52 protein-coding genes and 1 pseudogene (1 of these 53 running past the window's edge) are annotated in these 57,671 nt (G+C 43.0%); 36 read left to right on the top strand and 17 right to left on the bottom strand.

Annotated elements, in window-relative coordinates:
- The 3 genes and pseudogenes from glgX to GKR61_RS12955 form a co-directional block, all read right to left on the bottom strand.
- Positions 1–607, bottom strand: partial view of a glycogen debranching protein GlgX gene (gene glgX, locus GKR61_RS12965; RefSeq protein WP_154639827.1) — the start only. It extends 1,340 nt beyond the left edge of the window; the window shows 607 of its 1,947 coding nt (coding positions 1–607); it begins with the start codon at positions 605–607; the stop codon falls past the left edge of the window.
- Positions 594–2,498: pseudogene (glgB, locus tag GKR61_RS12960) on the bottom strand (1,4-alpha-glucan branching protein GlgB); the annotation flags it as partial. The pseudogene glgB and the gene glgX, both read right to left, overlap by 14 nt.
- A gap of 380 nt (positions 2,499–2,878) precedes the next feature.
- The gene (locus tag GKR61_RS12955; protein WP_154599962.1) at positions 2,879–4,567 is read right to left on the bottom strand and encodes a glycoside hydrolase family 13 protein; all 1,689 of its coding nucleotides are present in this window, start codon (positions 4,565–4,567) and stop codon (positions 2,879–2,881) included.
- Positions 4,568–4,771: 204 nt separating this feature from the next.
- On the opposite strand from GKR61_RS12955, the gene GKR61_RS12950 reads away from it, so the two are divergent.
- Genes GKR61_RS12950 through GKR61_RS12935 form a run of 4 tightly spaced genes read left to right on the top strand, consistent with a single transcriptional unit; the run spans position 4,772 to position 8,460 of the window.
- Positions 4,772–5,767, top strand: coding sequence for a siderophore ABC transporter substrate-binding protein (locus GKR61_RS12950; protein WP_036949212.1), 996 nt, complete (start codon positions 4,772–4,774; stop codon positions 5,765–5,767).
- A gap of 3 nt (positions 5,768–5,770) precedes the next feature.
- Complete coding sequence (locus GKR61_RS12945; protein ID WP_036949213.1) at positions 5,771–6,733, top strand: ABC transporter permease; 963 nt, start codon at positions 5,771–5,773, stop codon at positions 6,731–6,733.
- A complete protein-coding gene (locus tag GKR61_RS12940; protein ID WP_036949214.1) occupies positions 6,720–7,703 on the top strand; it encodes an iron chelate uptake ABC transporter family permease subunit in 984 nt (327 codons plus the stop codon). Before GKR61_RS12945 ends, GKR61_RS12940 begins: the two co-directional genes overlap by 14 nt.
- 1 nt (position 7,704) lies before the next feature.
- Complete coding sequence (locus GKR61_RS12935) at positions 7,705–8,460, top strand: iron ABC transporter ATP-binding protein (RefSeq protein WP_036949215.1); 756 nt, start codon at positions 7,705–7,707, stop codon at positions 8,458–8,460.
- Between the two features lie 37 nt (positions 8,461–8,497).
- On the opposite strand, the gene GKR61_RS12930 is transcribed toward GKR61_RS12935, so the two are convergent.
- From GKR61_RS12930 to GKR61_RS12885, 10 genes are all read right to left on the bottom strand, one after another.
- Positions 8,498–9,964: a hypothetical protein gene (locus GKR61_RS12930; protein WP_036949216.1), complete on the bottom strand. Its 1,467-nt coding sequence runs from the start codon at positions 9,962–9,964 to the stop codon at positions 8,498–8,500.
- Between the two features lie 206 nt (positions 9,965–10,170).
- Positions 10,171–10,674, bottom strand: coding sequence for a RidA family protein (locus tag GKR61_RS12925; RefSeq protein WP_036949217.1), 504 nt, complete (start codon positions 10,672–10,674; stop codon positions 10,171–10,173).
- A gap of 84 nt (positions 10,675–10,758) precedes the next feature.
- Complete coding sequence (locus GKR61_RS12920) at positions 10,759–12,177, bottom strand: NAD(P)/FAD-dependent oxidoreductase (RefSeq protein ID WP_036949218.1); 1,419 nt, start codon at positions 12,175–12,177, stop codon at positions 10,759–10,761.
- Between the two features lie 980 nt (positions 12,178–13,157).
- Positions 13,158–14,630 (bottom strand): FGGY-family carbohydrate kinase, encoded by a 1,473-nt coding sequence (locus GKR61_RS12915; RefSeq protein WP_154639825.1) that lies wholly within the window; start codon positions 14,628–14,630, stop codon positions 13,158–13,160.
- 10 nt (positions 14,631–14,640) lie between these two features.
- Positions 14,641–15,510, bottom strand: coding sequence for an L-ribulose-5-phosphate 3-epimerase (locus GKR61_RS12910; RefSeq protein ID WP_108479520.1), 870 nt, complete (start codon positions 15,508–15,510; stop codon positions 14,641–14,643).
- Between the two features lie 16 nt (positions 15,511–15,526).
- Entirely contained in the window at positions 15,527–16,561 is a 1,035-nt protein-coding gene (locus tag GKR61_RS12905) for an ABC transporter permease (RefSeq protein ID WP_036949222.1), read from the bottom strand.
- A gap of 13 nt (positions 16,562–16,574) precedes the next feature.
- Positions 16,575–17,564, bottom strand: a complete 990-nt coding sequence (locus GKR61_RS12900; RefSeq protein WP_036949223.1) for an ABC transporter permease — start codon at positions 17,562–17,564, stop codon at positions 16,575–16,577.
- The gene (locus GKR61_RS12895; RefSeq protein ID WP_036949224.1) at positions 17,557–19,062 is read right to left on the bottom strand and encodes a sugar ABC transporter ATP-binding protein; all 1,506 of its coding nucleotides are present in this window, start codon (positions 19,060–19,062) and stop codon (positions 17,557–17,559) included. Before GKR61_RS12895 ends, GKR61_RS12900 begins: the two co-directional genes overlap by 8 nt.
- A 142-nt stretch (positions 19,063–19,204) precedes the next feature.
- Positions 19,205–20,197: a substrate-binding domain-containing protein gene (locus GKR61_RS12890; RefSeq protein WP_036949290.1), complete on the bottom strand. Its 993-nt coding sequence runs from the start codon at positions 20,195–20,197 to the stop codon at positions 19,205–19,207.
- A gap of 239 nt (positions 20,198–20,436) precedes the next feature.
- On the bottom strand, positions 20,437–21,249 hold the full coding sequence (locus tag GKR61_RS12885) for a DeoR/GlpR family DNA-binding transcription regulator (protein WP_165906944.1): 813 nt from the start codon (positions 21,247–21,249) through the stop codon (positions 20,437–20,439).
- A 538-nt stretch (positions 21,250–21,787) separates the two neighbouring features.
- Between GKR61_RS12885 and araD the strand changes: the two genes are divergently transcribed.
- A complete protein-coding gene (gene araD, locus GKR61_RS12880) occupies positions 21,788–22,486 on the top strand; it encodes an L-ribulose-5-phosphate 4-epimerase (protein ID WP_036949226.1) in 699 nt (232 codons plus the stop codon).
- 286 nt (positions 22,487–22,772) lie between these two features.
- The gene (locus GKR61_RS12875; protein ID WP_036949227.1) at positions 22,773–24,125 is read left to right on the top strand and encodes a polysaccharide deacetylase family protein; all 1,353 of its coding nucleotides are present in this window, start codon (positions 22,773–22,775) and stop codon (positions 24,123–24,125) included.
- A 42-nt stretch (positions 24,126–24,167) separates the two neighbouring features.
- Here the strand turns inward: GKR61_RS12875 and GKR61_RS12870 are convergent, their stop codons facing one another.
- On the bottom strand, positions 24,168–25,037 hold the full coding sequence (locus GKR61_RS12870) for a LysR substrate-binding domain-containing protein (RefSeq protein ID WP_036949228.1): 870 nt from the start codon (positions 25,035–25,037) through the stop codon (positions 24,168–24,170).
- A 133-nt stretch (positions 25,038–25,170) separates the two neighbouring features.
- On the opposite strand from GKR61_RS12870, the gene GKR61_RS12865 reads away from it, so the two are divergent.
- Positions 25,171–26,307: an agmatine deiminase family protein gene (locus GKR61_RS12865; protein ID WP_036949230.1), complete on the top strand. Its 1,137-nt coding sequence runs from the start codon at positions 25,171–25,173 to the stop codon at positions 26,305–26,307.
- 78 nt (positions 26,308–26,385) lie between these two features.
- Here the strand turns inward: GKR61_RS12865 and GKR61_RS12860 are convergent, their stop codons facing one another.
- Entirely contained in the window at positions 26,386–28,032 is a 1,647-nt protein-coding gene (locus GKR61_RS12860; RefSeq protein WP_036949231.1) for a fumarate hydratase, read from the bottom strand.
- 816 nt (positions 28,033–28,848) lie between these two features.
- Between GKR61_RS12860 and potA the strand changes: the two genes are divergently transcribed.
- From potA to potD, 4 genes are all read left to right on the top strand, one after another.
- Complete coding sequence (potA, locus tag GKR61_RS12855; RefSeq protein WP_036949233.1) at positions 28,849–29,958, top strand: spermidine/putrescine ABC transporter ATP-binding protein PotA; 1,110 nt, start codon at positions 28,849–28,851, stop codon at positions 29,956–29,958.
- Positions 29,945–30,808, top strand: a complete 864-nt coding sequence (gene potB, locus GKR61_RS12850; RefSeq protein ID WP_154599961.1) for a spermidine/putrescine ABC transporter permease PotB — start codon at positions 29,945–29,947, stop codon at positions 30,806–30,808. Before potA ends, potB begins: the two co-directional genes overlap by 14 nt.
- Positions 30,805–31,608: a spermidine/putrescine ABC transporter permease PotC gene (gene potC / locus GKR61_RS12845; RefSeq protein ID WP_036949236.1), complete on the top strand. Its 804-nt coding sequence runs from the start codon at positions 30,805–30,807 to the stop codon at positions 31,606–31,608. Before potB ends, potC begins: the two co-directional genes overlap by 4 nt.
- A gap of 119 nt (positions 31,609–31,727) precedes the next feature.
- Positions 31,728–32,777: a spermidine/putrescine ABC transporter substrate-binding protein PotD gene (potD, locus tag GKR61_RS12840; RefSeq protein ID WP_036949237.1), complete on the top strand. Its 1,050-nt coding sequence runs from the start codon at positions 31,728–31,730 to the stop codon at positions 32,775–32,777.
- Between the two features lie 70 nt (positions 32,778–32,847).
- On the opposite strand, the gene GKR61_RS12835 is transcribed toward potD, so the two are convergent.
- Positions 32,848–33,405: an NADPH-dependent FMN reductase gene (locus GKR61_RS12835; RefSeq protein ID WP_036949238.1), complete on the bottom strand. Its 558-nt coding sequence runs from the start codon at positions 33,403–33,405 to the stop codon at positions 32,848–32,850.
- Between the two features lie 316 nt (positions 33,406–33,721).
- Here GKR61_RS12835 and GKR61_RS12830 point away from each other — a divergent pair, with 316 nt between their 5' ends.
- From GKR61_RS12830 to GKR61_RS12745, 18 genes are all read left to right on the top strand, one after another.
- Positions 33,722–34,294, top strand: a complete 573-nt coding sequence (locus tag GKR61_RS12830; protein ID WP_154639824.1) for a TetR/AcrR family transcriptional regulator — start codon at positions 33,722–33,724, stop codon at positions 34,292–34,294.
- Positions 34,295–34,336: 42 nt separating this feature from the next.
- Complete coding sequence (locus GKR61_RS12825) at positions 34,337–35,179, top strand: transcriptional regulator (protein ID WP_154599960.1); 843 nt, start codon at positions 34,337–34,339, stop codon at positions 35,177–35,179.
- The gene (locus tag GKR61_RS12820; RefSeq protein WP_108479514.1) at positions 35,176–35,676 is read left to right on the top strand and encodes a FidL-like protein; all 501 of its coding nucleotides are present in this window, start codon (positions 35,176–35,178) and stop codon (positions 35,674–35,676) included. The genes GKR61_RS12825 and GKR61_RS12820 overlap by 4 nt, the downstream gene beginning before the upstream one ends.
- 620 nt (positions 35,677–36,296) lie before the next feature.
- Positions 36,297–36,575 (top strand): BMC domain-containing protein, encoded by a 279-nt coding sequence (locus GKR61_RS12815; protein WP_004249182.1) that lies wholly within the window; start codon positions 36,297–36,299, stop codon positions 36,573–36,575.
- A gap of 16 nt (positions 36,576–36,591) precedes the next feature.
- Positions 36,592–36,876, top strand: a complete 285-nt coding sequence (locus GKR61_RS12810) for a BMC domain-containing protein (RefSeq protein ID WP_006658500.1) — start codon at positions 36,592–36,594, stop codon at positions 36,874–36,876.
- A gap of 15 nt (positions 36,877–36,891) precedes the next feature.
- Positions 36,892–37,170 (top strand): BMC domain-containing protein, encoded by a 279-nt coding sequence (locus tag GKR61_RS12805; protein ID WP_006658501.1) that lies wholly within the window; start codon positions 36,892–36,894, stop codon positions 37,168–37,170.
- A gap of 69 nt (positions 37,171–37,239) precedes the next feature.
- Positions 37,240–38,877, top strand: coding sequence for an acetaldehyde dehydrogenase (acetylating) (locus tag GKR61_RS12800; RefSeq protein ID WP_154639823.1), 1,638 nt, complete (start codon positions 37,240–37,242; stop codon positions 38,875–38,877).
- Positions 38,878–38,902: 25 nt separating this feature from the next.
- Positions 38,903–39,166 (top strand): EutN/CcmL family microcompartment protein, encoded by a 264-nt coding sequence (locus GKR61_RS12795; RefSeq protein ID WP_036949246.1) that lies wholly within the window; start codon positions 38,903–38,905, stop codon positions 39,164–39,166.
- Positions 39,167–39,173: 7 nt separating this feature from the next.
- The gene (locus GKR61_RS12790) at positions 39,174–40,304 is read left to right on the top strand and encodes a 1-propanol dehydrogenase PduQ (RefSeq protein ID WP_154639822.1); all 1,131 of its coding nucleotides are present in this window, start codon (positions 39,174–39,176) and stop codon (positions 40,302–40,304) included.
- A gap of 59 nt (positions 40,305–40,363) precedes the next feature.
- On the top strand, positions 40,364–43,795 hold the full coding sequence (gene cutC / locus GKR61_RS12785) for a choline trimethylamine-lyase (RefSeq protein ID WP_154599958.1): 3,432 nt from the start codon (positions 40,364–40,366) through the stop codon (positions 43,793–43,795).
- Between the two features lie 83 nt (positions 43,796–43,878).
- The gene (cutD, locus tag GKR61_RS12780; protein WP_154609755.1) at positions 43,879–44,829 is read left to right on the top strand and encodes a choline TMA-lyase-activating enzyme; all 951 of its coding nucleotides are present in this window, start codon (positions 43,879–43,881) and stop codon (positions 44,827–44,829) included.
- Positions 44,830–44,842: 13 nt separating this feature from the next.
- The gene (locus tag GKR61_RS12775) at positions 44,843–45,235 is read left to right on the top strand and encodes a BMC domain-containing protein (RefSeq protein WP_108479511.1); all 393 of its coding nucleotides are present in this window, start codon (positions 44,843–44,845) and stop codon (positions 45,233–45,235) included.
- Entirely contained in the window at positions 45,232–45,876 is a 645-nt protein-coding gene (locus GKR61_RS12770) for a phosphate propanoyltransferase (RefSeq protein WP_036949251.1), read from the top strand. Before GKR61_RS12775 ends, GKR61_RS12770 begins: the two co-directional genes overlap by 4 nt.
- Positions 45,877–45,898: 22 nt before the next feature.
- On the top strand, positions 45,899–46,582 hold the full coding sequence (locus GKR61_RS12765; RefSeq protein ID WP_154639821.1) for a hypothetical protein: 684 nt from the start codon (positions 45,899–45,901) through the stop codon (positions 46,580–46,582).
- A gap of 52 nt (positions 46,583–46,634) precedes the next feature.
- Positions 46,635–47,048 carry a DMT family transporter gene (locus GKR61_RS12760; RefSeq protein WP_036949253.1) on the top strand — a complete coding sequence of 138 codons (414 nt, stop codon included), beginning with the start codon at positions 46,635–46,637 and terminating at the stop codon, positions 47,046–47,048.
- 18 nt (positions 47,049–47,066) lie between these two features.
- Complete coding sequence (locus GKR61_RS12755; protein ID WP_036949254.1) at positions 47,067–47,393, top strand: DMT family transporter; 327 nt, start codon at positions 47,067–47,069, stop codon at positions 47,391–47,393.
- A gap of 162 nt (positions 47,394–47,555) precedes the next feature.
- A complete protein-coding gene (locus GKR61_RS12750; RefSeq protein WP_036949256.1) occupies positions 47,556–47,891 on the top strand; it encodes a tRNA-binding protein in 336 nt (111 codons plus the stop codon).
- A 212-nt stretch (positions 47,892–48,103) separates the two neighbouring features.
- Positions 48,104–48,805, top strand: coding sequence for a helix-turn-helix transcriptional regulator (locus GKR61_RS12745; protein ID WP_036949563.1), 702 nt, complete (start codon positions 48,104–48,106; stop codon positions 48,803–48,805).
- 7 nt (positions 48,806–48,812) lie between these two features.
- On the opposite strand, the gene GKR61_RS12740 is transcribed toward GKR61_RS12745, so the two are convergent.
- Positions 48,813–49,181 (bottom strand): DUF1992 domain-containing protein, encoded by a 369-nt coding sequence (locus GKR61_RS12740; RefSeq protein WP_154599956.1) that lies wholly within the window; start codon positions 49,179–49,181, stop codon positions 48,813–48,815.
- A 457-nt stretch (positions 49,182–49,638) separates the two neighbouring features.
- Between GKR61_RS12740 and GKR61_RS12735 the strand changes: the two genes are divergently transcribed.
- The 7 genes from GKR61_RS12735 to GKR61_RS12705 form a co-directional block, all read left to right on the top strand.
- Positions 49,639–51,210, top strand: a complete 1,572-nt coding sequence (locus GKR61_RS12735) for an AbgT family transporter (RefSeq protein ID WP_036949567.1) — start codon at positions 49,639–49,641, stop codon at positions 51,208–51,210.
- Between the two features lie 623 nt (positions 51,211–51,833).
- Positions 51,834–53,147, top strand: a complete 1,314-nt coding sequence (gene ugpB / locus GKR61_RS12730; RefSeq protein WP_036949568.1) for a sn-glycerol-3-phosphate ABC transporter substrate-binding protein UgpB — start codon at positions 51,834–51,836, stop codon at positions 53,145–53,147.
- A gap of 69 nt (positions 53,148–53,216) precedes the next feature.
- A complete protein-coding gene (gene ugpA / locus GKR61_RS12725; protein WP_154599955.1) occupies positions 53,217–54,104 on the top strand; it encodes a sn-glycerol-3-phosphate ABC transporter permease UgpA in 888 nt (295 codons plus the stop codon).
- Positions 54,101–54,946 carry a sn-glycerol-3-phosphate ABC transporter permease UgpE gene (gene ugpE / locus GKR61_RS12720; RefSeq protein ID WP_036949570.1) on the top strand — a complete coding sequence of 282 codons (846 nt, stop codon included), beginning with the start codon at positions 54,101–54,103 and terminating at the stop codon, positions 54,944–54,946. Before ugpA ends, ugpE begins: the two co-directional genes overlap by 4 nt.
- Positions 54,947–54,948: 2 nt before the next feature.
- On the top strand, positions 54,949–56,019 hold the full coding sequence (locus GKR61_RS12715) for a sn-glycerol-3-phosphate import ATP-binding protein UgpC (protein ID WP_108479506.1): 1,071 nt from the start codon (positions 54,949–54,951) through the stop codon (positions 56,017–56,019).
- On the top strand, positions 56,016–56,759 hold the full coding sequence (gene ugpQ, locus GKR61_RS12710) for a glycerophosphodiester phosphodiesterase (RefSeq protein WP_154599954.1): 744 nt from the start codon (positions 56,016–56,018) through the stop codon (positions 56,757–56,759). Before GKR61_RS12715 ends, ugpQ begins: the two co-directional genes overlap by 4 nt.
- Positions 56,760–56,967: 208 nt before the next feature.
- Positions 56,968–57,671, top strand: a 704-nt coding sequence (locus GKR61_RS12705) for an Rpn family recombination-promoting nuclease/putative transposase (protein WP_154599953.1), incomplete at its 3' end; no start/stop codon positions are given.

Genomic DNA, 57,671 nt, shown 5'->3' with positions numbered 1-57,671 from the left:
TATAGCCCCAATAATTAGTGAGATTTTTAGCCTGCAATCGCGGCTCATCCAGATGAAATTGCACAGGGAGCAACTCCAGTGCCGTCAAGCCAAGTCGCGTTAAATGCTGGGTTATGCAAGGGTGTGCGATAGCAGCATAGCTTCCCCGTAAAGCGGGTGGAATTTCAGGGTGTTGCTTGGTAAGTCCGCGAACATGAGCTTCATAAATCACGGTTTTTGACCATGGAGTATGAAGAGGGGTATCTCCTTGCCAGTCATAAGGTTCATGGCTGACGACCGAATAAGGATGCTGTTTACCAGTGAGTTCGCGGCTGTAAGGGTCAATCAGTAAGTGAGTTTCATCAAAATATAATCCTGCTTTTGGTTCCCATTTCCCTCTAGCTCGATAACCATAATGTAGACCCGCTTTTGCGCCCATTAAATAACCATGCCAAATATGGTTATCTCCCCGATAAAGCGGGTAACGAATTTCAGCACCGAGTGAGTCCAGCACGCACAGGTCAATGTGTTCGGCACGCTCGCTGTAAATAGCAAAATTGACGCCGTGTTCGTCCATGTGGCTACCAAGTGGGTGAGCATGACCTTGCCGAAAATTAAAATGTGTCATTCGGTCGCTCCCGTTTCAAATACAGGGTAGCCAAAGGGGGAAGCGTAATATTTAGGGAGTGATTTTTACCGTGAGCCGCTATTTGCTGGGTGGATATTGCGCTCTGATTACCCACATTACTGCCGCGATAGTAGTGAGAATCGGTATTGATGATTTCTTGATAGCAACCCGATTGGTGAACGCCAATGCGGTAGTTTTTGCGGGGAACAGGGGTGAAGTTGGATACCACTAGAATTTCATGGTTATGGGTATCTCGACGCACAAAGGCGAATACTGAGTTTTGGTGGTCATCAACCACCAACCATTCAAAGCCTTGTGGGGAATAATCGAGTTGGTACAGCGGGGGCTGCTGCTGATAACAATGATTTAAATCGCGTACAAGGCGCTGTACACCCGTGTGCCAGCCATCATATTCAGGATTCAGTAAATACCAATCTAGCCCTGTGTCGTGATCCCATTCTCGCCCTTGGGCGAATTCTCCCCCCATAAACAATAATTTTTTACCGGGATGTCCCCACATGAATCCATAGTAAGCCCGTAAATTGGCGAATTTTTGCCATGTATCGCCGGACATTTTACTCAGAAGTGACCCTTTGCCATGCACCACCTCATCATGAGAAAGGGGTAAAACGAAGTGCTCGCTATGGGCGTAAAACATGCCGAAGGTCATTTGTTGGTGATGATATTGACGGTAAATCGGGTCAAGGGACATATAGCGCAGAGTGTCGTGCATCCAGCCTAAATCCCATTTGAAATCAAAACCTAAACCGTGATTTTCAACAGAGCCCGTGACATTGGGAAAGGCGGTTGATTCTTCGGCTATCATTAACGCATGGGGACAATTCTGTTGAACAATTTGGTTGGTATAACGCAGAAAATCGAGGGCTTCTAGGTTCTCTTTGCCTCCCCATTTGTTGGGTACCCATTCCCCTTCTTCGCGGCTGTAATCGCGGTAGATCATTGAGCTGACCGCATCGACACGTAACCCATCGATACCAAAGCGTTCTAGCCAATATAGGGCATTACCTGCCAAAAAGTTTGCCACTTCATAGCGGCTGTAGTTATAAATCAAGGTATGCCAGTTTTGATGGACGCCTTCGCGCGGATCCGCATATTCATACAGTGCGGTACCATCAAATTGGATTAACCCATATTCATCATTAGGAAAATGGGCGGGTACCCAATCGAGGATCACTTTGAGGTGATACTGGTGGGCGGTTTGAATCAAGTAGAGAAAATCCTCAACGCCACCAAAACGGTAGGTTGGGGAATAGAGCCCAATAGGTTGGTAGCCCCAAGAACCATCAAACGGGTGTTCGCTGATAGGGAGCAATTCCAGATGGGTAAACCCCATTTCTGCCACATAAGGAATAAGCTGTTCAGCCAGTTGTCGGTAGCTGAGCCAGCCATTATTGTGTGGATGACGGCGCCAAGAGCCTAAATGCACTTCGTAGATTGAGATTGGCGCAGAAAGTGGCGAATTTGCGTTGGCAGAGGGGGGCGGAGTTTGGTTGTCTGGCAAGGCCGTTATCACTGATTCCACATGAGGAAATAGCACGCTTTTGAGTGCGTAAGGGTCAGCTTTGACCCGCATATAACCTCGGCTATCTTGTAATTCATATTTATACGCTTGCCCGATTTTTGCCTCAGGAATAAACCGCTCCCAAATGCCCACTTCATGGCGTAATGTCATTGGGTGAATGCGCCCATCCCATTGATTAAATTCACCGACGACAGAAACCTGTTGGGCATTGGGTGCCCATAAAGAAAAAGTCACCCCATCAACACCGTCGAAGTTGACGGGGTGGGCACCAAGACATTCGTAGGGACGTAGATGGGTGCCTTCTGCCAGTAGCCAACCATCTATGTCTCGAATGAGAGTGCCAAAGCCATCAGTGCGCTTTTTAATTGCTTGGGTTTCTGCGGAGGATATTTCAGCAGAACGACGCCCTGAAGTTATTTGAGAAATAACTTCGCGATTTTTATTTGGCAAATAAATAACCTCAAGAAAAGTGAAATGAGCAATTTAAACTTTACTTAAATTATTTAATTTGTATTTGATAGGCTTCACATATTTAGCTTTAAAATCTATTAAATTCGTTATTTAACAATGTGTTAGTTTGTTTTTGAATAGTATTATTAAGTTATCAATTAATAATACTTAACGTAATTAAATGCGTAATGTAATCAATATCACCCGATTATTATTGATATCGAAATATCGGGTGATTATTTATCTTTAATTACGCTTATTTAGAGTGATTAATTGAGTTATTCACTTTTCTCTACTTCAAAAATTATTGATTGATAAGGATGTAGGGCAATTTGCTGCTTGTCGTTATGGATATTGTCGTCATGGGTATTTGCGATATTGCTTAAATGTATTTGGCGATAATGTTGGTTAATAGTTTGCGGTTTATCACTGAAATTACAGTAAATATCGATGGCGCGTGAACCTAATGTTCGCCGATAAGCAATAACAGGTTCAGGGGCGCTAATTTCTGAGAATTCGCCTTCAACCAAGATATCGCTAATTGGAGAATGGCGGCGCAGGGTAATCAATTGTTGGTAAAACGCGAAAAGTGAATCGGGTTGCTGCTGTTGGGTGGCGGTATTAACTTCTCGGTAGTTAGGATTAACTTTCAACCATGGCGTTCCTGTTGTAAATCCGCCATGGCGTTGGCTATTCCATTGAAATGGCGTTCGCGCATTGTCACGGCTACGCTGGGTAAAATAGTTCATCATGGTGGTGTGAGAGTACCCGTGATTTTGACCCCATTGGTAGAGTTTAAAAAGATGCAAATCGTGATGTTCGTCGAGCGTCATTGGGCAGTTCGTCATGCCAATTTCTTGCCCTTGATAAATAAACGGCGTACCGCGCTGAGTCAATAAAAACATTGCCAACATTTTTTCGGCGACAGGGGAGATGTCGCCTTTCGGTAAGAATTTGTTCAGTGAGCGCGGTTGGTCATGATTTTCTAAATAAGGTGCGCTCCAACCCACTTGCTGGGTCGTGAGTTGGCTTTTTAGAAAAACAGGCTTCAAACGTTCGCCTGTGATTGGATCAATGACGAACGGGGGCTGTTTGGTAATGTCGAGATCCGCAATACTGAAATCAAACACCATGGAAAATGTCCCATCTTCCCCGATATAGTCAGCAAGATCTTGCGGTGGAACATCGATTTCAGCCACCGTCATTGAGTTCGCAGGATGGAAGGTTTGGCTGGCGAGCTCCTTTAAAAATTCATGGATGCCTGGTTGGTTAACCACCCAAGGAACTAAAGACGCGGTGCCATCTTCCCGATCGGGAGGGAATTGGTAAGGCGAGAGGGCTTCAGGGGATTTTTTAATATTGCCGATAGCATCAATGCGGAATCCTGCAACGCCTTTGGCTATCCAACGATTGATCATTTGGATAATTTCTTGGCGTAATTGTGGGTTTTCCCAATTAAGATCCGGTTGCTCGGGTCCGAAAGAGTTGAAGTACCAGCGAGTGCTATCTGGAACCTGAGTCCACACCGGGCAATCAAAGTAGGTACGTAAATTGTTCGGTGGAGTGGGTTTATCCCATTCAATAAATTGGTAATAGTCAGCATAAGGGCTATTGGGATCAGCAAGGGCAGCTTCGAACCAAGGGTGCTGGTTTGAGCTGTGGTTAAGCACTAAGTCCAGTAGGATTTTAATACCACGCTGTGAAGCTTGGCTGATCAATATATCAAGATCGTCGTTGCTACCAAAAACTGGATCGACCCTGTCATAGTTGGCGATGTCATAGCCATTATCTTTCATCGGCGATTCAAAAATTGGACATAGCCAAATCACGTTTACACCCAAAGATTGAATGTAGTCTAGCTTGGCGGTAATACCAGAGAGATCGCCAATACCGTCGCCATTATGGTCATAGAAGCTTTTGGGGTAGATTTGGTATACCACCGCAGATTTCCACCAGGCTTGAGCCATCTATTTTCTCCTTAATCAAAATCAGATATCAGTAAGTTGCTTTAAATATAGGCAATGTGTGTTTTTGTGCGATGTATCATTATTTTGCGAAATGCAAATGCAAACTAATATCATTAGCGCTATGTTTCATGTAAGATAACCGCCATCTTCGGGTCATGAATGACGTGACTAACGATAATCACATTGAAAGGTGGAGGAATTTAGATGTTCGCAAAATCATTAGTTTCAGGGTTTGCCTTATTATCCGTTGTTGCGTTAGCGGGTTGTGATGACGCTAAGCAAACACAAACAGCAGCGCCAACGACCGAGCAGCCAGCAACAGAAAAAGCAGCTGAAAAACAAACGATTGTCGTTGAACATGCTCAAGGCAAAACTGAAATTCCTAGCCATCCACAACGTGCGTTTGTGATGAACATGGAAACCTTAGACATCATCGATGCGCTGGGTATTCCGGTGATTGGTGTTCCACAAACTAACGCCCATTTTCCGCAGTTTTTAGAGAAATATAGCACCTCAGAATATGTTAATGGCGGGAGCTTATTTGAGCCGGCTTATGAAACTATTAGCAGTGCAAAACCGGATGTGATTTTAGGTGGTAGCCGTGCTCGCGATGCTTATGACAAATTAAGCGGTATCGCACCAACGATTTCTCTAGACATTGATAACAAACGTTTCATTGATAGCCTGATGGAGCGTACGGCGCTGTTAGGTTCTTTATTTGGTAAAGAAGAACAAGCGAATAAACTCGTTTCTGACTTCAAAAACAAAATTAATGATATTAAAGGCAAAACCCCTGATGCGGGCAAAGCGATGGTGATCTTAGTGAGCGGCGGTAAAATTTCTGCTTACGGTCCAGGTTCTCGTTTTGGCTTTATCTTTGATGTATTAGGTTTCGAACCTGCTTATGTCTTCACGGAAGATACTGGTCGTCACGGTAATATCGTAAACTCAGAGCTGTTATTAAAACTGAATCCAGACTGGTTATTTGTTATCGACCGTGATGGCGCGATTGGTGCGAAAGATGCACAACCTGCGGCAGACGTGTTAGACAATGCTTTAGTCAGAAAAACCTCTGCATGGGAAAAAGGCCAAGTGGCTTATTTAGATTCTTCAGCGGTTTATATCGCTGGTGGTATCCAAACTTATTCCCAATTAATGGATGATGTAAACAAAGCTTTAGAGAAGAAAAAAACGAATTAATCAATGAAAACGCTTTATCTCTCTTTTGGTATTCTCGCGTTATTGGTATTAGCGGTATTAAGCTTGTTTATTGGAGCGGGTGACGTGTCACCCGTTTCGCTTTTCACCGACCCCGAGATGCAAGATATCTTTTTCGTGAGCCGTATCCCTCGCACCGCCGCCCTGATCCTTGCAGGAAGCGCCATGAGCGTCGCGGGGCTGATTATGCAGCTACTCACCCAAAACCGTTTTATCGAACCTTCCCTTGCGGGTACCACGCAATCTGCCAGCCTTGGCTTACTGTTCGTGATGATCCTGTATCCAACGGCTTCTATCATGACCAAAATGGTGGTGGCGAGCGGATTTGCACTGCTAGGTACAGCGCTATTTATGCTGATTTTACGCCGGATCATTTTGAAGTCCGCTCTGATAGTGCCGTTAGTCGGTATCATGCTAGGGGCCGTAATCAGTGCGCTTACCATTTTTACCGCCTACTATTTCGACCTGCTTCAATCACTCGGTGCTTGGATGAGCGGCGATTTCTCTAGCATTTTACAAGGTCGCTATGAGCTACTTTGGCTGGTGGGCGGCTTAACACTGGCAGCCTGTTTAATTGCTGATAGCTTTACAGTGGCAGGGATGGGGCGTGAGTTTTCCGTTAACGTCGGCTTGAATTACCAGAAAGTGATGACCATAGGGTTATCTATCATCGCCTTAATCAGCGGTGTGGTGGTGGTCGTTGTCGGCGCACTGCCGTTCTTAGGATTGATTGTCCCGAATCTGATTAGCTTGATGATGGGGGACAATATTCGTAAAACTATCCCGTGGATCTGTTTAGCGGGCGGCGGCTTAGTGCTGCTGTGTGACATTATTGGTCGCTTAATTCGTTATCCGTTTGAAATTCCTGCGAGTGTCATTTTAGGTGTCGTAGGCGCGGTTATTTTCCTTTATCTCTTGTTAAAGCATCAGCGTTATGGAAAAAGTTAATTCATTAAGTTTGCCAGTGAAAAGAACGTTTACGCCAATCCAGCGCATCGGTTTGTTGGCTGCGCTGTCAGTGCTGTCTATAATTTTGTATATGACCATTAATTTGGGCAGTAATCTCGCGTACATTCTGCCTCATCGTGGTTATATCGTGCTGACGATGATCATTGTGGCATTTGGGTCTGGGGTATCGACGGTTCTGTTTCAAACTATCGCCAATAACAAAATTCTGACGCCATCCATTATGGGGTTAGAGGCATTGTTCATCCTGCTGCAAACTATCTTTGTGTTTTATACCGATAGTTTTCCCGCATCATGGTTGTTGAATATTGGTAAGTTTTTGCTGGAATCCTCCCTGCTGGTGATTTTCTCTGTATTGTTGTACCGCTGGCTGTTTATCTCCGTCAAAATGAATATCAACTTAGTGTTGATGGTGGGAATTATCCTCGGAACACTGTTTCGCAGTGTGGCGACTTTGCTGCAACGCTTGATGGATCCGAATGAGTTTTCCATTTTGCAAAGCCGGATGTTCGCGACTTTCACTAAAGGAACGCCGGAGCTGATTCTATTCACGTTGGTGATCACCGTGATTGTAGGCGTTTTGCTTTGGCGTATGCGCTACTGTTTCGACGTGCTAGCACTGGGACAAGCCAATGCGGTGAACTTAGGGATTAACTACCGTCAGCAAGTCACCGTAATCTTATTACTGATTTCTGTCCTAGTGGCAATTTCCACAGCGCTGGTGGGGCCGCTCACGTTCCTAGGCTTGATGGTAGCTAACTTGGCTTACTACATCGCAGGAAGCAGCCAGCATCGCTATTTATTGCCAGTTTCTTTCCTACTCGGTGTGATTGCATTAGTGGGCGGACAGTTGGTTCTTGAATATGGATTGAATAAAGCGGGTACCTTATCTGTGGTACTCGAGTTTGTCGGTGGAATATTCTTTATTTATATGGTGTTAAGAAGGTTTTAGTATGATTGAAATTCATCAGGTATCGAAAAGTTATCAAGATACTAAGGTCTTAGATAACGTTACAGCCAATATTAAAAATAGCGGTGTCACTTCAATCATCGGTCCAAATGGTGCAGGGAAATCAACGCTGTTGTCGATTATTGGCCGGCTATTATCGGCGGATCACGGTTATGTCAAAGTGAATAACTTGGATGTCTCGACTACACCAAGCGACCAGCTCGCAACCTGCTTATCGGTACTTCGCCAAGAAAACCAATTTGCTAGTCGTTTAACGGTGGAAGAGCTGGTTGGTTTCGGGCGCTATCCTTATACCAAAGGGCGCTTAACACTGGATGATAAACAGAAAATCGACGAGTCCTTGGCATTTTTGAACTTAACTGAGTTTCGCCATCGTTATCTTGATGAGCTTTCGGGCGGTCAGCGTCAGCGTGCGTATGTGGCGATGGTGTTATGCCAAGATACCGAATATGTGCTGTTGGATGAGCCACTGAATAACTTGGATATGAAGCACGCGGTGATCATGATGAAATTACTGCGCCGTGCGGCGGATGAGCTAGGCAAAACCATCATTCTGGTTATCCACGATATTAATTTTGCTTCTGTGTATTCAGACTATATTGTGGCGCTGCGAAATGGGCGTTTGTCTTATCATGGCGAGCCTCAAGAGATCATGAAATCCGAGATTTTAGAGGAAATTTTCGATACGCCGCTGGAAGTCAAAGAACTGGATGGACAACGGATCGCGCTGTATTACTGATTTTATCCGCTCCAATAGATGATATTGGAGCGGTGTGTTATTGCGGTGGGATAGTAATATCTTCGTCGCTGTCGAGCTCATCCAGTGGCTGAAGGATCTCAAGGCGTTTGATGCCATCAGCATTCACCACTAAACGCGCTAATTCATTGTAGGCTTTCTTATTCATGATGACGCGGCGGCATAGATAAATATGGTAAACCTTTTCACCGATAATTACGGGTTCATCATCATTAACCATCAACTCTTCATAGCTAATATCGAGATATTTCAAAAAGTCTGAAATATTAACCCGCGTAATATCCACAATAGACGATTGAGTCTGCATAAAGGCCGCAGAATTGCTGTGCAAGGTGACATCCTTGCGGTAATACAGAATATCTTCCACGCGCTGCACATTGACCAAATTCACCCAGTGGGATTTTTGGCGCATTTCATGAATATCAGGGGATAGGGTACTTTCTTTTAGAAAGCGGAATGACTCCTTACAAACCCCAACGGGCTCTTTTACCCCTTCCCGATAAATACGCAATTGACGATCAGGGATCCAGCGTTGAAATAACCGATATAGCTGTTCTCGTCCAATTTCTTTTAAGCGATCTTTAAAGATATAACCAATCACCATCGCTAAGAATAAATTAGCGCTGAGCGCACCGTATTTACCTTGCCACATAAAGGCAATAAATGTAGCGAAAACCATCGAAATTGCGGCTGCAATACCATAAATAGAGTGTAAAAGTAGCGGGAGACCTCGTTTGTGGCGGATCTCTAAGTAGAGGTAGCGGTTAATATATTTTTTCAGTAAATTGCGGCGGTAGGTGACCATTTCCGCGTCGTTTTCATCGTGTGGAAAGCTATCTGGTGCTAGCTTTTTCAAGTAACGCATTTCTTGATACCACAGATGGCGAATTTCATCGCGTAGAGGAAGTTGTTTGTCTTTTAATAAATCTTGTAAGTAAAACAAGGTGTAATGGGACATAAACTCATCGCAATAGGCGAAAGCGTTGGATTTAATGACCTTTTCAATTGGTGCTGCATAGGCGCTGAGTTCTCGATAGCGTTTGAGCCCATGCTCAATGTCTGCCAACACCCCCGTTATATACTCTTCAGTTTGCCGTTGTGAGTTTTGAGCGACCATCTTTAGGGTTAACCGCACGCTGCGCTTAAAGGTGAGTGCAAAGCGTTTTAGATGGTTTTCATATTCATCTAATGTTGGCGGTAATTCAGGATCTAACCGTTCCAACCAGCTTTTCAATTCATCGACTAACCCACCTACAGCGGGAATAGAAGAGAGCTGCACCGTAGGGGCTCGCAGCCGGATATAGTTTTTTAAGCTGCGCTGAAGATTTGAAGGGGTGTAGAGATCGGGGTTAACTTGCATTGATGCCGGAAGAAAAAAGAAGGTTTCAACTTGGTAGCGGATCTCTTTTGATTTTCGAGGGAAAAAGACTTGCTGTTTGATTTCAAACTGCTTTTTACCGTGGATTTTCAGAGATTCTTTAATCATGGTCTTCCTACCGGTGTTTCAGTGTATTCAAATATGGAGTGAATACGATGCAAGTATTTATCAAGGAAGAACAATAGTAATGTGGATGGCAATAAAAGAGAAGGGAGACAAAGAGAAGGAAAACAAAAACGGCCGCTAATGTTTACTTCCAAGCCAAAGCGGAAATAAATAGTCGGCCGTTTTAAGCATTCGTTGTCAGTTAAAAATTATTTTTTAGCTGCTGGGCGAACTGCGGTTACTTCAATTTCCACTCTCCAAGCTGGGTTAGCCAGTTTAGCGACTTGGAAGGTAGAACGAGCTGGCAGATTGGTCACTTTTTCAGTTTCATAGAACTTGTTGTAGCCAGCCATGAAGCCAGCGAAGTCCATAGTTCCTTTAGTTTCATCACCACCAACTAAGAAAACTTGCATTTTAACAACGTCATTCATAGTCAGACCCATTTCACCCAGAGTCGCTTGAATTTGTTTCAGAACGTTGATTGTTTGTACTTCAGTGTTACCGTAAGACTCTAAAACGCCTTCTGGAGCATCTTTAGAGATTTTAGAAGGAACTTTCCCGCTCAGGAAGATGAGGCTGTTGTTCGCGCTGATTTCTACTGATTCAGCGATTGGGAAACCTTTAACTGGAACACGTTTCACATCGTCTGCTGCGTTTGCAGTTGCTACACCTAAAACTAAAGGTAAGGAAAGCAGTAAAGTTTTGTAGCGCATAATAACTCCTTTATATATGAAAGTAGGAACCTATTAAGACCGTAAGGGGCTCGATAGGTTCCATCTAATTGTGTTTCGTTTTAATTAGTTAAAACGAGACAGTTTATAAGGCGTTGGATCGATAAATGTCTTCTCGTCCATTAACAATTCAGCAGTTAATCGACCCGCCGCCGGGCTTTCAGTCATACCCCAACCAGTCGCGGTATTGATAACCAGGCCTGGGTATTGTTCAACTTTAGAAATGATTGGAATCTCGTCATCAGTTGGAGAAACGGTGCCACCCCAACGTTCAACAACTTTAGATTCTTTAAATACTGGGAATTCTTTTCTTAGACGCTCAAGAACGCCATCTAAGTGGTCGTTGTTTGGCGTGTTAGTTGCTGTACGGAACTCTTCGAATGGAGTCTTCTCGTCTAAGTTCCAAGAAGTTGCCATAGTGAATGAGTTGAACAGGTCTTTACCGATAGAGAATTCTAATGGTAATTCACCGCCGCCTAATACGTGCAGGAAGCGAGGTCCTAACAGGAAGCTGTCTTTCACGATAGAGCTGGTGAAGATACGTGGTGCAACCGCGTAAGTACCGTCTGCTTGTTCACGGAAGTGGATACCGTTTGGCAGGTGGACGTTACCTTTTGGTGCGCCTGGAACGCCAGTAATACGCTGTTGAGACAGGTAAACGTTCAGAGTAGGGACATCAACACCTAAGTTACCCATGAACAGACGTGACCAGATACCACCAGTCAGAACGACTTGAGAGGTTTTGATTGCACCTTTTTCAGTGACAACATCAGAAATTTTACCGCCTGCGGTTTCTAAGCCACGAACTGCGCAATTCAGGTAGATTGGAATACCAATTGATTTTGCGTAGTTAGCCATTGCTGGGGTAACAGTTTCCGGGTCAAGGCTACCAGAATCTTCTTCAAAACCACCAATTTTCCATGGAGATTGAGCACCAACCAGACGATTAGCCAGTTCTTGACCTTCGATCATACGGGTTCTCAGCGGGGTATCGAAACCTGGGTTTTCAGACGCAGATTTGATCCACGCTCTTGCAACTTCCAGATCTTCTTCGCTTGAAGGAACTTCAACACGACCTTGAACACGGTAGCTGGTATCAGCACCGATTTTTTCGTTCATGCCGAGCCATTGAATTTTTCCGTAGTGGTGTAATGGGAAAATAGCTGGGGAGGTTTTATAGCTGATGATCTGGCTGTATGCGCGACCAGATTGCTCGCCGCCAACAACGCCTTTTTCACAGATAACAACGTTTAAGCCGCGCTCTTTCAGGTTAATCGCAGTCATGATGCCTTGCAGACCAGCACCGATAACAACCGCATCAGCAGATGCTGGTAATTTACCTTCGGTACCCGCGACTGCAGGTACGCGTGATGGCGTAGATTCAAAACGACCTTCTCTGCGGATCATAGGGACAACAGCTGCGCCCCCAGCAATAACACCAGCAGCACCAACCCCTAATAATAGTTTTCTTCTCGAGATTTTCATCTATAACCTCAATAACAATCTTGTTTTTTATATAGTAAATAATTTCAAATTGAGATGATGATCTTATCATATATTTTGAAATTGTTAAGTATCGAAAGTATTTGTTAATAAAATTGAGTGAAAAGTTTGAGTGGGTTATTTGATCTGGTCAGTGTTGTTGGGGGTTTGTCGCAATTTGGATTATTTTATCAATAGCAGAAATAGACAATTTTAATTGTGAATGTCAGTAAAAGTGTACAGGTGTAAATATCTAAATTTCAGATAAGTTAAATATTTCAGAGCCCAAATTAAGGAAGTGCCAAATAATTAATATCAGTTGATTATGCTGAATTTAGATTAAGTTTGATTTCGTTTTTATCGTAAAAAATAAAAGTTAAGTTAAATTTTTTAGCTATTTTATAATCACCTGATGGATTTGCATACAATTAATTTACGTTTAGTTGCACCGTATATTTACTGATAGTGTTATAGATGATTCTTTTTTGCTCTATACGCATTTTTATTTATATCAATATGAAAAATATGATTTTTTATTTTTACTGTGATTTTCTTGGCATAATAGGTTAATTATTTATTTGATAATTTTTTTGCTTCCAATCCTTAATCTAAATAAATCCCACATCATTCTTGAGAGTATTCGGTTGTTAATTATCCATGTATAAATGTAATTATTAACACTACTAAGTGTAATGATTTTATTTATGCTGATTTTTTGCATTTTCATTTTTCATATAAAGAGCGAATGTATTTTTTTATTTTGATGATAATTTGCTCATATTAATTAATTGGGAAAAATTTTATTTATTTTAGAATTTAACATTTGATTGGTTTTTAAGCCAAAAAATCTGGTTAATAAAATGTTAAAAAATAAATATTTAAAGTCTGGTTATTAGATAAATATATCTAAAATGAGAGGGATAATTGGTGAGGGGTATAGGTTATGCCTCCCTTTTGATGAACGTTAAGGGAGGCAATTATGGTTAGCAACTCAACGCATCTGCTACCGCTTTAAAGCGGACGAACTTATCCCGTAGCTGCTGATGAGCTATAAGGTTAGGTTGATACGCGGTGATTTTCGGTGTGCTTGATGCAATCGCGGTATCAAACCCTGAATAATATCCAGAGCCGACTGCGGCACACAGTGCGGCGGCTTGGCAGCCTGACTGCTGAACATCCACCACTTCAAGAGGCAAATTACTGGCATCACAGAACATTTGCATCCATAACGCCGAATTGGTTGGACCGCCAGTAAAGCGAATAGCCTGAGTGCAGTCATCAATGCCAACAATACGGTCTTGATGCAGCAAATGAGAAAACACAATTCCCTGATAAATGGCGTAGGCAATATCCCCTTCAGTATGATGGGAGCTTAACCCAAGTAGCCCGCCATGCAAGTTACTGTGGTAGTTAGAACCATATAACCAAGGGAAAAATAGAATATCGTTTTGCCGTGTGGCTCCTTCTGCAACGCAAGCATTGAGTACTTTGTAATCTTGCAAGCGTTGGTCGAAAAAGTGTCGTGTGAACCAAGCGAGGTTACTGGCTGAGGTTGGACTTCCTTCATGAACAAAATAGGTGCCTGGAATACAGTATTTTCCCCACACATAAGGGTAATCGGCAGGCATGATTTTATCAAAAACACGCGTGGAGATAGTCCAGGTTCCAGCGACGGCACTGAGCTTATCTTTCTGGCTGACACCCGATGACAGCGCGGCTCCCACCACATCGAAGAACCCACCAAATACTGGCGTTCCTTCTTTAAGACCACACTCTTTTGCGGCATGAGTCGTGACGCAGCCCGCTGACTGTGCGGAGTTAATCACGGGGGCGAGTTTGTCGTTAGCCTCTTCAATACCAAACAATTCACAGAGTTTAGGATCGTAACTGGAGGTTGTTGGGTTATAGAGTTGGCTGCCTGAAATATTGGTCTCTTCGCAAGTGAGCTGGTCAGTTAATCGATAACGAATATAGTCGTGAACCATTAAAACATAACGACCATCGCGATAGCTGTCTGGCTCATATTGTTTTAACCAATTTAGCAAGGCAACGGGGTGTGATGCCCAAAGTTGCTGCAAGCTTAGGGGATATGCTTGCTCTGTGGTGCCATTTTGGTGCCATTGATCGACAATCGCTTGTGCGCGGGAATCCGAAGAAACAATGCCGTTTCTGACGGGTTTTCCGTGTTTATCCAGTAAATATAGCCCTTTGCCGTGGGAGGAAAAGCTGACGCCTGCGATTTGTGATGCAGACAACTGGCTTTTGGCGATAGCTTCACGGATAACGCCGCAGGTGACTTGCCACAGGGTTTCCATATTACGCTCACTAAACCCAGCTTGTGGACTTTCGGTGGGAAAAGGGTGCTCAGCAACCACCAGTTCTTGCCCTTCAGGGCTGTAGATCCCAGCTTTGATCACGGTGCCTCCAAGGTCGACACCCATGAAAAATGTGCTCATTGTTAGCTCCTTAGTTTTCCCAGCCCGCTTGCTGCATTTTTTCTTCAATCCAATGGCGCGCTTTGATGATCTCAATCAGCGGTTCATCGGCTTTTTCCGTCCACATTTCAATTAAGAAGGTGCCACGATAATTGAGCTGCTTAAGCTGTTTGAACAGTGCCACAAAATCCACGCACCCTTCGCCGAATGGCACATCACGGAATTGACCTTTGCAACTGTCTGTTACGGCGTAGGTATCTTTCAGATGCAGAGCAACAATATTTTCAATGCCTTTGGTTAACTCGGCAGCCACATCACTACCCCAAGCGGTTAAGTTACCGACATCAGGATAAACTTGGAACCACGGTGAGCGAATTTTATCGGCAAGCGCTTGCCATTTCGTGATCGAATTCATAAATGGCGTATCCATGATTTCGACGGCGCACATCACCTGAGAAGCTGCGGCAATTTCAGCGACCCATTTCATGCCTTCTTCAAAGCGCGCAATGGTGCCTTCATCTTGCTCTTCGTAATACACATCGTAGCCAGCCAACTGAATGGTACGGATACCCAGATCTTGAGCCAATTTAATGGCTTTTGTCATTAATTCACGGGCTTTTTGACGGGTATCTGCATCATGGCTACCAAATGGAAAACGACGGTGACCCGATAGACACATCGTTGGGATGCGTACCTGGGTTTTTTGGATGGCAGCTACTAACTCTAAGCGTTGTTCCAAACTCCAATCTAGACGGGCTAAACGCTCGTCCGTTTCATCAACCGACATCTCGACAAAATCAAATCCTGCCGCTTTTGCGATAGCTAATTTTTCGCTCCAGCTACTGTGCTTTGGAAGGGCTTTTTCATAGATACCAATCGGATTTTTTCGTGAAATAGTCATCTTTATTCCCTGTAAGTTAATTTTGTACGGATGCTTTATTGAGGCGTTGATTGCGTGTCATTGCACGCTTAGCGCTCCATTTTTCTTTAAAGAATTTGAAGGCGAGAGCGAGGATCAACGTAATGCCCCAAACCGCGAGATTGAAGTGCAGGCTGACGCCCAACAGGCTAAGACCAGTTGCAATGACTTGCAGAACGAGCAATGCGCAGAAGACGCGGCTGACTTTACCGACGCCGCCAAATGGGTTTGTGCCTCCCAATACGATGGCTAAAATGGTCAGCAGTAAGTAAGAATCCCCGTATCCCATGCGGGCTGAGTTAAAGCGCGCCATCATGATCAGCCCTGCCAACACACACAGCAGGCTTGAAATGGTGTAAATCGCGATCATCACTCGGTCGGTACGCACGCCGCTAAACCACGTAGCATTGATGTTGCTGCCGCTCATATAGATATTTTTACCAAGGCGGGTGCGACCTAAAAACAGAGCCAAAATAATCGCGGTCACAATGAAAATAATCATGGCGATCGGCATACCGAAAACGGTGTCAGAGCCAATGGCGCGAACCACTGGCGGCATCCCACTGAGTGCGGCACCTTTGGTAAGGTAAACACCAATACCGCTGATAATAGTCATGGAACCAAGTGTGACCAAAATAGGATGAGCGCCAATATGGGAAATCATTAGCCCTGTTAAGCAGCCAATAATAACGGCGATAACGGTGGCACCGATTAATGCAAAGACCAACCACATTAGCTGCGTGCCCGTTCCTGCATCAACAGGCAGGTAATTGATAAATACCCAAGCCATAAACAAGCCAGTCAAGTTAGCGGTGCTGATAATGGCGAGGTTTAACCCGCCACTCAACATCGGAACAAACATGGCGAAGGTCAGAAGACCCAGCTCTGGCAACTGAAAGGTAATACTTAAAAAGGTATTCTGGGTAAAAAAGTGCCCTGGCATGGCGATACTGAAAGCCGCAATAGCGACCAAAAAGATTGAAAGCAGTCCGATAACAGAGCCATCAATTTTAAAAAAATCTTGTTTTTTCATGGTGATATTCCTGTTAAACAAAGCCTACGTCCGTTTCTTTACGCTTTTTGTAGTGAGTAATACAAATAGCGATAAGAATGACCATACCGATGACGATATTGACGAAGTAGTTAGACACCCCGATCAAGTTCAGACCGTTTTTCAAGATACCGATGAGGAAAACCCCCATAAGCGTACCGATAACGCTACCGCGACCGCCGGATAAACTCGCGCCACCTAATACCGCGGCTGCGAGAACATCAAGCTCGCCACCCACTAAGGCGCTAGGCACCACTTCACTCATGCGATAGGTTTGCAGCATGCCGCCGATAGCGGCCATCGCACCGAGATAACCGTAAGCAAACAGATAAATCACCCAGACGCGAATACCAATACGTGAAGCTGATTCTTGGCTGCCGCCTACCGCATACAGTTGGCGACCAATGTGGGTTTTGTTCATTAAGATCCACGTTAAAAACGCGATCCCTAACATCACGATCAATGGCAAACCAATTTGATAATATTCACCATCCACTTCAAAAGGCAGGATGGTGACAGGATCAACCCACCAATCCGGTAAGTCGTAGATACTGTGTCCGTTGGTTAGCCACATCAGCATGCCGAACAGCAAAGATTGCATACTAATAGTGATAATGATCGACACCACATTGAGGGAGTAAATCAAAATTGCGTTGATCAACCCAAAGGTGATCCCGATGACAATCGCAAGGGCGATACTCAGGGTTGGGCTTTCGAGTAATCCTTGCAGTAAGAAAGTGGCAATCACATATTGGACAACCGAGGCAACGGCGGCGAAAGAGATATCAATACCACCAGTGACGAGTACCACAAATAATCCCAGTGCAAAAATACCGGTGACCGCATAGCTTTCGCTTAAGTCGAGCAAGTTTTGAATAGTGAGAAATTGTGGGCTCATTAAGGTGAAAAACACCACCATGATGAGGATCACCCAGATTAGCCAGCCTTCAACAGACTGCGGACGAAGTTTTTGCCAATTAGCCATTGATGATTTCCTCCAATTGTTGCTCAGTCATGGAATCCGTCACAATTTCTTTGACGATAGATCCTTGCTTCATATGTAAAATGCGATCGCAGTTGTAGAAAGCTTCAGAGGCTTCATCGGTGATCAATAAAATGGCGATCCCAACACCAGAAAGTCGATGTATCAGCTTGTAAATGCTGTCTTTAGCACCGATATCGACCCCCACGGTAGGGGCATCAAGGATCAGCACTTTAGGGCGCGTCAGGATCCATTTGGCGAGCACCACTTTTTGCTGATTTCCCCCTGATAAGGTGGAGAGAGCATTGTTTGGGTCGGTCACTTTAATATCCAAATCCGCGATCCACTCTTGGACGATTTGCTGGCATTTTTGCTCATCAATCAGATGAAGAGGGGTTTTCAGGCGATCTAAAATCGAAATCACCATATTGTCGGCGATAGACTGCTGCAAAATTGCCCCCAGTGTCAGGCGGTCTTCAGACACGTAACCAATACCATGTTTGATAGCTTGGGCATTATTTTTGAAGATAATTGGCTTGTCTTCGACGATCATTTCGCCGCTGTCAGGGCGGGTTATCCCAAACAGAGAAAGGGCAAGCTCGGTACGACCAGAGCCTAATAATCCGCAAAGTCCCAGTACTTCACCGCGCTTTAATGACAGGGAAATATTCTGGTATTGCCCAGCACGGCTGAGGTTTTTCAGTTCTAAGACCGTGTGAGTTTCTTCTGCGTTATTGGGTGATTTGCGTTCATGAACAATATCAAGCCCTGTCATCAGCTCAGTGATTTTGCGCGTTGTCAGGTCTTCTGCTGGCCATGTTCCCATTTTTTGCCCATCACGAATAACGGTAATGCGGTCAGAAATTTCTTTTACTTCCTCTAACCGATGGCTGACAAAAACAACGGTGATACCTTTGTTTTTTAAGTAGTTCACGGTAGAAAGTAGCTGATTAACTTCGGTGCGAGTTAACGAGGCCGTTGGCTCATCCATGATCACTAAGCGTGCATCCGCAACCAGTGCGCGGCAAATGGCTACTTGCTGACGCTGGGCAATGGGGAGAAACTGCACTGGGGTATCAGGGTCAATGGTGAACTCAAGTTCTTTGAGAATTTGTAACGCTTTTTCCCTCACTTTCCCTTTTTGAAACCAACCAAAATAACCGTTTAAATTCAGTTCAAAGGCGATGTTTTCTGCCACGGTTAAGTTAGGAAATAAGGATAAGTCTTGGTAGATAACTTGAACGCCAAGCTCTCGCGCTTTGTCTGGGGTCAGGCGAGAGTATCGTTTGCCATCTATTTCAATTTCGCTACCTTCATCGGGAGCATAAACGCCGCTAATGGTTTTAATTAACGTACTTTTTCCGCAGCCATTGGTGCCCGCTAAACAATGAACTTCACCTTTGTTTAGCGTCAAGTCGATATTGCGTAATGCACGATGACCACCAAAGCTTTTGGAAAGATCCCGTAACGTAATCAGTGGGGAGTTTTTTTCGGCTGTCATAGTGGAGTCCTGGTGTTGACTGTGTCGTCAGATTCAGAGTGACAACAGACACCGCTATCAGACCTAAATAGGGTGCTGTTGTCACTTAAACTATGTGGAACAAAATAATACTGTTGTCGTATTTTTATTATGTAGCGCGAATTTACAGACCGACTTCAACCAGCTTTTTGGTGTTTTCAATATTCAGGTTAACTGGGTTGTCGCTGAGGATGGTGTTGCCACTCACTTTTATCTCACCCATATCACCGATGCTGACGCCAGTTTTGATCTCTTCGCCATTCATCATTGCCGTAGCGACTTGAACGAAAACTTGACCAGCCACTTTCGGGTTAGAGATATAGCCGCCGTCAATTGCGCCTTTTTCTAACAGTTTGATACCTTGACCCGGCGTGAATGTACCGAATACACAGGTTTCAGCGTTTTTACGGCGTTTGTCGATAGCGCGACCCGCACCGATAGGTCCTTGAGAACCAAATGACATGATACCTTTCAGATCTTTATGCTTAGACAGCAGGTCGTTTGCAGTACGCATAGAATCATCAACGGATTCTGCTACACCAAAGCGGTCATCGACCATTTGCATTTTTGGATAGTGTGCTTTTTGGTAAGCGATTGCCGCATCAGCCCATTCGTTGACTAAAGGTACCGTCAGGCTGCCCACGAACATGGCGTATTTACCTTCTTCACCCATACATGCTGCCATATCTTTCATATGGTTAGCGCCCATGCTTTGGGTATCCAGTAATTCGAAATCCCAATCCGCATTTTTTTGATCTGGGGATTCGTGAGTAATCACTTTGATGCCTGCTTCTTGGGCGCGCTTTAATACCGGCTCAAGGACTTTTGCATCGTTAGGAACGACGCCGATAACATCGACTTTCTTCGCGATTAAATCTTCAATTGCACGAACTTGTTCTGCAGGGTCAGCGGTGGTTGGACCCACTTGGAATGCATTAACGCCGAGTTTTTTACCTTCTTCAGTGATCCCTTGCTCCATGACGTTAAACCAAGGAATCCCCCCCACTTTCACCACAACACCCATGGTAAATGGCTTTTGTGCTTTCTGTGATTCAGCCATCGCCATGTTGGAAAACAGTGCGGCGCCCATTAAGCAAGGTAAAACTAATTTTTTCATATTCATCGTTATATTCCTCAGAGATGATGTGCATATACAGCCATGCTCATCAACATAGGGTTAATGTTTTGTTTAATCGGATAGATATAATTAATTTCTATTAATCGTTAATTTAATTAATAGGTTTCTTTGCTGCCTGGTGTAATTCGGTTATTTAAAATAAAAACAAATTGCTTAATTTACTCATTTAGTTACGCTGCGACTATCATCGATATAAATACTCTTTATTACACTGAATACTATTTATCACATTCAATAATGTTTAACTTCGGAAATACTTGTTTGAAGTTTTTATCATTAAGTTTATTGGTAATTAACACGTTAATATCATTTAAGGTACAAACTTGGCTAAAAGCATATTGGTCTAATTTATTATTATCCGCTAATAACACACAATTCTCAGAAACCTGAATCATAATATTTTTTAATTTGGCATTAACTTCACTGCCATCTCGAACGCCAGTTTCAATATTGAATCCTTGGCATGATAAAAATAACGTTTTAATTTGAAAGCTACGGATGATACTTTCAGAAATAGGACCATGAAAATCATCATGGCGTTCTGAATATTCTCCACCAATGCCAATGACGCGAACGCGATCTCGGCATGCTAATGCTTGAATGATTTTGACGGAGTTGGTGACCACCGTAATATCGATATCGGGTATTTGCCTCGCCAGAAACCAGCATGTGCTGCTGTTATCCATCATGATGCAGTCACCCGGCTGAATAAACTTCAATGCTGCTTTGGCGATTTTCATTTTCGCATCTGGGTTTTCTTCCGTTCTCTTACGAAAGGATTCTGCACCATCGACCATTTGACTGAGTTTGACCGAAGAGGGCATTACATTCAGTACCGGGCTTTCATCTTGTTCAGTGGCAACAGCACCACCAAAACTACGAATTAAACGTTTTTCACGTTCTAGTACCGTTAAATCCCGGCGAATAGTTTCTTGAGATACGTGACAAAGTTGAGCTAAATCGCGCACTAACGCTGAGCCATGTTGAGAAACATGGGAGCAAATTAATCGGTGGCGTTCAGCTTGTAGCATCTCAAAACTCCTATTCAGCCCATGGCGTTTATTATTATCTATGACAAACATTCTTTCCGCGATAAACATTCTTTCCACGATAAATAGTGTGCCAGCGCTGAATTTTTTTTGTCGTGATTCGACTCATGTAATAACGGATAGAAACAAACAAAGCTATTTATAGAGTTATTGATCACGTTTATATGAAACAAACATTTATATTTTCATTTTTATTGTTAATTAGATCACTAAATATGGCGGTATATAGACAGAAACTAGACGAAGCATTAATCAACTTTCACATATTCGGGCATTTTTATTAGGCGTATTTTTGTTTTAATTAGACCGATTATGACCGAGTGTGACTGATTTATGTTGTTTTGTTAATGATTTGTAAAGCGTCGGACTTTTTTATTCAGCTAAATCTGTTTACCTTAATAATAAGAACAACGTCTATTCATCGACAGTAAATAGAGAATAAAAGAGAACCTTGTCGTTGATATGACTCGCTATTTTCATATCGTATTCACGCCATCTTTTTACACCTAGGGAGGTAATCATGCTGGAAACATTAAAACAGCAAGTATTTGAGGCGAATCTTGAATTACCCAAACATAAGCTAGTGACGTTTACGTGGGGTAACGTAAGTGGAGTAGACCGCGAAGCCGGTTTGATGGTGATTAAGCCTTCCGGGGTGGATTATGAAACCATGAAAGCGGATGACATGGTGGTTGTTTCATTAACCACTGGTGAAGTCATCGAAGGAAAATATAAGCCTTCTTCTGACACTGATACCCATTTAGCGCTATATCAAGCTTTTCCCGAGATTGGTGGTATCGTTCATACCCATTCGCGCCATGCAACTATTTGGGCACAAGCTGGCCTACCACTAAGTGCATTAGGTACTACACATGCCGATTATTTTTATGGTGAAATACCTTGCACCCGTAAAATGACAGAAAGTGAGATAGCGGGTGAATATGAGAGAGAAACTGGGTATGTGATTATTGAAACATTTAAACAGCTCGGAATTTCTGCAAAGGATATTCCCGCGGTATTAGTCCATAGCCACGGTCCATTCGCTTGGGGCAAAGATGCTCATAATGCGGTACACAATGCAGTGGTATTGGAAGAGATTGCGTATATGAATTTATTTACGCGTCAATTGACACCTAAAATTGACGATATGCAGCAAGAGTTACTGGATAAACATTATTTACGTAAACATGGAAAAAATGCGTATTACGGGCAAAAGTAGAGTTTATTTCTTTTTAAATACGTTATTTTAAGACTATTCATTTTATTGTTAATAAGTTGATAAATTTATTTTTCATTTAATTGAAAGGTTTTAACTCGCTCAGTGTCTATTGAATGCCATATACAATTATCCATAACAAATTACCTATAGCAAATTATCTATAACAACAGCCACGGACGTATTATCGTGGCTTTGCCATGCAAAAATATTTTTATCAGGGTATAGGGTTAAATTGTAAGTCGGTTTAAACTGGCGCGGTGTATTGGTGATACTGAGTGGAAAGGACATGTCTAATCGAGTACTTTTTCTATTTTTGATCTTTTTCGTTAATCTTTTTTCTGTTTCACATGCTGCGGATATAAAAAATAATAATTTAATTATCAGTGGTTCAAAAGCGATCAATCTTGATAATTGGGAGCTTGTGGATGTACCTCCCAAATTGATTCAGACAAAAGCGCCAGAAAACATCTTTGCTATTGTAGGCGGTCAAATGCGTATTGTTGGAGAGATCAATCCAGACAATGGCTTTTACGCCTATAGTCCAAATGGTGACTATAATGCCCTACAGTTTGGTAATGATTTCGCCTATGTTAAAAGCACTCAGATATCCAAAAAGAAGCCTCGGAATATCCCTGAAGATGACCGTTTAAACGATCTTAAAAACCCAGTTTATGATTATTTGATTACAAGCCAAAAAACGCCGGTATTCAGTGCAACTGATGAAGATTCGCGGCAAATCGCCTCTTTATGGGAAAATCTTCGCTATCCCGTATTAGCTCGAATGATCAAAACGGATGAAGATGGGGACAAAACCTCATGGTTAACCATTCGCCTCGGGGATCGTCTGGGTTATGTTCGCTTAAATGATGTGGCGATTGATAAAGGCATTCCTATTTTTACTTATCACCATATTCTCGAGGACGGTGAAAATAAAAACTTTCGCCATACTTCGACGACAACCTCGGTTGATGCTTTTCGTGAGCAAATGAATTACCTCAAAGAGATGGGGTATCAAACATTATCGCTCGAAGATGTGGAAGGTTATTTAAATAAGAGTGCGAATTTACCCGGGCGTGCTGTGGTACTCACGTTTGATGACGGGCTTAAATCCGTTTATCGCTATGCATTGCCTATTTTAAGAGATAACCAGCAACAGGCGACGCTGTTTGTCATCTCTTCGCGTATCAAAACTCAGCCGCAAAAATGGGATCCGGATTCTCTGCAATTTATGAGTAAGCAAGAAATTAAAGAGAGCCAAGATGTTTTCAACATTCAATCCCATACGCACTTTTTACATCGCTTAGATAACCGTAATAACCCGATTATTTTTAGCCGTAAAGAGCACACGATCATGCTGGATTTTAAACGTTCAATGAAAGCGTTGGCAAAATTCGAAAGAGACCAGCGCTATTTAGCTTACCCGTTCGGTGCCTATAACCAAACGGCGATTGATGCAGCAAAAGAAGCGGGCTTACATATTGCGGTGTCTACCATCCAAGGTAAGGTCAAGCTCGGTGATAACCCTTATGCACTAAAACGCCTGTATGCCTACAGCACTGACCCGATTAGCAAATTTGCTTTGATGGTAGGCAATAGCGAGCAGGATGTGGTGAATAAGAACGTTGTCGTTGATAAATAAGTTGAAAGAACCTTGGGTGCTGCACGCAAAAGGCCCAAGGTTTTATTCGCTTTGCGCTGAACATGTTGCCATTTCGGCTGTTAACCATTGGCGGAAATATTGTGTTAATGGGTTGAGTTCAGCGTCTTTATGAATTAACAATGCCCATTTAGCGCCTGTTACGCGCTGCTCTGTGAGTGGTATTAATTGCCCTGAATTTAGAGCTTGTGTCGCGAGTAATTGACTGACTAATCCGATCCCCAATCCTTGGCTGACGGCATCTAATAACAGACTCGGATCTGAAAAGTTCACTCCTTTTTGTGATTGTCCAACTGATTCACCACCGCCAATAACCCAGTTACTCCAATCCATTTCTCGCTCGCCGTGTAGCGTTAAAGGCGATTTAGCACCAAGCAGGCTAGGGTGGCAAGCTGGGTAGAGACTATCTTGATATAACACTTCAAAAGTACATTCATTTTGTATGGCTAGGTCATCACGGATCGCGATATCAATAGTTTCCATTTCCATATTTGGCACGTCATAGGTAGTGAATAACCAGATATCAATGTCAGGGTGTCGTTGTTGAAATTGTCTAAGTCGAGGTAATAGCCAGTGACGAGCAAATGCAGGTGTTGTGTTCACAATAAGTTGGTTAGATTTTCGATACTGATCGAGCCTGCGTACCCCAATCGCTAATTGTTTCAATGTATCCTGAACACTAGTGTAAAAATCCTGCCCGGCATCCGTGAGCGTGACACTGCGTCCTTGTCGAATAAATAGTGGCTGCTCGAGCTGGCTTTCTAAACTACGAATTTGCTGACTAATTGCAGATTGTGTGACATGCAATTGCGCTGCGGCTTGATGGAAACTTCCCAACCGGGCGGCCGCTTCAAACCCGCGTAATGCATTTAATGGTGGCCAATATTTTAGCATTCTTGATAAGCTCATCTAATCAGTTGTGCGCTAATTATATCGTTAGTTTTATGGCTATCAAGGGTATTAAGATAGGTGTATTGAAAATCACTGAATAGTATTGCTTATCATAATGAGTATTAAGGAACCCAGTATGCCGACTCGTCGTCAGTTTATCCGACAAACCTCAGTCATTAGTGCCATAGGCGTTGCAGCCTCTTTTGGCATATCACCAGTTGCAATAGGGAGTTCGCAGAGTGAAAAATGGGGAATGATGCCAGATGAAGGGGAATTACAGCAGTGTGCTTTCATTGCCTTCGGTGCCCAAAAAGCAATTTGGGGTGAATTCACTACAGATGTGCAAATAACATTAGGGAGTATCGCTAAAGCGATTGCTGAGTACCAGCCTGTGGTGGTTTTTTGTCGAGAAAATGAGCGTCAGTTAGCTGAGGAAATGTGTGGTAGCCAAAATACGCGTTTTATCACGACAGAGCTCGATGATATATGGATGCGTGATATCGGAGCCAATTTTGTGGTTAATCCAAAAGGGGGACTCAATGCCGTTGATTTTAATTTCAATGGTTGGGGCAATAAGCAGCAACATGATAACGATGCCCAATTGGCAAAGTTCCAAGCGCAGCATTTTGGTGTGATTACCCCACTTATCAGTCGCTTAACTGGAGAGGGTGGAGGGATTGAGGTTGATGGTCATGGTACAGGGATAATGACGGAAAGTAGTTGGATAAATGATAATCGAAACCCTAATTTAACCCGAGATCAGATAGAGGAAGAGCTAAAAAAAGCATTAGGATTACGTAAAATCATCTGGTTGCCAGGTATTAAAGGAAAAGACATTACGGATGCGCATGTCGATTTCTACGCTCGTTTTGTGAAGCCTGGGGTTATTTTGATAAATCTCGATAATGATTCGGACTCTTTTGACTATGAAGTCACGCGCAAGCACATGGAGATTTTAGAAAATGCGACGGATGCTGACGGACGAAAACTGAAAATTTATACGGTGTCGCCACCTAGCACTCTGCGACAAACTCGCTTTAGCCGACATAACCCTGATTTCGCTGCGGGTTACATTAATTACTTTGTCATCAATGGTGCCGTTATTGCGCCTGAATTTGGGGACAAGCAGGCAGATCATGATGCGAAGCAGCTCCTTGAAATGCTATACCCAGGCCGAGACATTATCATGCTTAATATTGATGTCATTGCAGCGGGAGGGGGTGGGATACACTGTGTCACTCATCAATTACCCGTGCATAATGACCGAAGATAAAAAGCGCGAAACAAAAAATTGCCTACTTTAATGTGAGTAAAGTAGGCAATGATGTGGAAGATTTATCGTACTAGGTCATTATTTAACGCATTTCTTGCAGGTGTCATTCTGCACAATATCAAAGAAGTTATTACCTTTATCATCCACCAGAATAAAGGCAGGCAACCCTTCCACTTCCATTTTCCAGACCGCTTCCATACCTAACTCTGGGTATTCGAGGCAATTTAAGCTCTTCACGAATTCTTGAGCCAAAATAGCCGCGGAGCCGCCAATGCTACCAAGGTAGAAACCGCCGTGTTTTTTACAGGCGTCAGTCACGGCTTGGGTACGGTTACCTTTTGCCAACATTAACATACTACCGCCATGGGATTGGAATAGGTCAACGTATGGGTCCATACGGTTACCCGTTGTTGGGCCTAAAGAACCCGACACCATATCTTCAGGTTTTTTCGCAGGACCTGCGTAATAGACCATATGATCTTTAAAGTATTGTGGTAAGTCTTCACCATTATCTAAGCGCTCTTTGAGTTTGGTATGGGCGATATCACGAGCGATGATCAGTGGACCACTGAGGGATACACGGGTCGATACAGGGTGTTTACTCAACTCGGCCAAAATATCTTTCATTGGGCGGTTGAGGTCGATATGAACTACGGTTCCTTCTGCCTGATGGCGCATCGATTCAGGGATATATTGTGCTGGGTTATGCTCCATTTTCTCCAGCCACAAGCCGTCTTTGGTGATTTTTGCTTTGATATTGCGGTCAGCAGAGCAAGAAATGGCTAAACCGATCGGGCAAGAAGCACCATGGCGAGGTAAGCGAATAACACGCACATCGTGGGCAAAGTATTTACCGCCAAATTGCGCACCAAAGCCGAGATGGCGTGACGCTTCTAATAACTCATTTTCTAGCTCAATATCACGGAACGCACGGCCATACTCATTACCCGTCGTTGGCAGGTTATCATAGTATTTTGCCGAAGCCAGTTTGGCTGTTTTCAGCGTGGTTTCTGCCGAAGTGCCGCCGATAACGAATGCGATATGATACGGTGGGCAAGCAGTTGTCCCTAAGTTTCTCATTTTCTCAACTAAGAAGTTTTTCAACTTAGCCGGGGTCAGTGTTGCTTTAGTTTCTTGATAAAGGGCAGATTTATTTGCAGAGCCGCCACCTTTGTTAACAAACAAGAAATGGTATTCATCACCCGTGGTGGCAAAAATATCAAATTGTGCGGGCAAGTTGGTGCCTGTATTGACTTCGTTGAACATATCCAGCGGGGCATTTTGCGAAAAACGCAGGTTTTCGTGTTGGAAAACGTTATAAATGCCTCGAGAGAGGTATTCTTCGTCATCACAGCCAGTCCAAACTTGTTGGCCTTTTTTCCCGACGACGGCAACGGTTCCCGTATCCTGACAGTTTGGCAGAACACCTTTCGCAGAAATCTCGGCGTTACGCAGTAATTGCAGGGCGACATACTTGTCGTTTTCACTGGCTTCTGGATCGTGCAAAATCGCGGCGACTTGTTTTTGGTGGGCAGGTCTTAAAAAGAACTGGGATTCGTAAATTGCATGTTCAGCAAGAAGGGTTAAAGCCTCTGGCTCAATTTTTAACATTTGCTTCCCAGCAAATTGTTCTACAGAAACATATTTATCAGAGACTTGGTAATATTCGGTTTTATCCTCAGATAGCGGATAAGGTTCTTGGTAAAAAAACTCTTTATTAGCCATTTTGCTCACTCACATATTAATTTTAGCGGAAAATATAAGAAATAAATTATTTATAGGCTTTTTGTTCTAAATGCCGCTTGTTTTGTCAGGCGGGATAATCGTTTATAGGGATAATAGTCTGAATGCAATTAGAATAATTACCCATTATATTCAAAGGGATGTAAAAGAAAATATGACTTTGGTTAAACTTTGCCAAGAAACTAATATTCAAATTCAAAGTATGAAGCTAATCACATAAATTAATTATGGGTATTGGGTTTAACTATTTGTTATTCATGTTATCGAGGGGCAGTTAATTTAGATTTTATGCATTCAATTTTTCCATAAATACTCTAATAGGTTAGCGGATTAATTGATCATTTATGGTTGGTTAGCATTCTAGAAATAATAAATAAAATACAGAGTGAAAATAAAAGGAAAGTGGACTTTTATTATTACTTGGGTAAGTTATCTTAATCGATAGTTTGGTTTGGTTTTTTATTTAACGTATTGAATTTAATATTCTTTTAATGTTTCTTTTATTTCTGGTTCTATAATGAAAAATGATAGATAAGCACAAAGCTATGAAAAATATGGCTATGTCACTTATTTTTATCATAAATCACTTTTATTTGTTTTAAATTCATAGTGAAAGGCAAACAAAGTGTTGAAAATGGCTTTCAATTTTCATTAACAGTGTTTATTATGCAGCCCTTATTGTTTTATTAAAAATGGCGCTACTGGTTTTGGGCTTTGCTGGGGTTCTCCTGGGGGCTTAACAGTCTTTAACGGTGGCGGTTCTATCTGCATTATTCCTAGGGATAGAGTGTATTATAAATGACTGAGACAACTTCTCTCACACCACTCGTCGAATTAAAATCTTTAAATAAAGGTTTTGATGGCAAACAAATTATTTCTGAGCTTGACCTCACGATCCGAAATGGGGAGTTTCTCACCATTTTAGGGCCTTCTGGTTGCGGTAAAACGACGGTTTTACGTCTGATTGCTGGATTAGAAGATGTGGATGACGGTCAAATTATTCTTGATGGTCAGGACATTACAGATATTCCTGCGGAACAACGTTTCGTGAATACTGTTTTCCAAAGCTATGCATTATTTCCACACATGACCGTATTTGAAAATGTGGCATTTGGTTTGCGCATGCAAAAAACACCCAAAGCGGACATTCAAAAACGAGTGGAGCAAGCCTTGCATATGGTGCAATTGGCGGATTTTGCAGAGCGTATGCCGAACCAGCTTTCAGGTGGTCAACAACAACGTGTGGCAATTGCGCGTGCGGTTGTCAATCGTCCCAAGGTTCTGTTATTGGATGAGTCTTTATCTGCGCTGGATTATAAGCTGCGTAAGCAGATGCAAAATGAGCTGAAAGCCTTACAGCGCAAGCTGGGGATTACGTTTATTTTTGTGACTCATGACCAAGAAGAAGCACTGGCCATGTCTGACCGTATCATTGTGATGCGTGAAGGGAAAATTGAGCAAGATGGTACGCCGCGTGAAATTTACGAAGAGCCGAAAAACCTGTTTGTTGCTCAATTTATCGGTGAAATCAATATTTTTGATGCAAAAGTGTTGCATCGTATTGATGAACAACGTATTCGTGCTAACGTTGAAGGGCATGAATGTGATATTTTCACCGATTTACCGGTCATAGAAGGTCAGCATTTAAACGTCTTATTGCGCCCTGAAGATTTACGCGTTGAAGAAGTCAATGACGCCGATAATCACCCAGGGCTGATCGGTTACGTGCGAGAACGTAACTATAAAGGTATGACGTTAGACTCAGTGGTTGAGATGGAAGATGGCAAAATTATTATGGTCAGCGAGTTCTTTAACGAAGATGACCCTGATGTCGACCACTCCCTTAACCAAAAAGTTGCTGTGACTTGGGTTGAAAGCTGGGAGGTAGTTCTGGATGATCATTCGTAAGCATAAAATCTTGCAGAATGTGATTATCACGGGCGTCGTCGCTTGGCTGTTACTCTTCGTCTTTCTGCCAAACTTAATGATCATTGGCACCAGTTTCTTCACGCGCAGTGATACGAATCTGGTGGATCTGGTGTTTACTTGGGACAACTACATCCGTCTGTCAGACCCGATGTATGCCCAAGTGATGCTGCATTCGTTGAATATGGCGTTGATCGCCACTTTCTTCTGCCTTGTGATCGGCTACCCCTTTGCGTTTATTTTGGCGAAGCTGCCTAAGCGCATCCAACCGCTGATGCTATTTCTGCTGATTGTGCCATTTTGGACCAACTCATTGATCCGTATTTATGGCTTAAAAGTGTTTTTAAGTACCAAAGGGTATTTGAATGACTTTTTGCTGTGGATTGGCATTATCGATAAGCCGTTGAAATTGATGTATACCCCAGAAGCGGTGGTATTGGGCTTAATCTATATCTTATTGCCATTTATGGTGATGCCGCTCTATTCCTGTATTGAAAAGCTGGATAAATCCTACTTGGAAGCGGCGCGGGATTTGGGCGCCAATAGATGCCAAACTTTTGTGAAGATTATTATTCCACTGACCATGCCGGGAATTATTGCGGGCTGCTTATTAGTGTTGCTGCCAGCAATGGGGCTGTTCTACGTGGCGGATTTAATGGGCGGGGCGAAAAACCTGCTGATTGGTAACGTCATTAAGAGTCAGTTCTTGAATATTCGCGATTGGCCGTTTGGGGCTGCAACCAGTATTTTCCTCACGGTGATGATGGGGCTGCTGCTGTATGTGTACTACCGAGCTGCTAAGCTTTTGAATAAAAAGGCGTATGAAGAATGATAGGACGTATTTTGCGTGGTGGCTTTATGACCACCATCTACGCGTATCTTTATATTCCAATCATTATCTTGATTGTGAACTCATTCAATGAATCGCGTTTTGGTATTCAGTGGCAAGGTTTTTCGACCAAATGGTATGAGTTACTGAGCAATAATGACAGCCTGCTTGAAGCGGCAGGGCATTCATTGACCATGGCGGTACTTTCAGCGACGTTTGCGACCATTATCGGCACATTAACCGCTGTTGCTCTCTTTCGTTATCGTTTTAGAGGCAAGCCATTTGTCGGCGGAATGCTGTTTGTGGTGATGATGTCTCCCGATATTGTGATGGCAATTTCATTGCTCGTCCTGTTTATGATCCTTGGCGTCTCATTAGGTTTCTGGTCGCTGTTATTTTCACATATCACCTTCTGCCTGCCTTTTGTGGTGGTGACGGTATACGCGAGATTGAAAGATTTTGATGTGAAAATGTTGGAAGCGGCGCGGGATCTCGGGGCGGGGGAATTTACCATTTTACGGAAAATCATTCTGCCATTAGCGCTGCCTGCGATTGTCGCAGGGTGGCTGCTGAGCTTTACCTTATCAATGGATGATGTGGTGGTTTCTTCCTTTGTGACGGGACCAAGCTATGAAATCTTACCATTGAAAATCTACTCAATGGTAAAAGTAGGGGTCTCCCCAGAAGTGAATGCACTGGCAACGGTCTTGTTGCTGATGTCGCTGGTTTTGGTTTGTTTAAGCCAGTGGGTTATGCGCGATAAACACGGTAAAAATGCTGTCGCGAAGTCATCAAAACGTTAAGTTGTACTTGGTGGGTGTCATTTGGGCACCCCATCTTTCCATGCCATCAGGCGAGAGGGTAGGCTTTAACTGAGCCTATGAAGATAGATAAAAAGCACTTTGTTGAGGGAAAATCAGTGATGAAAAAATGGTCCTATCTGCTAGCCGCAGGTTTAATGGCTGCAAGCATTGGCACGGCAACTGCCGCTGACGATAACAAAAACGTACTGTATTTCTATAACTGGACAGAATATGTTCCCCCCGGTTTATTAGAGCAATTTACTAAAGAGACTGGGATCAAGGTGATTTACTCCACCTATGAATCCAATGAAAGCATGTACACTAAATTGAAAACCTATAAAGAAGGGGCTTACGATTTAGTGGTGCCATCGACTTATTTTATCGACAAAATGAGCAAAGAAGGCATGCTGCAAAAGATTGATAAGACAAAACTGCCTAACTTTAAAAACCTCGATCCAAACCTTATTCATAAAGAATTTGACCCAAATAACGATTATTCAGTGCCTTATATTTGGGGCGCAACAGGGATTGGAATTAATGGTGACGCGGTTGATCCTAAGTCCGTCACTTCATGGGCAGATTTTTGGAAGCCGGAATACAAAAACAGCTTACTGATGATGGATGATGCCCGCGAAGTGTTCCAAGTGGCGCTGACAAAGCTGGGTTATTCTGGCAATACTACGGATCCAAAGCAGATTGAAGAAGCTTATAACGAACTGCAAAAATTGCGTCCAAATATTCTGGCATTTAACTCAGACAACCCTGCCACTCCGTATATTGAAGGTGAGGTGGATGTCGGTATGCTGTGGAACGGCTCGGCATTTGTGGCAAGACAAGCGGGCTTACCGATTGAAGTTGTATGGCCAAAAGAGGGCGGTATTTTCTGGATGGACAGCTTAGCTATCCCTGCCAATGCGAAGAACGTGGAAGGGGCGCACAAGCTTATTGATTTCTTATTACGCCCTGAAATTGCGGCGCAAGTGGCGGAGTCTATCGGTTATCCGACACCAAACTTAGAAGCGAAAAAATTACTGCCTACGGAAATCGCCAATGACCCATCTCTCTACCCATCGGAAGAGGTATTGAAAAAAGGAGAATGGCAAAGCGATGTGGGGAATACTAATATTCTGTATGAAGAGTATTTCCAAAAGCTGAAAGCAGGGCGTTAATATCGATTCTGTTTGGAAATGGTCAGAGGCATCACCTTGGTGATGCCTTTTTTATATATAAAATCAGTGATTAACGCACACTATTATGGATAACAAATTTGGCAAAGTTATCTGCCCAAGGCTGCAAGAAATCCTTACTTTTTGGGGAAATAGTATCTTGCTCATCCACCATGCCGTCATACCATTTTAAATAACACTCAGGTTGATTCATCGTCGGCATATTAAGAAATGCAAGGCTATTGCGTAAATGTTGTTGGGCAATTGCGGTGCTAATATTACCAATCGAAACCCCTAATACTCCCGCAGGAATACCATCCCATGAGTTATCACCCCAAGGACGTGAACCTTGGTCAATCGCATTCTTTAATACACCTGGCATTGAGCGGTTATATTCCGGTGTTGCGAAGATAATACCGTCTGAGGCTTTGATTTGGCTCTTAAAATTAGCGACTACCGCGGGTACATTTTGATCGGCTTCTTGGTTATAGAGAGGTAAATCGGCAATGTTGATAAATTTAAAGGTGAAATTAGATGGGAATAATTTAGTGATGGCTTTAGCGACTTTTAGATTATAAGAGTCAGCACGTAAACTACCAACAACCACACCGATATTATACTGATTGGACATAATCAAAACCTCTTCTTATGTTGTGAAAATACAACGAGTTCGTATATTTTCTTTGGAATAGGAATTTCTTTAATAATTTAGCATAATAAAATTCATTAAAAATAAATTAAGTTAAATTTAATTTTATCCAATTGTAAATTGCAGGAAATTCATTGCGTTATTTGTTTATATTTTCAAATTAACTTTGTGATTTAGGGTGGCTAAAAAAGAATACTGTGACCTCAATTACACTATTCGTATTTAATTCCTCTCAATATTATCTTCATTGATACGAGTCAAAATAGAACATACCGACTGGTCGGTATTATTCATCCCCATGAACACACTCACGCATCCAAGAAAAAAAGATCCAATCAAACGACAAGAAGAGTTGCTAAAGGCAGCTAGGATAATCGCTGGTCGAGAAGGTATTTCGGCACTTTCGCTGAATGCTGTCGCCAGAGAAGCGGGCGTGAGCAAAGGGGGATTAATGCACCATTTCCCCAGCAAACAAGAACTTATTCATGCATTGTTTATTCAGCTATTAGACATTATGGACGTGCGTATTGCCGCCATTATGGCGAATGATTCCGATCCTTATGGGCGATTTTCTCGCGCCTATTTGCACTACGTTGGCGAGCTTAAAGACTCCGATGAAAGTTTTCAGCTCGCACTTTTATCATTGGCTATGCCCACAGAGCCAGTGTTGCGTAAATGCTGGCGTGATTGGATGTTAGGGCATCTAGCCCAAGGTGATGCATTTGATAATGGCTATTTGGGGGCTTTAGTGCGCTATGCCGCCGATGGACTGTGGTTATCTGCGTTAACGGAAGGTCCTACATTATCGAGCCAAGAGCGTAATGCCATCATTCAGCGATTAACACAAATTTCGTTTGAAGAAATGGGTTAGTTTTCCAAGGGAAAATACGTCTAAACATACAATGAGGCGATAATGAAATATAAAATCAATGCCTTCATTATTTATGATGCTGCTGATGGCACTTTATCTTTAAAAAAAGATGAGGTGGATACTCAGTTGTCTATTACGGCTAATGCACTCTTATTCTATTTGATTCAAAAAAAAGGCGTAGTTTCCCGTGATGAAGTACTTAAGGCGGTTTGGGATGATAATGGTCTGGTTTCATCAAATAGTAATTTAAATCAATATCTCAGCCTGCTAAGGAAAACATTTCGACAATACGGTATTGAAAATATTATTGTCACCGTTGCACGTGGGCGTTTAGAGTTTAATTCTGAGATTTTATTGGAATTACTCGATGAAGAGACGCTCAATACCACTCGCTTATTAAACAGTTTAAGTGAAATACAAAAAGCCGAAGTGGTTCTGGCACCTTCTTTAGAGACTAAACCTACCGAATCTCCTTCTGAAAAATTACCGCATTCATTACCAAAACAGAAACGTGAAGTTTGCTGGTATCTAGCCAGTGCGGCTTTTTTATGTTGCTCCATTTTATTGGCAACGATGAGCTATTTCTCATCTCAGCCCTCCGCACCAATGATTTTGCCAACGTTAGAACATACCAGCTGCGATGTGTTATCTAATGAAAAAATGATTAACGCTTTCGTTGCTGATAATTACGTGCAAAACTTTGATAAAGTTAGAAAAAATTTAAATTTGGCGTGTAATGATAAAGAGCGTTTTGTCTTCTTTTATGGGGATAAATTACAAAAAAATGGTTTAGGGCGCGTCTTTCTCGCCCATTGCGCTGCCAATGAATCCAACCCATTTAGTTATTGTGATAATTATTTTTATTATTCTTGGAAGCCACAATGAAAATATCGGGAAAGCTATTATGTCTTGTGAGTGCGCTGATCTTCGCGTGTGTTGTGATTTATACACAGTCAGTTGTATTGGCCAATAAAAATTCCGGTCAAATGGCGTGTTCAACCAAGGGGATTATGCGTTTTGAGAATATGAAAGATGAAAACGTTAACGGTAATATTCACTTTAATTTTGGGGCGAACGGCGAGGGCTCTATTGTTGTCGAGGGATATACGACCTCCAGCGCTGGATGGCTTTATTTACAACGATATGTCAAATTCAAATACACCAGCAAACGTATTTCGCCAACGGAACAGCACTATAATATTAGCCACTGGGAAGCCAGTGCTTCCTCGATTGATGAATCCCCTAATGTGATTTTTGATTATTTTATGCGGGAAATGTCAGATAGCCATGACGGCTTATTTATCAATGCCCAAAAACTCAATGATAAAGCGCTACTCTTGAGTTCCATTAATTCCCCTTTGTTTATCTGTACGCCTAAATAAGCGGGTGGACTTGATTGATAGTCCATACCGCGTGGGAGCTTACCCACTCATTCATTCCTATTGGTTTACTGGGCAATGTTAACTAACACGTTGATATGATTTTACTGTCTGGCAATCAGTGCTATCACGCGGTGTGCCTCGTAAAACACAGTATTCCCCTTTCTTCTTATATTCTGATCCTCCCATTTCTCATTAGCTTATGGCTCGGGCGTGAGGCAAACCACACTTATTATTGACCAAATTACCTTCTCGCATCAGCTCAATCACATCTTGTTAACCATTCCTCCAATAAACCTGTTATCCGCATTTATGGTTTTTTCTTCCACCAGATAGATACGTGAATTTTCCAGTTTATTAGCATAGAGGTGTGAATTTGCTGTCTGTTAATTACAAATTCTGGATTTTTATTCTAATTATCTTCACTTCATGGATTTATATTTTGTTTTATTTTTTGGGGATTATAGTGATTTTGAAGCCAAAAGCTGCGTTCAATTAATCACCACGCAGACTCAATTGGCATAAATGTTTACTCACAGTTAAGAGGCATCAACGTTCTGGAACATGGCTCTTAGGTGCTGCGGGTAGAGAAAAACGTAACGGCTTCCTTGGAGGAAACAACAATGGGTGATGCATTAGGACTTATTGAAACAAAAGGTTTGGTGGCTTGTATTGAAGCAGCTGATGCAATGTGCAAAGCCGCTAACGTCGAGCTAATCGGCTATGAAAACGTGGGTTCTGGTCTCGTGACTGCCATGGTGAAAGGTGATGTTGGCGCAGTAAAGGCGGCAGTAGATTCCGGTGTTGAATCTGCACAGCGTGTTGGTGAAGTGGTGACATCGTTAGTCATCGCCCGTCCACATAACGATATCAACAAAATCGTGATTAAACATAAAGCATAGCGTTTGCGGGGGAAATATGGGTGATGCATTAGGTCTTATTGAAACACAAGGACTCGTTGCTTGTATCGAAGCAGCTGATGCGATGTGTAAAGCCGCTAACGTGGTACTGATTGGCTATGAAAATGTGGGTTCTGGGTTAGTCACCGCCATGGTGAAAGGGGATGTTGGCGCAGTTAAAGCGGCAGTTGATTCTGGCGTTGAATCTGCATCTCGCATTGGCACCGTCGTGACCTCTCTGGTTATCGCTCGTCCACATAGCGACATCCAGAAAATTGTCTCTCAGTATAAAGTCGCAGAATAAATAGGAAATTTACTTATGAAAGAAGCTCTTGGCTTAATTGAAACCAAAGGTTTAGTGGCGTGTATCGAAGCTGCTGATGCAATGTGTAAAGCCGCTAACGTCGAGCTAATCGGCTATGAAAATGTCGGTTCTGGGCTCGTCACCGCCATGGTAAAAGGCGATGTGGGTGCCGTTAATGCTGCGGTTGAATCCGGTGTCGAAGCTGCGAAGCGTGTTGGCACCGTAGTGACTTCTCGTGTGATAGCAAGACCACACAATGATATCGGCAAAATTGCGCAGCAGCACAAAGCTTAATCATTAGAAGTATTAGATAAAACAACAAATTAGTAAGTTTAATCTTTTGACTCCGGTACGGGGGAAGACATGGTTGCATTAGATAAAGATCTGCAATCCAGACAACTGGCTAGAGAGCTGGTTAGAAATGCGAAGCAAGCACAAAAAATCTTTGCGACTTTTTCGCAGGAGAAAATCGACAGTATTGTTAAACACATTGCGACAGAATCTGCTCGTCATGCAGAAGAGTTAGCAAAAATGGCGAATGAAGAGACGGGTTTTGGGAAGTGGCAAGACAAGGTCCTGAAAAATACGTTCGCTTCAGTTCGTGTGTATGAACATATTAAAGATCTGAAAACAGTTGGCATCATTAATGATGACAAAATCAATAAAGTTATGGATGTGGGTGTTCCGTTAGGGGTGATCACGGCACTGGTGCCTTCGACTAACCCAACCTCAACCATTATCTATAAAACATTGATTGCCTTGAAAGCCGGTAACGCAATCGTCTTCTCCCCCCACCCAAACGCGAAAGCATGTAGTTTTAGAACGCTTGATATCGTAAAAAAAGCGGCTCTTGAAGCGGGTGCGCCAGCAGGTATCGTAGATGGCGTGACGATGCTGACACTGGAAGCGACAAAAGAATTAATGCACAGCAAAGATGTTTCTCTCATTCTGGCAACGGGTGGGGAAGGCATGGTACGCGCCGCTTATGCATCTGGCACACCAACCATCAGTGGTGGCCCTGGTAACGGTCCTGCTTTCATTGAACGTAGCGCGGATATCAAAAAAGCAGTCAGTGACATTATTACCAGCAAAACGTTTGATAACGGTGTGATTTGCGCATCAGAGCAATCCATCATTGTTGAACGCTGTATTTACAACGATGTTCACCGCGAATTATTAGCCCAAGGCGCTTACTTCATGAATGAAGATGAAGCGAAACGTATGGCTTCCATGCTACTGAGAGCGAATGGCACGATTAACCCTGAAGTCGTAGGAAAAGACGCGATTACGTTGAGCCAACGTGCAGGCTTTAGTGTTCCTGCTAACACTCGAGTATTAATTGCATTACAAGACACTGTCTCACCGAAAAACCCGTATTCACGGGAAAAACTGTGCCCAATCTTAGGCATGTATGTTGAAGAGGATTGGCGCTCTGCGTGCCACCGCGTTGTTGATTTGCTGACTAACGAAGGCTTAGGACACACGCTGGTGATCCACACTCAAAATGAAGATGTTATTCGCCAGTTTTCTCTCGAAAAACCGGTTAACCGTATTTTGATTAATACGCCAGCCGCACTGGGTGGAATTGGTGCAACCACCAATATTACGCCAGCGCTGACATTAGGATGTGGAGCGATTGGAGGTGGTTCTAGTTCTGACAACGTCGGTCCGATGAACTTGCTCAATATCCGTAAAGTCGGTTATGGCGTGCGTTCCATTGATGATTTGAGACAACGCGCACCAGTGAGTGCTCCGGCTTACTCAACATCGCCAATTGCACCGACTGGGCATGGAAATCAAGCGTCTGTCAGCATTCTCGATGATGACCGTTTTCGTCAGGCTCAACCAGTAAAAGCTCAGAGTAATAGCACTGCGGATAACCGATTTGCTAATGCAGTGAGTCATGTTGATGTTGTTGAAGCGGTTGCCACTCATGGGGAGATCACGGAAGAGAATGTCGAGCAGATTATTAAGGCCGTTCTCGGACGCCTAAATAAGTAATTCATTGAGATAAGGCGGGTAAATCATGATTTTGGCAAAGGTAATAGGGCATGTTGTCGCAACGCAGAAATGCCAAGAGCTTAGTGGCAGTAATTTACTGATGATCACGGCGCTTGGCGATGATCTCAAACCGTTGAAGGACAAAACGTATGTTGCGGTGGACAGTGTAGGCGCAGGTATTAATGACCTTGTTCTGGCGGAAGAGTACTTCGCATTGAATAAAGACAAATACAAAGCTATGTCCGTGGTTGCCATTGTTGAAAAAGTGTATCGAGACGGTAGGGAGTAAATAACGCATGAACCAGTTTTTGATTAAACCAAGGGTGCAATTCGGTGCGAATGCTTTGGATTATTTATCTCAGGTTAACGCCCAGCACGCGTTTATCGTAACCGATAAAGCGATGGTGAAATTTGGGTTAGCCGACGAGGTGATTCATCGATTATCTCAACAGGGAATTTCATTTTCTCTGTATGACGATGTCGTGCCTGACCCGGAAATCTCGTCCATCGTAAAAGGCATGAAAATCATGGATAGCCAATATCCAGATTTAGTGATTGCACTGGGCGGTGGTTCGGTGATTGATGCGGCAAAAGCGGTTATTTACTCCCTATGGCATACCCGCCAAGACAGGCATAGAGCCAAACCTCATTTTGTGGCTATTCCGACAACCAGCGGAACAGGCTCTGAAGTCACGTCTTTTTCAGTGATCAAGTCTCACTCTGAGAAGTTGGTGTTGGTTGATGAATTTATGTTGCCCGATGTGGCGATTTTAGACCCTGTTTTAGTGAAGTCAGTCCCTGCCGCTATCACGGCAGATACGGGAATGGATGTGCTATGCCATGCCCTAGAAGCTTATGTTTCACGCAGTGCCTCTGACTTTTCAGATGCGCTTGCCGAGAAAGCTGTTCAGTTGGTGTTTGCTCACTTAATAGATTGCTATCGCGACGGCAGTAACTTAGTGGCTCGTGAAAAAATGCATAACGCATCGTGTATTGCAGGAATGGCATTTACCAACGCATCCCTTGGGATCACCCATAGCTTAGCGCACGCACTTGGCGGCGTGTTCCACATTCCACATGGTCGCGCGAATGCGCTATTGATGGCTCAAGTGGTGGCGTTTAACGCGGGCCTGGAAGGGTGCTGTGAAACCAACGCGGCGAAGCGTTATGCCGATTTAGCCAGAAAACTTAATTTACCAGCTTCAAATATACGTGAAGGCGTTGAGAGCTTAATTATGGCAATCAACGTATTGAAAGATGAAATGAATATGCCGAAAGGCATTCACGCTACAGGCGTCAATGAAACTGATTTTAATGCCCGTTTAGGGGAAATGGTTGGACAGGCGTTACGCGATAGTTGCACTCCGACTAATCCACGGGACGTAAATGAAAAGCAGCTAGAAGCACTGTACAGACAGTCTTTTTAATAGTTAACGCTTTTTATGTGATGAATAACGAACTAGAAAGAACATCAGGAGAGGCTAACATGGCCAAATATGCTTTGACCCCACGTGTAAAAACACTGGCTGAACGTTTAAGTGCTCGCAATTGCTCAATCATTACCGAACGTGCCAACATTCTTGAAACTGTCAGAAATCAATTAACAGGGGCGCCTCAAGCGATTAAACCCGCTCAGCGTTTTTATGAGTTTATTCGTAATTTCCCCGCTTTTATTGCACAAGATGAATTGATTATTGGTAGCCAATCTTCAACACCTCGCGGTGCAATCTTCCATACGGAAGATGAAGTACACAGCCAGAGTATTTATGAGTTTTTAGCGGGGGATAGCACAATCGCCGCACCGGATTATTTAGTCGTTCTGAATGTCGGGTTTGCAGAAATTAAAAATCAGCTAGAAAATCGCGTCAGAAATATTGGTAGTGCCGTTAGCCGTAATAGTATCGATGAGGCAAACAACTGCCGTGCGGCAATTTATGCCTGTGATGCTGCTATCCATTTTGCAAACGCCTTAGCAGTAAGAGCAGAAAATCTTGCGGCCACAGAAGCTAACCCATATCGTCGTGCTGAATTACAAGAAAGCGCGGAAGTATTACGCCAAGTTCCTGCAAAACCTGCACAAACCTTTAAAGAAGCTTGCCAAGCGTTCTACCTATTACAACTGATTTTGCATTTAGAAAATGGCAGCTATGCCGTGAACCCAATGGGCTTCGACAAAGCCGTTTATCCATTCTATCAGCGCGATATTGAGCAAGGTCGATTAACTCAACAACAGGCTTACGAGATTGTTGAAAGCTTATGGCTAAAACTGGCTGAGTTGTCAGAAGTGCGTGCAACGCGCGCCATTGATGGTTATCCAATGTTTGATGCACTTAAAGGTGGAGTCTACCTTAATGATCCGCAAGTCTGCATCAACGAACTTTCCGCGATGATGCTTTCTGCTCATGAAAATATCAGTGCAATTAATGCTGGGTTAAAAGTTCGTTTATATTGTGGTCAAGCACGCACGCAGCCTCAATATTCTGCGGCTTCAGCCAGCAATGTAGCACCAGCAGCTCAACAAGATAATGAAGTCAAAGTGATGGAAGGGTTAACGCCTCGCTTACAGCGTTTGCGTAACCGTTATTTAGAAGCGCGTCCAAGCGTGTCTATCTATCGCGCATTAGCCTTTACGGAAGTGGTGAAGAATAACCCTGGTTTACCGCCGATTTTATTACGTGCAAAAGCGTTCCGTCGTGCGTGTGAAACTGCGCCTATCTTGATTCAGCCTGAAGAGCTGATTGTCGGTCATCCATGTGGTAAAGCGCGAGCAGGTGCATTTTCACCTGATATTGCATGGCGCTGGGTGGTGGACGAGCTCGATACAATGAGCACCCGCCCACAAGATCCATTTGTGATCTCCGAAGAAGATAAAAAAGTGATTCGTGAAGAAATCGCGCCATTCTGGGAAGGTCGTTCTCTGGATGAAATTTGTGAAGCGCAATATCGTGAAGCCGGGGTTTGGGAATTCAGCGGCGAAACCTTTGTGAGTGACTTGTCTTATCACCAAATCAATGGCGGAGGCGATACTTGCCCTGGTTATGACGTATTGCTTTTCACTAAAGGCATGAATGGCATTAAAGCGGATGCTCAGGCAAAACTGGCTGAGTTAAGCATGCAAAATCCAGATGACATCGACCGCATCTATTTCTATAAAGCCTCAATTGAAACCTGTGAAGGTGTGGTGGCTTATGCTCATCGTATTGCTGAACATGCTCGTGAACTGGCTTCTAACGAGACAGATCAGAAACGTCGTGAAGAGTTACTGACAATTGCTCAAGTGAACGAAAATGTACCGGCGAACCCTCCAAAAACATTGCAAGAAGCGCTGCAAAGTATTTGGACTGTGGAGTCCTTGTTTGAAATTGAAGAAAACCAAACAGGATTATCATTAGGTCGTTTAGACCAATACTGTTTCCCAATGTATGAAAGCGATATTCAATCTGGTCGTTTAACTCAAGACCAAGCACTGGAAATGATGCAGGCGTTTATCATCAAATGTGCGGAATTAATGTGGATGTCCAGTGAGCTGGGCGCTAAATATTTCGCTGGATATCAGCCATTTATCAACTTAACTGTGGGTGGTCAAAAACGCTCGGGTGGTGATGCGTGTAACGATTTAACGTACTTAATTATGGATGCAGTCCGTTTCGTTAAAGTTTACCAGCCATCATTAGCATGCCGTATTCATAACCAATCTCCACAAAAATATATGGAAAAAATCGTGGATGTAGTGAAAGCCGGTATGGGCTTCCCTGCCTGTCACTTTGACGATTCCCATATCAAAATGATGCTGCGTAAAGGCTTTGATTTTGAAGATGCTCGCGACTATTGCTTAATGGGCTGCGTGGAACCACAAAAATCAGGTCGAATTTATCAGTGGACATCAACGGGTTACACCCAGTGGCCAATCGCCATTGAGTTTGTTCTGAACCGTGGTCGGATGGTGCTGTTTGATAGCCACCAAGGTTTAGATACCGGGGATCTGCGTAACCTGAAAACCTTCGAAGATTTCGATAATGCTGTGAAAGCGCAAATTGCCCATATTGTTCGCCTGTCGGCGATTGGTACGGTCATCAGTCAGCGTGTTCACCGTGATGTCGCGCCAAAACCATTGATGTCTTTGCTGGTGGAAGGTTGTATGGAGAAAGGAAAAGATGTTGCGGCGGGTGGTGCAATGATTAACCACGGTCCGGGGCTGATTTTCTCTGGTCTAGCAACTTACGTTGACTCAATGGCGGCTATTCGCAAAGTGGTTTATGAAGAGGGGCGCTATACCTTAGAGCAAGTGCGTGATGGTCTGCTTGCTAACTTTGAAGGTTATGAAGAGTTACGTCGTGATTGCCTGAATGCACCTAAGTTCGGTAATGATGACAACTATGTCGACCAATATGCATTGGATATTACTGAATGGACGGAACGCGAGTGCCGTAAGTACGACATGCTGTATTCCACATTGAGTCACGGCACATTATCCATTTCTAACAACACACCGATTGGCGAGCTAACCGCAGCGACTGCGAATGGTCGTTTAGCGTGGATGCCGTTGTCAGATGGGATCAGCCCAACTCAAGGGGCAGATAAACAAGGTCCAACGGCAATTATTAAATCCATCAGTAAGATGAACGTGGAAACGATGAACATCGGTATGGTGCATAACTTTAAGTTCTTAAAAGGCTTATTGGATACACCAGAAGGTCGCAATGGGTTAATCACGTTGTTAAGAACGGCATCTATTTTGGGTAACGGTCAAATGCAGTTCAGCTACGTTGATAACGAAATGCTGAAAAAAGCACAGCAAGAACCTGAGAAATATCGTGACTTAATCGTTCGTGTTGCTGGCTACAGTGCTTACTTCGTTGAGTTATGTAAAGAGGTTCAGGACGAAATCATCAGCCGTACCGTGATTGAGAAATTCTAAACCAAATCTGGGTGGGGATAGGCTGCTATTCCCACCGTACATAATAAAAACAATAAGTTTGAAACTGTTTTGGAGATGCAATGATGAACACAGCGGCAGAAATCAGAGGGCGGATATTTAATATCCAGAAATACTCAATTTATGACGGTGATGGCATTCGAACCCTGATCTTTCTTAAAGGATGCAATATTCGTTGCCCTTGGTGCGCTAACCCTGAAGGGCTAAGTAGCCAGTTCCAAGTGATGTTTTCCCACGATAAATGCGTTGGGTGTGGGAAATGTGTGGATGTTTGCCCTGCGGGGATCCATTACATGACCACCAATGAACAAGGGGAAGCAGTCCACCGCGTGAATCGTAGTATTGACTGCATCGGTTGCCGCAAATGTGAGGAAGTGTGCATTTCTGATGCGCTAGACATTATGGGAAAAGATGTCACGGTCTCTGAAATGATGGAGATCATCATGCAGGACTACGATTTTTATATTTCCTCTGGTGGTGGTGTCACGATTGGTGGCGGTGAAATGAGTTTACAGACAGATTTTGCCGTTGAGCTTTTGCGTGAATGCAAAAAAATGATGATCAATACGGCGATTGAAACACAAGGTACAACGTCATTAGCGAATTATGAAAAGTTAGCCGAAGTTGTCGACCTATTCCTGTTTGATGTTAAACATATCGATACCGTTGAGCACAAAAGCCTGTTTGGTATTGGTAATGAAAATGTGCGTCGTAACCTCGAAAGATTAATGGAACTAGGGGCAAATGTGGTGATGCGTATGCCTTTAGTTCGCGGATATAACGATTCTTTTGATGCAATAACAGGCGCAATTAAATACGCCATGGAATTGTCGAAACGCGGCAATTTAAGTCGAATTGATATTCTGCCTTATCACCAGCTTGGTCGCGGAAAATACGACAAACTCGACATGATTTATCCCATCAAGAAAGACCCAACCTACAGCGCGGAAGAGTTAGATCAATTAGAGGCTTTCTTTAAAAAATTCGATTTCGATATTCGACTGGTTCGTCACTAAGTAGGAGAAAAAAATGAAAAGTTTAGGCGTCATTGAGACTTACGGGCTGACATCAGCAATACAAGCTGCGGATGCTGCATGCAAAGCGGCGAGTGTCGAGATTGTTGGCTACCGTAAAATCGGTTCTGGCTTAGTTTCTGTTTGTTTTCAAGGGGAAATTAGTGCAGTAAGAACCGCCGTTGATCATGGTGCATCGGTTATCAGCCATCAAGACCTATTAAAAGGCACATTAGTCATTGCTCGCCCAGAAGAGCGAGTGATCACCCAGCTGTTATCCACTAAGAATAAAGCGAGCGAAGAAGAGAACAATGTTGAAAAACCGGCCGTTGAGGCGCCTGTGACGATGACTGTCGAGACTGCCGTTGTGGAGCCAAAAGCTGACGTGCGTAAAGGGAAAAAATCATGATAAACCAGCAGCTGATGGGAAAAATTCTGTCTCGCTTAGCTATGTCAAACCCAGCCTCAATGATTGATAGCCCCATTGCTATCCCTGTGGGTGTTTCGAACCGTCATGTCCATCTTTCGCAAGAAGATGTTACCGCGCTTTTTGGTGAAGGCTATCAACTGACGCCATTTAAAGATTTGAAGCAACCTGGCCAATTTGCGGCAAAAGAGTGTGTGATGGTGGTTGGACCTAAAGGGTCGATCAGTAAAGTACGAGTGTTAGGACCAACACGACCAACCACTCAACTGGAAGTCTCGAAAGCAGACTGTTTTGCATTAGGTATTAAAGCGCCAGTGCGTGAATCTGGAGATTTAAACCAATCGGGGAGTGCGCTGTTAATCGGTCCTGCTGGGCACGTTAATCTTTGTGAACAAGTCATTTGTGCTCAGCGCCATATCCACATGAATTTAATGGATGCAAGGTCGCTAAATGTCTCCAATGGACAGCGAGTATGTGTTCGCACTGAAGGGGAACGTAGCCTCGTATTTGATGAGGTGGTTGTTCGAGTGGATGCAAGGTTTTCCCTGGAATTTCATATTGATACAGATGAAGCAAATGCGGCAGGGTTACGCAACAGTGACAGCGTGTTTGTTGTCAGCTAAGGACTAAACGAGCGGTGGCAATATGAACGAAAAAATGATTGAGCAGATAGTATTACAGGTACTGCAACGGCTGAAACGGCGAGTATTGGTGTTATTGTCACCAAGCCAAGATTATCAACAGGCGGTTTATCAGCGTTTATTGCAGTTACCTTCAATGTCTTTTTCTTTCTATGCCACCAAGGAGATGCTAACGCAATCGACGATAAATCAATGGAAAGAAATTGGGCAATGTTTTGATATTTATACCTTTAATATGGAAAAACTCGCAGAGTTTCATGGGGTTTTTCTCCCTTTTATAGGAACTAAAGTACTGAATGAAGTTGTGAATGGCTTGGCAATTAGCGAAGAGAGCGAAATTATTATCCAAACACTTTCTCGAAATATTCCTATTATGGCATTGAAGTATCATTGCTACCCTGACAGTGATTTGAACCAAATATTAGGTTTGAATAAAAATGAACATTATAACCGCCTTATTAAAGAGAATATAAATAAGGCTATCTCATTAGGTATTCAATTCGATACATTTAATAATATTGAAAACAAAATGCTCATTCACAATGATGAAATATCGAGTGAAAATAAAACAAACCAGGATCGCTATATTACTTTGAGAGAAGTAATGAATGACCCAAAGGAATATTCCCTAAATAAAAATAAATTAACAGATTCGGCAATGGATTATTTAAAGTCTCTAAAAAAATAAATTTTATTTCAATTTAATATTTTAAACATCTATCTATGTAGGAGTATTATCTATGTCTTCTAAAGCAAAATCATGGCTTTGGATGCTAGCGGTTATTATTTCTGAAACCTCAGCAACATCCACATTGAAAATGTTCGATAATAGTGAAGGAACAACTAAATCATTATTATTAGGTCTGATAGTGATTCTTTATGTTATCTGTTATTACTCTCTTTCCCGCGCAGTAAAATATATTCCAGTTGGGTTAGCATATGCGACTTGGTCAGGTACCGGTATTTTGATGGTGTCAACTTTAGGTATGTTGTTTTATGGGCAGCACCCAGATATGGCAGCAATGATTGGAATGGGGGTTATTGCCTCTGGGATCGTGATTATGAACCTGTTTTCTAAAATGGGCTCGGATGAGGCGGAACCGGCTGAAAATTCGGATGCGTCACTGTCTTCAACCAACAAAGTTGCTCATTAATAAGAAGAGAGAAATATTATGTTTACTGGATTTTTATGGTTGGCATTATCAATTGGTTCAGAAATCACGGGTACATCGATGATCAAAAAAACCAATAGCTTTAGCAAATTAGGCCCATCAATTTTAGTGATTGTGGCTTATTGCCTGTGCTATTTCGCGTTAACACGTGCAATGGGGTATATCCCTGTTGGGGTTGCGTATTCTTTATGGTGTGGGTTTGGTATTGTCGGTGTGACGTTAGTTTCGATGATTTTATATAAACAAAAACCAGACGTACCAGCCGTCTTCGCGATGGGATTAATTATCTCCGGCGGCATCATTATGAATACTTTTTCAAATATGTAACTTCACGTTTTATCTCTCTTGTACCCATTGATTATTGCCTGCCATTATCAGGTGATAATCAATGACTGTTTCACAACATAAAATGAATGTTTGACGCTAAGAGCCGCTATCTATCCTATGTTAATTTAAGCCACTACCATCGTTTAATTTAGGAATAAAGATATGCAAATTATTGAGTGGGACGACTTTACGAAAGTGGAAATGCGTGTTGGTACGATTATTCGTGCAGAAGTAAACAGTAAAGCAAAAAAGCCCGCTTATGTGATGGAAGTGGATTTAGGGGAATTGGGAGTTAAGTGTTCAAGCGCTCAAATTACCGTGCATTACACCCCTGAAAGTTTAATTGGTAAACAGGTTTTATGTGTGTGTAATTTTGAAGTTAAACGTATTGCTGGCATAAAATCTGAAGTGTTAATTACAGGTGCTCCTGATGAAACAGGTGCAATTGTATTAGCTGAATTTAATCTACCTGTGCCGAATGGTTCTCGCCTAGCTTAAGCCGTAAGGCGCAGACCATAGACAAACCCATCAGGTTTGGAAATGGCTCGTTTGGGTTGTAAAATTAACGAGGAAAATCAATTTATTGATTTTCGCCTAATAACACAAAGAGGGAAAAACCACGCTTTTATCCCTCTACCTAAGCTGTCAGGCTGCATTTTTTTGATTAAAACCGTATACTCCTACTGTATGCCACCCAGTAGGAGCTTGCCTTGTTATTACCTGAATTGCACTATCGCCAATATTCTCAAGAGGTTATTTCTCATCAACATGATGGGCAATGGCAGGTGGTATTTGCGTTATCAGGGGCGATGGAAATCAATATGCATCGTCAACACTGGCTGCTAAATGCAGGTCAGGGTGTCGTGATCCCGCCGAGTGTTAGCCATGCTTTTAGTGGACAAGATGGGAATCAAAATTATGTATTGGAAATGCCTGCAACGGCGCAATGGTCATTAAATGAAAAAATGACGCATTTCACGCTGACGCCAGCGGCGGCGGGGTTATTAAATTGGTTGCAACGCTTTCCGCAAGCACCGGAACAAAACTTTGCCGTTGCTCGCCTGTTATTAGCCCAGTTAAAACCAGAAAACCGTTGGGTTGATGAGCTAGTTCATTGGGTGGAGTTACGTCTGCATTTACCTATAAGCTGCGAAGACATTGCCTGCGCGTTTTATATGTCAGTCAGTACCTTACAACGTAAGGTGAAAGCTGAAATGGGGATCACCGTCATGCAATTTTTATTGCAAAAACGGATGGAAGCCGCGGGAAGTCTATTATTAACTCACCAAACCATTGAACATATTGCTACCTTGGTGGGGTATGATTCTCACTCTGCTTTTAGCCAAGCATTTCGTAAGTTTTACGGTAAAACTCCTCAGGAATATCGCCTACAATCCCTACCCAAACGTTAATTCTTCGCTATTTAGACTCTAAGTGTTCTGAAATTGTCACTGCGTATTCGCCATATAAAAAGTCGGTATTGATATTTGCTTGCTTGAGTTTTAGTTCGAGTAATGCCAATTGCTTGCTGATGGCAACATAATTGGGGTTATCAGCAGAGAGTTGCTGCAGCATATGGCATAAATTCAACGCTTCTTTTTTCTGTTGCAGTTCAGGCGGCAGATACCCAGAATTTTTAAGAATACGATAACTCGCCCTTAATTCTTCAGGAACTTGGCTGTCATCATCAAGCTGTAAAGGTTTCCCTTCACCATTGAGATTGGATAACTCCCCTTTATTTAAAGCGTCTTGAATATGACGCTCTGCCCAAAGATCAATGACAGACATTATGGCTCGCCCTGTAGTGAATAGGCTTCGATTATAGCGCTGATTAATCTAGATTAAAAACGTACATTAATCAGGCTAATTGGTATTTTACTTTGTTTTATCTAACTCAAATTTATTGTAACTGTAAAAATAGGTATTAATCGAATTAAATGGAATAAAATCGACGAAATTTGATATCTATTTGGTTAAAAATAATAAGAAATGGTTGGTTAATATTATTAAAATGTTAGCTTGACCACATTTTTGTATTTTTATGATATTTAATTTTTATGGTTTTAATTTTTAACATAAATAAAATTTAACAAAGTAAATATTCTATTTTTACTATCAGTACGTTTATTGTTGGTTAATGTATTCGATTTGTATCAAATTTGTTGGTTTGAATTTATATGCTTGTAATTAGGTGAAGAGAAAAACATTGTGTAATGTTCATTTCTCTTGTTTATAAGGAGAATTCATGGAACAAAAAAGGCAAGAGGGTAGCCGTTTTTTACGAACGGTTGAGTGGTTGGGAAATGCTCTGCCACATCCTGTTATTCTATTCATTATCTTAATTGGGATTTTATTAGTCTCTTCCGCTGTTGGTCAGTATTTTGGTATTAGTGTGCCGGATCCTCGCCCTGAAGGTGCGAAAGGTCGGGCTGAAGACGGGATCATTCATATTGTTAGCCTATTAGATGCGGAAGGCATCCGTAAAATTCTGTCTAATGTGGTCACCAATTTTACCGGGTTCGCGCCTCTTGGCACGGTATTAGTTGCTCTTTTAGGGGTTGGGATCGCGGAACGTGCCGGTTTATTATCTGCGGCAATGCGTCTGATTGTTATCAAAGCACCTCGTAAATTAACCACCGTTGCGATTGTTTTTGCTGGGATTATGTCTAATACCGCGGCAGAACTCGGGTATGTGGTACTGATTCCACTGGCTGCGATTATTTTCCATTCATTAGGTCGCCATCCATTAGCTGGGCTTGCTGCTGCATTTGCAGGGGTATCCGGTGGATATTCAGCGAACTTACTATTAGGTACAGTGGATCCGTTATTGTCAGGGATCACTCAGCAAGCAGCTCGAATTATTGACCCCACTTATATCGTCGGGGCAGAAGCAAACTGGTACTTTATGTTTGCCAGTACTTTCTTGATCACTATCTTGGGTTATTTCATCACAGAGAAAATCGTGGAGCCGCAGTTAGGCCCTTATCAGGGCGGTGGTGTCGATGAAGATGAAGATAAACTCCGTGCCTCAGCTGAAGTGACACCGCTTGAGAAAAAAGCGTTGTTCTGGGCATCGGTGACTTTCTGGGGATTAGCGGCAGTATTAGCCTTAATGGTGGTGCCTGAAAGTGGGATTTTACGTAACCAAGAAACTGGGTTAGTGAGTAATTCACCTTTCTTAAAAGCAATCGTGGTGTTTATCTTTATTTTCTTTGCGATTCCGGGAATTGTTTACGGCTATATTGCAAAAACCATGCGTAGCGACAAAGATGTGGTTGATGCGATGGCAAGCGCAATGAGCACTTTGGGTCTCTATTTAGTCATCATTTTCTTTGCGGCGCAGTTCGTTGCATTTTTTGGCTGGACCAACATCGGGCAAGTGATTGCGGTCAAAGGCGCTAATTTCTTAAATAGTATTGATTTACATGGTGGAATACTATTTGTTGGCTTTATTCTGATTTGTGCCTTTATTAACTTAATGATTGGCTCCGCGTCCGCACAATGGGCTGTGACAGCACCGATATTTGTACCAATGTTAATGTTGGCAGGCTATTCCCCTGAAACTATCCAAGCGGCTTATCGTATTGGTGATTCAGTGACCAATATTATTACGCCAATGATGAGCTATTTTGGCTTAATCATGGCCATTGTCGTCAAGTATAAGAAAGATGCAGGGATTGGTACTCTGGTTTCAATGATGCTGCCATACTCGATTATTTTCTTTATTGGTTGGTCTCTGTTCTTTATTATCTGGGTATTTATTTTGGGATTACCGGTAGGACCTGGATCACCAATTTATTTTACTCCTGGAAGTTAATCTAATAATTAATTTATAAGGGCAAATAGATTTTTATTTGCTCTTTATTGTTTTCGAATGTGAATCTTAAATTGGCTATAAAGTGATAATCATAAGATAGCTTATTTTATGGGCTATTATTAGTTTGTTGGATTTATAGTGTTAAATATTTGTTGTTCTATTAATATTATCCTAAAGTTAATTTAGAAGGTCAGTTTACTTTTATGGCTATGTCAATAATAGACTTATTCTCAATTTTCTTTTTATTTTTTATTTTAAATGAATGTAAGGTGAATAATATGTATAGAATGACAATTTCTGCAAAATTATTTCTGGCATCTTTTTTTATTTTTTTATTTATTTTTCCTATTTTTTGTTATTTAATCATTATTCAATAATCAGAAATTCATTATTCAGATTAAATTGAGTGTTTATTTTCGATATACCGGGAAAATAAAACACGTCGATTGCCATGTAAGCGTCATTTGCTAGAGATATGGCAGTCATTAATCTGTCATGTGTTGGCGATATTTCTGTCATTTCTCGGTGATAAATTCTCTCTCGAACATAAACTGCGTGAATTCGCACATTTTAGTGTAAATCTCTGCGGATAAACTTCAGTCATAATAAAAGAGAGAATTGGCATGGCATCGATCAAACAGTCCGCTTTAGCAATGATGTTAGGCTTGGCTTTTAGCAGTCAAGGAGTGGCAGTCACCACAATCCCATTCTGGCATTCAATGGAAGGTCAGCTTGGTGAAGAAGTGAATGACCTTGTCACTCGCTTTAATGAAACGCACCCAGATTACAACGTGATTCCCACTTATAAAGGGAACTACGAGCAAAGCCTCGCTGCGGGGATTGCGGCATTTCGTTCTGGCAATGCACCTGCGATACTGCAGGTTTATGAAGTTGGTACTGCGACGATGATGTCATCCAAAGCCATCAAACCTGTCTACGAAGTTTTCCAAGAAGCTGGAATTGATTTTGATGAATCTCAGTTTGTGCCTACCGTTTCGGGTTATTACAGCGATGCGAAAACGGGGCATCTGCTATCCCAGCCTTTCAATAGCTCCACTCCGGTGCTTTATTACAATAAAGAAGCCTTCAAAAAAGCCGGTTTAAACCCAGATACCCCACCAAAAACATGGCAAGATCTTGCCCAATATACTGAAAAGCTACGTGAATCAGGAATGAAGTGCGGCTACGCCAGTGGTTGGCAGGGCTGGATACAAATTGAAAACTTCAGTGCATGGAACGGGTTGCCTGTCGCATCGAAGAATAATGGCTTTGACGGCACTGATGCAGTACTGGAGTTTAACACCCCAGATCACGTTAGGCATATCGAGCAGCTGCAAGATATGAATAAAAAAGGCACCTTCAGCTATTTAGGGCGTAAAGACGAGCCAACTGAGAAATTCTATAACGGGGATTGTGCCATTATTACTGGTTCCTCCGGTTCTCTGGCGAATATTCGCAAGCATGCTAAGTTTGATTTTGGTGTTGGCATGATGCCTTACGATGCACAAATTCCAACGGCACCACAAAATGCCATCATTGGTGGTGCAAGCTTGTGGGTGATGGGCGGTAAAGATCCTGAAACCTATAAAGGTGTTGCGGAATTTATGAAATTCTTAGCTGAACCTGAAAATGCCGCAAAATGGCATCAAAATACAGGATATTTACCGATTACAACGGCAGCGTATGAGTTGACCCAAAAATCCGGCTTTTATGACAAAAATCCGGGGGCGGATATTGCGACTCGCCAAATGTTAAACAAAGCGCCGTTACCTTATACCAAAGGATTACGCTTAGGTAATATGCCACAAATTCGTACCATCGTGGACGAAGAGCTGGAATCCGTGTGGTCAGGTAAAAAGACACCGCAACAAGCCCTCGATGCCTCTGTTGAGCGTGGTAACCAATTACTGCGCCGTTTCGAAAAATCCACTCAGTAATGAGTTCTTTTGCCCCTCTTGATGGAATTAAGAGGGGCGCTGCATCACATCTGATTTATTGGGTTGCTTATGTCATCATCTCGTCCCGTATTTCGCTCCCGCTGGTTACCTTATGCGCTAGTATTACCACAGCTTATCATTACGGTGATTTTCTTTATTTTGCCAGCCGGACAAGCGCTTTGGTATTCATTACAAAGTATTGATCCTTTTGGATTATCCAGTGAGTTTGTGGGGTTAGAAAACTTCACTCAACTCTTTAGCGATAGCTACTATGTAGACTCTTTCTATACCACGATGATTTTTAGTGGCTGGGTCGCAGGAAGTGGGCTTGTCGTCTCGCTGTTTTTCGCGGCTTTGGTTGATTATGTGGTAAGAGGAAGCCGTTTTTACCAAACATTAATGCTACTACCCTACGCCGTTGCACCTGCTGTTGCGGCAGTTTTATGGATGTTTTTGTTTAGTCCCGGCAGAGGATTGATAACCTATGGTTTGGAATCCATTGGTTATGACTGGAACCATGCGCAAAATAGCGATCAGGCGATGTTTTTAGTCGTTTTAGCCTCAGTTTGGAAGCAAATCAGTTATAACTTTTTGTTTTTCTTCGCTGCCTTGCAATCTATTCCACGCTCTTTGATGGAAGCGGCGGCTATCGATGGTGCGGGACCTATCCGCCGTTTCTTTAAAATATCCTTACCATTAATCACCCCTGTGAGTTTCTTTTTATTGGTGGTGAATTTGGTGTATGCCTTCTTTGATACTTTCCCTGTGATTGATGCGGCAACGGGCGGGGGGCCAGTACAAGCGACGACGACACTAATTTATAAGATTTACCGTGAAGGTTTTTCAGGGCTCGACCTCTCTTCATCCGCAGCTCAATCTGTGATTTTGATGGGCTTGGTGATCGTCCTAACGGTGATTCAATTCCGTTTTATCGAGCGTAAGGTACGTTACCAATGATAGAGAAAAATCGTGGACTGAGCGTATTCAGTCATTCCATGTTGGTAATTGGGATTTTAGTGATTTTATTCCCGCTGTATGTGGCCTTTGTTGCCGCGACACTCGATGATAAAGCGGTCTTCGATACCCCCATTACCCTAATACCTGGCTCTCATTTATGGGAGAACATTCTACATATTTGGAATAACGGTGTGGCAGCGAACAGCGCCCCATTTTGGTTGATGCTGGTAAATAGCACCGTTATGGCGCTGGTGATAGCGATTGGAAAAATTACGATTTCGATATTATCGGCATTTGCCATCGTTTGGTTCCGTTTTCCGTGCCGTAGCCTATTTTTTTGGATGATTTTCATCACATTAATGTTGCCTGTCGAAGTGCGAATTTTCCCCACAGTAGAGGTGATTTCTAACTTAAACATGGTGGATAGTTACGCCGGGCTAACTTTGCCGTTGATGGCTTCCGCGACGGCGACTTTTTTATTTCGCCAATTTTTTATGACGTTGCCGGATGAACTGATAGAGGCAGCGCGTATTGATGGTGCTTCACCAATGCGGTTTTTCATCGACATTGTGTTGCCGTTGTCCAAAACAAACTTAGCCGCGTTGTTTGTGATCACGTTTATTTATGGTTGGAACCAATATTTGTGGCCAATCTTGATCGTTGCAGATCCCAGCTTAGGAACAGCAGTTGCGGGGATCAAAGGCATGATCGCATCGGGTGAAGGTACGACTCAATGGAATCAAGTGATGGCGGCAATGTTGCTCACGCTGATTCCACCCGTTCTTGTGGTATTAGCTATGCAGAGGGCGTTTGTGCGTGGCTTGGTCGATAGTGAGAAATAAGCATGGCAGAATTAAAACTTCAAGCCGTCACTAAAAGTTGGGACGGAAAAAATCAAGTGATCAAGCCGCTGACAGTGGATGTGGCAGATGGCGAATTTATCGTGATGGTAGGGCCTTCTGGGTGTGGTAAATCCACGCTATTACGTATGGTGGCAGGGTTAGAGCAAGTGACGAGCGGGGATATTTGGATTGACCGAAAGCGAGTCACGCATCTAGAACCCAAAGAGCGTGGCATTGCGATGGTATTCCAAAATTACGCGCTTTATCCTCATATGAGCGTTGAAGAGAATATGGCATGGGGGCTAAAAATTCGTGGGCTAGGAAAAGAGATCATTCGCCAAAAAGTAGCGGATGCCGCACGGATTTTAGAGCTTGATGGATTATTAAAGCGTCAACCGAGAGAGCTTTCCGGTGGTCAACGTCAGCGCGTGGCAATGGGGCGTGCCATTGTGCGTGACCCCGCCGTATTCTTATTTGATGAACCGCTTTCTAACCTCGATGCAAAGTTGCGGGTACAGATGCGCCTTGAACTGCAACAGCTGCATCGTCGTTTAAAAACCACCAGCTTGTATGTGACACACGATCAGGTGGAAGCGATGACCTTGGCGCAGCGAGTGATGGTGATGAATAAAGGCGTTGCGGAACAGATTGGCTCCCCAGTTGAAGTGTACGAGCGTCCTGCCAGCCGTTTTGTGGCGAGTTTTATTGGCTCTCCTGCCATGAATTTGCTGGAAGGAAAACTGAGTGCGGATGGTTCTCGCTTTGAGCTCGACGGCGGAATGCAATTACCGTTGGGTAGAACGTATTTACAGTGGGTAGGGCATGCGCTAACGTTAGGTACCCGACCGGAACATTTACAGTTAGGCTCTGAATCGTCAGGGGGGATCCCGCTGGTCGTCGAGACCCTCGAAATGTTAGGCGCTGATAATTTAGTGCATGGTCAGTGGGCAGGGCAAAAAGTGATTGTGCGCCTTGGGCACGAGCATCGCCCTCAGATTGGCTCCACGTTATGGCTTCATCTTCCTGAAGCCCATCAGCATTTTTTTGATACTCAATATGGACACCGTTTATGAATCTTTGGCCTTATCCTAAAATTGTCGCCCATCGCGGTGGTGGTAAATTAGCCCCTGAAAATACGCTCGCAGCTATCGATGTTGGGGCGAAATATGGTCATACCATGATTGAGTTTGATGCCAAGTTATCCCGTGATGGTCACATATTCCTTCTGCATGATGATACCCTTGAGCGCACGAGTAACGGGCATGGGGTTGCAGGGAATTTTGACTGGAGCCAGTTAGTCAATATTGATGCTGGAAGCTGGTATAGCCAAGAATTTGCTAACGAACATTTGCCGCTATTATCGCAAGTGGCTGAGCGTTGCCAACAACATCGCATGATGGCGAATATTGAAATTAAGCCAACCACCGGCTTGGAGAGAGAAACAGGAACCGTGGTGGCATTAGCGGCTCGACAATTATGGGAAGGACAAACTGCACCGTTACTCTCTTCATTTTCCATTGAGTCCCTTGAAGCTGCTCAAGCCGCAGCACCTGAATTGCCACGCGGTTTATTGCTGGAGGAGTGGCGAGAGGATTGGCGTGAACTGACAACTCGCTTAGGCTGTGTCTCTATCCATTTAGATCATCTCTTATTGGATAAAGCTCGGGTCGAGCTATTGAAGCAAGCGGGCTTATATATTCTGGTGTATACGGTGAATGACCCTGAACGCGCCAAATTATTATTAGCGTGGGGCGTTGATGCCATTTGTACTGATCGTATTGATTTAATCGGTCCAAATTTCCCCGCTGAATAAATTAAAAAATTCGTTTATTTTTAATGACACCTCAATAAGCAATACGCTGATTGAGGTGTTTTTTTATGGCTAAAACAAGTAAATAATTCGATTAAAAGCAAAGAGTTAGTATGTCAAGTGATTCTCATTAATTAGGAATAACTTTTTCTCACTCTCCCGAAAATATTGGTTAGTATCTCGTCATCTTATGAACCAAGACGAGACCGAGATGGCGACCCAATCAATTGTAGCTCCTCATGATTCAACCTTTAAAGGCTTTATGAGCAAAGTGGATAATGCGCGGGATTTTTTTGAAGTCCATCTTCCTAATCGCATTAAGCACCTCTGCAATTTTGATACCTTGAAGTTGGCCAGTGCTTCATTTGTGGATAAAACATTGCGCTCTCGTTTCTCGGACATGCTCTATTCCGTTCAAACACTCAGGGGGAAGGGGTATTTTTATTTCTTGGTTGAGCATCAATCTTCCCCCGATAAGCTGATGGGCTGGCGGCTGATGCATTACGCATTTTGCGCAATGAATCAGCATTTGCAGCAAGGGCACCAAACTTTGCCGCTGGTGGTTCCCATCCTGTTTTATCATGGTAATCAATCTCCTTATCCTTACTCCCAGTCATGGACGGATTGCTTTGAGTGGTCTGATTTAGCGCATGATTTGTACTGTAATCCACTGCCATTAGTGGATGTCACGGTGGCAAGCGACGATGAACTTGTGAATCACCGAAAAGTCGCCGCGATGGAGCTAGTTCTCAAACATGCTTCTTTGAAAGATGACCTGATGGTTCTATCAAAGCGCTTAGCGCAGGTAATCAAGGAGAACGAAAACCACCGTGATGACGTTATTTTAATCATCAACTATCTGTTTAGTGTGATGGATACGCCGACATACAAGAAGATAGTCAAAACATTAATAGA

Source organism: Providencia sp. wls1916 (assembly GCF_009706585.1).
Classification (GTDB): Bacteria; Pseudomonadota; Gammaproteobacteria; order Enterobacterales; family Enterobacteriaceae; genus Providencia; species Providencia lanzhouensis.
This window is presented reverse-complemented; position numbering and strand designations above follow the sequence as displayed.

Excerpts from the sequence above, each read along its gene's own strand:
- GKR61_RS12895 (WP_036949224.1), bottom strand. The coding sequence starts at position 19,062 with ATGACAGCCGAAAAAAACTCCCCACTGATTACGTTACGGGATCTTTCC.
- GKR61_RS12955 (WP_154599962.1), bottom strand. The coding sequence starts at position 4,567 with ATGGCTCAAGCCTGGTGGAAATCTGCGGTGGTATACCAAATCTACCCC.
- GKR61_RS12875 (WP_036949227.1), top strand. The coding sequence starts at position 22,773 with ATGTCTAATCGAGTACTTTTTCTATTTTTGATCTTTTTCGTTAATCTT.
- GKR61_RS12715 (WP_108479506.1), top strand. The coding sequence starts at position 54,949 with ATGGCAGAATTAAAACTTCAAGCCGTCACTAAAAGTTGGGACGGAAAA.
- GKR61_RS12910 (WP_108479520.1), bottom strand. The coding sequence starts at position 15,510 with ATGACTATTTCACGAAAAAATCCGATTGGTATCTATGAAAAAGCCCTT.
- GKR61_RS12950 (WP_036949212.1), top strand. The coding sequence starts at position 4,772 with ATGTTCGCAAAATCATTAGTTTCAGGGTTTGCCTTATTATCCGTTGTT.
- GKR61_RS12810 (WP_006658500.1), top strand. The coding sequence starts at position 36,592 with ATGGGTGATGCATTAGGTCTTATTGAAACACAAGGACTCGTTGCTTGT.
- cutD (WP_154609755.1), top strand. The coding sequence starts at position 43,879 with ATGAACACAGCGGCAGAAATCAGAGGGCGGATATTTAATATCCAGAAA.
- GKR61_RS12940 (WP_036949214.1), top strand. The coding sequence starts at position 6,720 with ATGGAAAAAGTTAATTCATTAAGTTTGCCAGTGAAAAGAACGTTTACG.
- GKR61_RS12805 (WP_006658501.1), top strand. The coding sequence starts at position 36,892 with ATGAAAGAAGCTCTTGGCTTAATTGAAACCAAAGGTTTAGTGGCGTGT.
- potA (WP_036949233.1), top strand. The coding sequence starts at position 28,849 with ATGACTGAGACAACTTCTCTCACACCACTCGTCGAATTAAAATCTTTA.
- GKR61_RS12905 (WP_036949222.1), bottom strand. The coding sequence starts at position 16,561 with ATGAAAAAACAAGATTTTTTTAAAATTGATGGCTCTGTTATCGGACTG.
- GKR61_RS12945 (WP_036949213.1), top strand. The coding sequence starts at position 5,771 with ATGAAAACGCTTTATCTCTCTTTTGGTATTCTCGCGTTATTGGTATTA.
- GKR61_RS12835 (WP_036949238.1), bottom strand. The coding sequence starts at position 33,405 with ATGTCCAATCAGTATAATATCGGTGTGGTTGTTGGTAGTTTACGTGCT.
- GKR61_RS12765 (WP_154639821.1), top strand. The coding sequence starts at position 45,899 with ATGAACGAAAAAATGATTGAGCAGATAGTATTACAGGTACTGCAACGG.
- GKR61_RS12935 (WP_036949215.1), top strand. The coding sequence starts at position 7,705 with ATGATTGAAATTCATCAGGTATCGAAAAGTTATCAAGATACTAAGGTC.
- ugpQ (WP_154599954.1), top strand. The coding sequence starts at position 56,016 with ATGAATCTTTGGCCTTATCCTAAAATTGTCGCCCATCGCGGTGGTGGT.
- GKR61_RS12775 (WP_108479511.1), top strand. The coding sequence starts at position 44,843 with ATGAAAAGTTTAGGCGTCATTGAGACTTACGGGCTGACATCAGCAATA.
- potC (WP_036949236.1), top strand. The coding sequence starts at position 30,805 with ATGATAGGACGTATTTTGCGTGGTGGCTTTATGACCACCATCTACGCG.
- GKR61_RS12770 (WP_036949251.1), top strand. The coding sequence starts at position 45,232 with ATGATAAACCAGCAGCTGATGGGAAAAATTCTGTCTCGCTTAGCTATG.
- GKR61_RS12860 (WP_036949231.1), bottom strand. The coding sequence starts at position 28,032 with ATGGCTAATAAAGAGTTTTTTTACCAAGAACCTTATCCGCTATCTGAG.
- araD (WP_036949226.1), top strand. The coding sequence starts at position 21,788 with ATGCTGGAAACATTAAAACAGCAAGTATTTGAGGCGAATCTTGAATTA.
- GKR61_RS12750 (WP_036949256.1), top strand. The coding sequence starts at position 47,556 with ATGCAAATTATTGAGTGGGACGACTTTACGAAAGTGGAAATGCGTGTT.
- GKR61_RS12820 (WP_108479514.1), top strand. The coding sequence starts at position 35,176 with ATGAAAATATCGGGAAAGCTATTATGTCTTGTGAGTGCGCTGATCTTC.
- GKR61_RS12740 (WP_154599956.1), bottom strand. The coding sequence starts at position 49,181 with ATGTCTGTCATTGATCTTTGGGCAGAGCGTCATATTCAAGACGCTTTA.
- GKR61_RS12925 (WP_036949217.1), bottom strand. The coding sequence starts at position 10,674 with ATGCGCTACAAAACTTTACTGCTTTCCTTACCTTTAGTTTTAGGTGTA.
- potB (WP_154599961.1), top strand. The coding sequence starts at position 29,945 with ATGATCATTCGTAAGCATAAAATCTTGCAGAATGTGATTATCACGGGC.
- GKR61_RS12755 (WP_036949254.1), top strand. The coding sequence starts at position 47,067 with ATGTTTACTGGATTTTTATGGTTGGCATTATCAATTGGTTCAGAAATC.
- GKR61_RS12790 (WP_154639822.1), top strand. The coding sequence starts at position 39,174 with ATGAACCAGTTTTTGATTAAACCAAGGGTGCAATTCGGTGCGAATGCT.
- GKR61_RS12915 (WP_154639825.1), bottom strand. The coding sequence starts at position 14,630 with ATGAGCACATTTTTCATGGGTGTCGACCTTGGAGGCACCGTGATCAAA.
- GKR61_RS12920 (WP_036949218.1), bottom strand. The coding sequence starts at position 12,177 with ATGAAAATCTCGAGAAGAAAACTATTATTAGGGGTTGGTGCTGCTGGT.
- GKR61_RS12900 (WP_036949223.1), bottom strand. The coding sequence starts at position 17,564 with ATGGCTAATTGGCAAAAACTTCGTCCGCAGTCTGTTGAAGGCTGGCTA.
- GKR61_RS12870 (WP_036949228.1), bottom strand. The coding sequence starts at position 25,037 with ATGCTAAAATATTGGCCACCATTAAATGCATTACGCGGGTTTGAAGCG.
- potD (WP_036949237.1), top strand. The coding sequence starts at position 31,728 with ATGAAAAAATGGTCCTATCTGCTAGCCGCAGGTTTAATGGCTGCAAGC.
- GKR61_RS12825 (WP_154599960.1), top strand. The coding sequence starts at position 34,337 with ATGAAATATAAAATCAATGCCTTCATTATTTATGATGCTGCTGATGGC.
- GKR61_RS12795 (WP_036949246.1), top strand. The coding sequence starts at position 38,903 with ATGATTTTGGCAAAGGTAATAGGGCATGTTGTCGCAACGCAGAAATGC.
- GKR61_RS12885 (WP_165906944.1), bottom strand. The coding sequence starts at position 21,249 with ATGCTACAAGCTGAACGCCACCGATTAATTTGCTCCCATGTTTCTCAA.
- cutC (WP_154599958.1), top strand. The coding sequence starts at position 40,364 with ATGGCCAAATATGCTTTGACCCCACGTGTAAAAACACTGGCTGAACGT.
- GKR61_RS12800 (WP_154639823.1), top strand. The coding sequence starts at position 37,240 with ATGGTTGCATTAGATAAAGATCTGCAATCCAGACAACTGGCTAGAGAG.
- ugpB (WP_036949568.1), top strand. The coding sequence starts at position 51,834 with ATGGCATCGATCAAACAGTCCGCTTTAGCAATGATGTTAGGCTTGGCT.
- GKR61_RS12815 (WP_004249182.1), top strand. The coding sequence starts at position 36,297 with ATGGGTGATGCATTAGGACTTATTGAAACAAAAGGTTTGGTGGCTTGT.
- GKR61_RS12830 (WP_154639824.1), top strand. The coding sequence starts at position 33,722 with ATGAACACACTCACGCATCCAAGAAAAAAAGATCCAATCAAACGACAA.
- GKR61_RS12890 (WP_036949290.1), bottom strand. The coding sequence starts at position 20,197 with ATGAAAAAATTAGTTTTACCTTGCTTAATGGGCGCCGCACTGTTTTCC.
- GKR61_RS12865 (WP_036949230.1), top strand. The coding sequence starts at position 25,171 with ATGCCGACTCGTCGTCAGTTTATCCGACAAACCTCAGTCATTAGTGCC.
- GKR61_RS12760 (WP_036949253.1), top strand. The coding sequence starts at position 46,635 with ATGTCTTCTAAAGCAAAATCATGGCTTTGGATGCTAGCGGTTATTATT.
- GKR61_RS12735 (WP_036949567.1), top strand. The coding sequence starts at position 49,639 with ATGGAACAAAAAAGGCAAGAGGGTAGCCGTTTTTTACGAACGGTTGAG.
- ugpE (WP_036949570.1), top strand. The coding sequence starts at position 54,101 with ATGATAGAGAAAAATCGTGGACTGAGCGTATTCAGTCATTCCATGTTG.
- GKR61_RS12930 (WP_036949216.1), bottom strand. The coding sequence starts at position 9,964 with ATGATTAAAGAATCTCTGAAAATCCACGGTAAAAAGCAGTTTGAAATC.
- ugpA (WP_154599955.1), top strand. The coding sequence starts at position 53,217 with ATGTCATCATCTCGTCCCGTATTTCGCTCCCGCTGGTTACCTTATGCG.